The sequence below is a fragment of the Amycolatopsis coloradensis genome (assembly GCF_037997115.1).
In the GTDB taxonomy this organism is placed as follows: domain Bacteria; phylum Actinomycetota; class Actinomycetes; order Mycobacteriales; family Pseudonocardiaceae; genus Amycolatopsis; species Amycolatopsis coloradensis_A.
Map to the genome: position 1 here is coordinate 8258638 of NZ_CP150484.1, position 41186 is coordinate 8299823.

Annotated in this window: 31 protein-coding genes, 6 pseudogenes and 2 other annotated features; of the genes and pseudogenes, 18 read left to right on the top strand and 19 right to left on the bottom strand. The window is 67.7% G+C overall.

Annotated elements, in window-relative coordinates:
- Positions 1–25: 25 nt before the first annotated feature.
- Together LCL61_RS38595 and LCL61_RS38600 are read right to left on the bottom strand one after the other, a co-directional pair.
- On the bottom strand, positions 26–292 hold the full coding sequence (locus tag LCL61_RS38595) for a hypothetical protein (RefSeq protein ID WP_340684308.1): 267 nt from the start codon (positions 290–292) through the stop codon (positions 26–28).
- A gap of 216 nt (positions 293–508) precedes the next feature.
- A complete protein-coding gene (locus LCL61_RS38600; protein ID WP_340684309.1) occupies positions 509–2596 on the bottom strand; it encodes an ATP-dependent DNA helicase UvrD2 in 2088 nt (695 codons plus the stop codon).
- 63 nt (positions 2597–2659) lie between these two features.
- Here LCL61_RS38600 and LCL61_RS38605 point away from each other — a divergent pair, with 63 nt between their 5' ends.
- The 5 genes and pseudogenes from LCL61_RS38605 to LCL61_RS38625 all read left to right on the top strand — a co-directional run bounded on the left by LCL61_RS38605 (position 2660) and on the right by LCL61_RS38625 (position 6397).
- Positions 2660–3388, top strand: a complete 729-nt coding sequence (locus LCL61_RS38605; protein WP_340684310.1) for a DUF4191 domain-containing protein — start codon at positions 2660–2662, stop codon at positions 3386–3388.
- 191 nt (positions 3389–3579) lie between these two features.
- Positions 3580–3921: a metalloregulator ArsR/SmtB family transcription factor gene (locus tag LCL61_RS38610; RefSeq protein ID WP_340684311.1), complete on the top strand. Its 342-nt coding sequence runs from the start codon at positions 3580–3582 to the stop codon at positions 3919–3921.
- The gene (locus LCL61_RS38615; protein WP_340684312.1) at positions 3918–4442 is read left to right on the top strand and encodes an SRPBCC family protein; all 525 of its coding nucleotides are present in this window, start codon (positions 3918–3920) and stop codon (positions 4440–4442) included. Before LCL61_RS38610 ends, LCL61_RS38615 begins: the two co-directional genes overlap by 4 nt.
- Before the next feature lie 61 nt (positions 4443–4503).
- Positions 4504–4926, top strand: a pseudogene (locus LCL61_RS42770) (MFS transporter); the annotation flags it as partial.
- 187 nt (positions 4927–5113) lie between these two features.
- Complete coding sequence (locus tag LCL61_RS38625) at positions 5114–6397, top strand: MFS transporter (RefSeq protein ID WP_340684314.1); 1284 nt, start codon at positions 5114–5116, stop codon at positions 6395–6397.
- Between the two features lie 357 nt (positions 6398–6754).
- Here the strand turns inward: LCL61_RS38625 and LCL61_RS38630 are convergent, their stop codons facing one another.
- The gene (locus tag LCL61_RS38630) at positions 6755–7162 is read right to left on the bottom strand and encodes a hypothetical protein (protein ID WP_340688786.1); all 408 of its coding nucleotides are present in this window, start codon (positions 7160–7162) and stop codon (positions 6755–6757) included.
- A 126-nt stretch (positions 7163–7288) separates the two neighbouring features.
- A pseudogene (locus LCL61_RS38635) lies at positions 7289–8215 on the bottom strand (potassium channel family protein); the annotation flags it as partial.
- 59 nt (positions 8216–8274) lie between these two features.
- Between LCL61_RS38635 and LCL61_RS38640 the strand changes: the two are divergent.
- Positions 8275–8748: an NUDIX hydrolase gene (locus tag LCL61_RS38640; protein ID WP_340684315.1), complete on the top strand. Its 474-nt coding sequence runs from the start codon at positions 8275–8277 to the stop codon at positions 8746–8748.
- Between the two features lie 273 nt (positions 8749–9021).
- On the opposite strand, the gene LCL61_RS38645 is transcribed toward LCL61_RS38640, so the two are convergent.
- On the bottom strand, positions 9022–9600 hold the full coding sequence (locus tag LCL61_RS38645; RefSeq protein ID WP_125680437.1) for a TIGR00730 family Rossman fold protein: 579 nt from the start codon (positions 9598–9600) through the stop codon (positions 9022–9024).
- Positions 9600–9902: pseudogene (locus tag LCL61_RS38650) on the bottom strand (LOG family protein); the annotation flags it as partial. The gene LCL61_RS38645 and the pseudogene LCL61_RS38650, both read right to left, overlap by 1 nt.
- A gap of 76 nt (positions 9903–9978) precedes the next feature.
- Between LCL61_RS38650 and LCL61_RS38655 the strand changes: the two are divergent.
- The 6 genes and pseudogenes from LCL61_RS38655 (at position 9979) to LCL61_RS38675 (ending at position 14797) form a co-directional block, all read left to right on the top strand.
- On the top strand, positions 9979–10389 hold the full coding sequence (locus LCL61_RS38655; protein WP_425341964.1) for a proprotein convertase P-domain-containing protein: 411 nt from the start codon (positions 9979–9981) through the stop codon (positions 10387–10389).
- Positions 10390–10440: 51 nt separating this feature from the next.
- Positions 10441–10620, top strand: a pseudogene (locus LCL61_RS42775) (hypothetical protein); the annotation flags it as partial.
- A gap of 7 nt (positions 10621–10627) precedes the next feature.
- Positions 10628–11683, top strand: a pseudogene (locus LCL61_RS38660) (M28 family metallopeptidase); the annotation flags it as partial.
- Positions 11684–11804: 121 nt separating this feature from the next.
- Complete coding sequence (locus LCL61_RS38665; RefSeq protein WP_340684316.1) at positions 11805–12344, top strand: GtrA family protein; 540 nt, start codon at positions 11805–11807, stop codon at positions 12342–12344.
- Between the two features lie 246 nt (positions 12345–12590).
- Positions 12591–13949: an MFS transporter gene (locus LCL61_RS38670; RefSeq protein ID WP_340684317.1), complete on the top strand. Its 1359-nt coding sequence runs from the start codon at positions 12591–12593 to the stop codon at positions 13947–13949.
- Between the two features lie 11 nt (positions 13950–13960).
- Entirely contained in the window at positions 13961–14797 is an 837-nt protein-coding gene (locus tag LCL61_RS38675; protein WP_340684318.1) for an NAD(P)H-binding protein, read from the top strand.
- Positions 14798–15302: 505 nt separating this feature from the next.
- Here the strand turns inward: LCL61_RS38675 and LCL61_RS38680 are convergent.
- Entirely contained in the window at positions 15303–15602 is a 300-nt protein-coding gene (locus LCL61_RS38680) for a DUF3017 domain-containing protein (RefSeq protein WP_034304513.1), read from the bottom strand.
- A gap of 153 nt (positions 15603–15755) precedes the next feature.
- On the opposite strand from LCL61_RS38680, the gene LCL61_RS38685 reads away from it, so the two are divergent.
- Positions 15756–18380 carry a TNT domain-containing protein gene (locus LCL61_RS38685; protein WP_340684319.1) on the top strand — a complete coding sequence of 875 codons (2625 nt, stop codon included), beginning with the start codon at positions 15756–15758 and terminating at the stop codon, positions 18378–18380.
- A 133-nt stretch (positions 18381–18513) separates the two neighbouring features.
- On the opposite strand, the pseudogene LCL61_RS38690 reads toward LCL61_RS38685, so the two are convergent.
- The 7 genes and pseudogenes from LCL61_RS38690 to LCL61_RS38720 form a co-directional block, all read right to left on the bottom strand.
- Positions 18514–19062, bottom strand: a pseudogene (locus LCL61_RS38690) (succinate--CoA ligase subunit alpha); the annotation flags it as partial.
- Between the two features lie 58 nt (positions 19063–19120).
- Positions 19121–19405 carry a WXG100 family type VII secretion target gene (locus tag LCL61_RS38695; protein ID WP_125679971.1) on the bottom strand — a complete coding sequence of 95 codons (285 nt, stop codon included), beginning with the start codon at positions 19403–19405 and terminating at the stop codon, positions 19121–19123.
- 52 nt (positions 19406–19457) lie between these two features.
- Complete coding sequence (locus tag LCL61_RS38700; protein WP_219146112.1) at positions 19458–19778, bottom strand: WXG100 family type VII secretion target; 321 nt, start codon at positions 19776–19778, stop codon at positions 19458–19460.
- A 232-nt stretch (positions 19779–20010) separates the two neighbouring features.
- Positions 20011–20373: a hypothetical protein gene (locus LCL61_RS38705; protein ID WP_340684320.1), complete on the bottom strand. Its 363-nt coding sequence runs from the start codon at positions 20371–20373 to the stop codon at positions 20011–20013.
- A 35-nt stretch (positions 20374–20408) separates the two neighbouring features.
- Positions 20409–20688: a sequence feature (16S ribosomal RNA rRNA prediction is too short), on the bottom strand.
- 70 nt (positions 20689–20758) lie between these two features.
- Positions 20759–21606: a sequence feature (16S ribosomal RNA rRNA prediction is too short), on the bottom strand.
- Positions 21607–22011: 405 nt separating this feature from the next.
- Positions 22012–23574 carry an amidase gene (locus LCL61_RS38710; protein ID WP_340684321.1) on the bottom strand — a complete coding sequence of 521 codons (1563 nt, stop codon included), beginning with the start codon at positions 23572–23574 and terminating at the stop codon, positions 22012–22014.
- A 14-nt stretch (positions 23575–23588) separates the two neighbouring features.
- On the bottom strand, positions 23589–24932 hold the full coding sequence (glnA, locus tag LCL61_RS38715; RefSeq protein ID WP_340684322.1) for a type I glutamate--ammonia ligase: 1344 nt from the start codon (positions 24930–24932) through the stop codon (positions 23589–23591).
- Between the two features lie 68 nt (positions 24933–25000).
- Positions 25001–26266 carry an MFS transporter gene (locus tag LCL61_RS38720; protein WP_340684323.1) on the bottom strand — a complete coding sequence of 422 codons (1266 nt, stop codon included), beginning with the start codon at positions 26264–26266 and terminating at the stop codon, positions 25001–25003.
- 88 nt (positions 26267–26354) lie between these two features.
- On the opposite strand from LCL61_RS38720, the gene LCL61_RS38725 reads away from it, so the two are divergent.
- Complete coding sequence (locus LCL61_RS38725; RefSeq protein WP_340684324.1) at positions 26355–27023, top strand: LppX_LprAFG lipoprotein; 669 nt, start codon at positions 26355–26357, stop codon at positions 27021–27023.
- Between the two features lie 20 nt (positions 27024–27043).
- Here the strand turns inward: LCL61_RS38725 and LCL61_RS38730 are convergent, their stop codons facing one another.
- Together LCL61_RS38730 and LCL61_RS38735 are read right to left on the bottom strand one after the other, a co-directional pair.
- A complete protein-coding gene (locus tag LCL61_RS38730) occupies positions 27044–28594 on the bottom strand; it encodes an alpha/beta hydrolase (protein ID WP_340684325.1) in 1551 nt (516 codons plus the stop codon).
- Between the two features lie 52 nt (positions 28595–28646).
- Positions 28647–30218 (bottom strand): alpha/beta hydrolase, encoded by a 1572-nt coding sequence (locus tag LCL61_RS38735; RefSeq protein WP_425342082.1) that lies wholly within the window; start codon positions 30216–30218, stop codon positions 28647–28649.
- A gap of 149 nt (positions 30219–30367) precedes the next feature.
- On the opposite strand from LCL61_RS38735, the gene secA2 reads away from it, so the two are divergent.
- The gene (secA2, locus tag LCL61_RS38740; protein WP_340684327.1) at positions 30368–32695 is read left to right on the top strand and encodes an accessory Sec system translocase SecA2; all 2328 of its coding nucleotides are present in this window, start codon (positions 30368–30370) and stop codon (positions 32693–32695) included.
- A 148-nt stretch (positions 32696–32843) separates the two neighbouring features.
- A complete protein-coding gene (locus LCL61_RS38745; RefSeq protein ID WP_340684328.1) occupies positions 32844–34601 on the top strand; it encodes an NAD+ synthase in 1758 nt (585 codons plus the stop codon).
- Here LCL61_RS38745 and LCL61_RS38750 read toward each other — a convergent pair.
- Positions 34572–35198, bottom strand: coding sequence for a VOC family protein (locus LCL61_RS38750; protein ID WP_340684329.1), 627 nt, complete (start codon positions 35196–35198; stop codon positions 34572–34574). The two genes, LCL61_RS38745 and LCL61_RS38750, sit on opposite strands and share 30 nt — an antisense overlap.
- Before the next feature lie 90 nt (positions 35199–35288).
- Between LCL61_RS38750 and LCL61_RS38755 the strand changes: the two genes are divergently transcribed.
- Positions 35289–35825, top strand: coding sequence for a methylated-DNA--[protein]-cysteine S-methyltransferase (locus LCL61_RS38755; protein ID WP_192746467.1), 537 nt, complete (start codon positions 35289–35291; stop codon positions 35823–35825).
- On the opposite strand, the gene LCL61_RS38760 is transcribed toward LCL61_RS38755, so the two are convergent.
- Positions 35822–36409 (bottom strand): DinB family protein, encoded by a 588-nt coding sequence (locus LCL61_RS38760; RefSeq protein ID WP_340684330.1) that lies wholly within the window; start codon positions 36407–36409, stop codon positions 35822–35824. The two genes, LCL61_RS38755 and LCL61_RS38760, sit on opposite strands and share 4 nt — an antisense overlap.
- 142 nt (positions 36410–36551) lie before the next feature.
- Positions 36552–39869: a bifunctional lysylphosphatidylglycerol synthetase/lysine--tRNA ligase LysX gene (lysX, locus tag LCL61_RS38765; RefSeq protein WP_340684331.1), complete on the bottom strand. Its 3318-nt coding sequence runs from the start codon at positions 39867–39869 to the stop codon at positions 36552–36554.
- Between the two features lie 243 nt (positions 39870–40112).
- Here lysX and panB point away from each other — a divergent pair, with 243 nt between their 5' ends.
- Positions 40113–40988 (top strand): 3-methyl-2-oxobutanoate hydroxymethyltransferase, encoded by an 876-nt coding sequence (panB, locus tag LCL61_RS38770; RefSeq protein ID WP_340684332.1) that lies wholly within the window; start codon positions 40113–40115, stop codon positions 40986–40988.
- Positions 40989–41186 lie beyond the last annotated feature (198 nt).

A 41186-nucleotide genomic window follows, 5' to 3' on the forward strand; every position in this document is an offset into this window, starting at 1 on the left:
TCGTGAGCCTCTGGTCCTGACTAGGTCAGGAACTTCGCTCCCGTTCGGACAACGGAACACGGAACTGCTTGATGACCGGCAGATCGACGCCACCGTTCACGTACGCCCCACCGAGAGCGGCAGCGTGCGTGAAGGTTTCGTCAGCGGCGATCCAGCTCAGGTCGAAACGCTGGGTGCCACGGGTGGCGAGGATGCTCGCGGGCACAAAGGTGCCCTGGCGCTGAGCCTGCGGGACTTCCGCGACGCAGGACAGACGGGTGCCAGGGTTCGCGAGCATCATGTTGATCGTCATTTCACCGGCACCACCTTTCTCTGTCGCGCGCGAACCGACCTGCGGTCTACGCTGTGTTGTAGATGTTCTTCCCCAGACCGGGCGCTTCCCGCCCGGTACCTGCAGGTTATTGCCCCCGGCCACACCAGGGCAACTTATTTTCCAGAAAATCCGTCGAAGTTGCGAAGATCGGCTCTGAGCAGCAGGTTCGCCGCGTGGATCAAGCCTGGAACGCGGTCAAGTCTCCACCGAGGCCCGCACGACGTCGAGAACCTCCGCCCCGAAGCGCTCGAGCTTCGTCGCACCGATCCCGGAGATGGCACACAACGCCGTGTCATCGGTAGGCCGCTGCTCGGCGATGGCGACGAGCGTCGCGTCCGTGAAAACGACGAAGGCCGGCACCTTGAGCTCCCGCGAGCGCTCCCCTCGCCAGGACTTCAGCTTCTCGAGCAGCTGCTCGTCCACGTTGGACGGGCAACGGGAGCACCGGCCGAGCTTGATGTCGAGTGTCTCCAGCAGCGGCCCACCGCACACGCGGCACCGGGCCTTGCTGCCGGACTGCTTCGGCTGCTGCGATCGGGCGACCCGCGCCGCCGGGTGGTCTTCGGGGATGAGGCCGTAGAGGAACCTGCTGCGTCGCCGATTACGGCGATTTCCCGACGTCCTGGCCAAGGCCCACGACAACGAGAGGTGCTCTCGGGCTCTTGTGACGCCGACATAGAAGAGGCGGCGCTCTTCCTCGATGGCCGCGTCGTCGCCGTCGGCGTGGAGGATCGGCATGGTTCCCTCGGCGAGCCCCACGAGGAACACGGCGTCCCATTCGAGACCTTTCGCCGCGTGAAGCGAGGCCAGGGTGATGCCCTCCACCGTCGGCGGATGCTGCGCTGTCGCCCGCTGTTCGAGCTCCGCCACGAAGCGAGGGAGATCCGCATCTTCGACGGTGGAAGCCAGCTCCTCGGCCAACTCGACGATCGAAAGAAGCGCGTCCCACCGCTCTTTCGCCGCGCCTCCGGCAGGAGGTTGGTCGGTGAGCCCCACCTTCGCGAGAACCGAGCGCACGTGGGTCACCAGCTCGCTGGTGTAGGTGTCGGTCGACGCCATCCGCAGCGCGGACATGGCCTGCCGGACCTCGGCCCTGGCGAAGAACCGCTCGCCGCCACGGACCAGGTACGGGATGCCCATCTCCGCCAGAGCCTGCTCGTAGGCTTCTGATTGGGCGTTGACGCGGTAAAGCACCGCGATCTCGCTGGCCGCCACTCCACTGTCGAGCAGATCACGGATCCTGCGCGCGACAGCCGCGGCCTCAGCGGTCTCGTCGTCGTATTCGGCGAACCGCGGGACCGGCCCGGACGGGCGCTGGCCGATCAGCTTCAACCTCGACCCCGCAGGGCGGCCGCGCGCGGCACCGATCACTTGATTGGCGAGAGCCACGACCTCCGGAGTCGACCGGTAGTCCCGCTCGAGCCTCACGACCGTCGCCTCGGGGAACCTCCGCGTGAACTCCAGGAGCGGCCGGGGAGAAGCACCACCGAACGAATAGATGGTCTGGTTGGCGTCGCCGACGACGGTCAAGTCGTCACGGCCGCCGAGCCAGGCGTCGAGCAGCCGCTGCTGCAGCGGGGTGACGTCCTGATACTCGTCGACGACGAAGCAGCGATAGCGCTCGCGGAACTCCTGGGCCACCACCGTGTGCTCCTCGAGGACGGCCGTGGTGTGCAGGAGCAGGTCGTCGAAGTCGAGCACCTGGGCAGTGTTCTTGACCTTCTCGTAGTTGCGGTAGACCTCCGCGACCTGTGATGCGGGCGCCGGTGTGTCCCGCTGCGTCCGTGCGGCTACCGCCGGATAGTCGTCCGGCGATACCAAAGAGGCCTTGCTCCACTCGATCTCACTGGCGAGGTCACGCAGTAGTTCCGTCTCGGTGCCGAGACCGGCCTTGTTGGCGGCTTGGCTGATGTAGCGGAACTTGTTCTCGAGCAGTTCCCAGGGCCGGTCCCCGACGACCTGAGGCCAGAAATACCGCAACTGGCGACGGGCGGCGGCGTGGAACGTGAGCGCCTGGGCTGCGTCCACACCCAGCCCCCGAAGACGCGTGCGCATCTCACCGGCGGCGCGGGTCGTGAAGGTGACAGCGAGGACCTGACCAGCGGCGACGTGGCCGGAACGGACCAGGTGGGCGATGCGGTGTGTGATCGTCCGGGTCTTGCCGGTCCCTGCCCCCGCGAGGACACAGACCGGCCCCCTCGGCGCGCAGGCGGCGGCGCGTTGCTCGGGATCGAGCCCATCGAGCAGGCCTGGACGACTCTTCGGGGACGATGCGCTAACCACGTCCCGATCCTCGCAGAGGGCCCGACGGGATCGGCGCAGGGCACGCGGCCGTATCCTGGTCACATGGCGGGAAAGCAGGACAAGGAAGCAGCGAAGCTGGCCAAGAAGGAGAAGCGTGCCGCGAGCAAGGCTCGCCGCGGGCAGATCTTCGAGGCCTTCAAGATGCAGCGTAAGGAAGACAAGGCGCTCATCCCCTGGATGGTCGGATCGCTCCTGGTCATCACCGGTGTCGTGTTCGGCATCGGGTTCATCTTCGACGTCCACTGGGTCGTGCTGCCGCTGGGCATCCTGCTCGGCGCGCTCGCCGCTGTGATCATTTTCGGCAGGCGGGTCCAAAAGACCGTGTACTCGAAGGCCGACGGGCAGCCGGGCGCCGCGGCGTGGGCGCTCGAGAACATGCGCGGCCGCTGGAAGGTGACGCCGACCGTGGCGGCCACCACCCAGCTCGACGCCGTGCACCGAGTTCTCGGTGGTCCGGGTGTCGTGCTCGTCGCCGAGGGTGCGCCCCACCGCGTGAAGTCCCTGCTCGCGCAGGAGAAGAAGCGTGTGTCCCGCCTGATCGGTGAGACACCGATCTACAACGTGATCATCGGTAACGAAGACCAGCAGGTGCCGCTGAAGAAGCTGCAGAGCCACCTGATGAAGCTGCCGCGCAACCTCAAGCCCGCCCAGGTCGACGCGCTGGAAGCGAAGCTGGCCGCACTCGGCAACCGCGGTGCCGCCATGCCCAAGGGCCCGATGCCCGCCGGCGCGAAGATGCGCAACGTCCAGCGCACCATCCGTCGCCGCTGACGAAACGAATCAGGGGTCCTTTGCTACCGGCGCGCTCGGTTACGCGCTCGACGTGAAGAACCTGCACGTGATGAACGTGTCGGCGCCCTTGATGACCTCTTCGATCTCTTCGCGGTGGTCCTCGGCGGCCTTCACGCGCTTCACGAAAGTTCCGGTTGACACGTGACCTTTTGGTCACCTATCCTTTCGACGTGCCCGACGACGACCTGGTTTTCAAGGCCCTGGCGGATCCGACCCGCCGGTTCCTGCTCGACCAGTTGTTCACGCGTGACGGCCGCACGCTGACCGATCTCGAGTCCGAAGTGGACATGAGCCGGTTCGGCGTGATGAAGCATTTGAAACTGCTGGAAGAAGCCGGACTTGTCGTCACGCGCAAGGAGGGCCGGGAGAAGAAGCACTTCCTCAACCCGGTACCGATCCGGCAGATCCACGACCGGTGGATCGACAAGTTCACCGAGCGCAACGTGACCGCGTTGCTCGACCTCAAAGCCGAACTCGAAACCCCCGATCTCGAAAACGAGGAGCCGTCATGACCGAAACCACCATCGCCGCCACCCAGGTCTACCGCGTCTACATCAAGGCCACCCCGGAGAAGATCTGGGACGCGATCACGAAGCCCGAGTGGTCGCAGAAGTACGGCTACACCGGCCTCGTCGACTTCGACCTGCGGCCGGGCGGCAAGCACGCCACCCATCCGACTCCGGACTACGTCCAAGCGGGTTTCACCAACGACTTGGTCGACGGCGAGGTGCTGGAGGTGGATCCGCCACGCAAGCTGGTCATCACCTGGAAACTGCTGATGGACTCGGCCTTCGACAAGGAGCCGTACACCAAGCTCACCTACGAGATCGAAGAGACGAAGACCGCGGGCACCCGGCTGACCGTCACCCACGACGTCACCGACGCGCCGACGACGGCCGCCCTGGTCAACGGGTCGCAGGAGGACATCAACGCCGGACCGGGCGAGAACGCCGGTGGCGGCTGGCCGTGGATCCTGTCGGACCTCAAGACGCTGCTGGAGACGGACGAGCCGCTCGTCCCCACCGCTTCCTGACCAGGCACCGACGCGAAGGGCAGACCAGATGTCGCGCCCCGCCGCGGCCAGTTGCCGCACGATGCTCCGGCGCACCGGATCCACGAGCGCCTCCAGTACCGACTGGAGGGTGACCTCCGCGAGGTCCGGGTGGTCGGCGATCCGCTCGACCGTGGTCAACGTCGCGGGCGCCGCCATCCAGGCGGACCTCGGCAGCACCTTGACCCAGCTGACCTGGATCATCGACGGCTACATCCTGACCTTCGCCTCACTCCTGCTACTGGCAGGCGGCCTGGCGAACCGGCTCGGAGCGAAAGGCGTCTACCAAGCGGGTATGGCGGTGTTCTTCGCCGCCTCGCTCGTCTGCGCGCTCTCGCCGAACGCCGAATGGCTGATCGCCGCGAGGCTGGCCCAGGGCATCGGCGCCGCGTTGTTCATGCCCAGTTCCCTGTCTCTGCTGGTGCGCGCGTTCCCCGAACGACGACAGCGCACGCGGATGCTGGGGCTGTGGTCGGCCATCGTCGCCACCTCCGCCGGTATCGGCCCGACACTGGGCGGGCTGATGGTCGGCGCGTTCGGCCGGTCGAGCATCTTCCTGGTGAACCTGCCCATCGGGATCATCGGGATGCTGCTGCCCCGGCTTACCAGGACATCTGCTCGGCATCGTCGCCCTCGCGGCGATCAGCTTCGGGTTGATCGAAGGGCCGCGGTTCAGCTGGGTCTCGGCGCCGGTGCTCGGCACCGCGGCGGTGGCGCTGGTCGCCCTCGTCCTGCTCGCGGCCCGCGAGCGGCGGACCGCGAACCCCCTGTTGCCGTGGCCGTTGTTCCGCGATCCCCGGTTCGCCGGGGCCAACGTCGTCGGCTTCCTGTTCAATTTCGCCTTGTACGGCACGATCTTCCTGCTGGGTCTGTACTTCCAGAACGCGCGCGGCGCGGACCCGTTCGAAGCGGGGCTACAGCTGTTGCCGATGACGATCTTCTTCCCGGTCGCGAACGTCGTCTTCTCCCGGATCTCCGGCCGGTTCGGCAACGGAGCGCTCATCACGGCCTTTTTCGCCCTTGCCGCGGTTTCGACACTGTGTCTGGTAATGATCTCCCCCGGAACGCCGTACTGGGTGATCGCGCTCGGGGTCGGCACGGCGAACCTCGGGGCCGGGGTCATCTCGCCGGCGTGGCCTACGCCGCGGGCTCGTTCGTCTCTTGGCGGATGCTCGTGTGAAGGCCCCCTTCCCTCGGCTGAGCCGAGGGAAGGGGGCCTTCACGCGCGTTCAGACGCGTTTGGTGGGCTGTGGCTCGATTCCCAAGTCGGCCTGCCGAACCAGCCGTGCAACCTCGCGCGCTGGGCGAACAACCCGGACGCGGCATCGGCCTTCTTCGACAGCGCGCGGCCCTGCCTGGACAGTGTCTGGCAGCAGGTCATGAACTACACGCAACTGCCGTTCCGGGTCCCGACCGTGAAGTACCCGTCCGGCAAGAACTGGTCGAGCCCGTGCGGCGACGCCAGCGGCGGCTCGGTGGCGGCGTTCTACTGCTCGCAGAACGAGACGCTGTACATGCCGTACGAAGGCCTTCAGGTCTCCCAGTACGGCAGCCGGCCGGGGGTCTATCTGGCCGTCTTCGCCCATGAGTACGCGCACCACATCCAGGCGCTTTCCGGTATTTCGGAGGCCTATTGGACCGCACGCTACGAAGCGGGCACCGACTCGGCGGCCGGCCTGGAGATGTCGCGGCGCAACGAACTTTCGGCGCAGTGTCTTTCCGGGACGTTCCTGGGTTCGACGGTGGGCCGCGGCGGCTCGGTCGACCAGGCGATGTACCGCGACGCCTGGCAGACCCAGGACCGCGGCGACCACAACGGCGGCCCGCGCGACCACGGCTCCGACGCGCACGCGGTCTCGTGGTGGCAGCACGGCGCGCAGAAGAACCGGATGTTCCAGTGCAACACCTGGGCGGCGAAGTCGGCCGACGTTTCCTGACCGGTCCGTGAAGGCCTCCTTCCCTACTCTGACGGTAGGGAAGGAGGCCTTCGCTACGCCGCCGAAACGCCACTCACGACCCCTCGTGGCAGGACATGGCCCTCATCCGCACGGTGGCGCGTAGTCGAGCCCCGGGAAATANTTTCCCTCGGTTGAGCCGAGGGAAAGGGGCCTTCACGCGCTTCGGGTGGTGGTTGCCGTTCGCCGACGGATGCGGTGCCGTCGTCGATTCCGGCTTGCCCGGTCCGGCTGGTCGTGACGGCCGCGCCTGGACCGCCGACTGTGTGGATTTCGGGGCGTTGGATGACCAGAAATCCACACAGTCCCGTCGTGACCGGTCCGCTCACGAACCAGGGATCAGGCCGTCACCGGGACCCGCGGGCCGCGCACCACCAGGAAGACGTACATCCCGCCGGCGAAGCAGCTGAACACCAGCAGCGCCAGCCCGAGAGGCCGCCGCGCGTCGCTCGCTCCCGCCGTCGCGTCGGCCGCGTGCACCGGGACCGCGTCCCCCGAAGCGCCGTCGGGGACGACGACCTCGAGACGTTCACCCTTGCCGTGCCCGCAGCCGTTGAGCGAACCCTCCATCGGCTTGCCGCCGAATTCGAACTTGACCTTCTCGGTCGCGCCACCGCCCGTGCAGGGCGCGGGCTGAACGACCTCCGCCCGCACGGTCGTCCCCTTGGTCTCGTTCGAGATACCGAACAGCCCCGGCCCGGCGAACCACGCCAGGAAGATCACCAGCAGGCCGGCCCCGGCCGCCACGGCCAGGGAGTTCCACCCCGGGCTGAGCCCTCTGGCGGGGTCCGATCGCTTACGCACGAACGCCATGCTCCCAGAACCTCGCGGCAAAACACAGAAGCCCCGGGAGGCGTCACCAAAGGTCCCCCGCTACCGCTCGATCGTCTCCGCGGAGGTCACCTTCCGGATGTACAGCAGCTTGTCCCCCGGCTCGATCGCGTCCGCCTGTGGCGCGTCCACGCGGTACAGGACGCCGTCGCGGACGACGCCCAGCACGATGTCCGGCAGATGCCGCGGCGAACCGCCCTCTTCGGACGGCTCCACCGGGCGTTCGGCGATCGCGAGACCGGACTCGGGGGTGAGCAGGTCCTCGACCATGTCGACCACCAGCGGCGTCGACGTCGCCATGCCGAGCAGGCGTCCGGCGGTCTCACTCGACACCACGACCTGGTTCGCGCCCGACTGCTTGAGCAGGTGGACGTTCTCCGCCTCCCGCACCGACGCCACGATATGCGACTTCGGCGCCAGCTCACGGGCGGTCAGCGTGACCAGCACGGCCGTGTCGTCCCGGTTCGGGGCGACGACGACGGCACGCGCCCGCTGGACCCCGGCGACGCGCAGCACGTCGGCGCGGGTGGCCGAGCCGTGCACGGTCACCAGGCCGAGTGAGGTGGCCGCTTCGAGGGCCTGCTGGTCGGTGTCCACGACGACGATGTGATCGGGTTCGACGTTCTCGTCCCCGAGCAGCGCGTTGACCGCCGACCGGCCCTTCGTGCCGAATCCGACGACGACCGTGTGGTCACGCACCTTCGTCCTCCACTTTTGGATCTTGAAAGCCTGGCGGGAGCGCTCGGTGAGCACTTCGAGGGTGGTACCGACCAGGACGATGAGGAAAAGCACCCGCAGCGGGGTGATCACCAGGACGTTCACCAGCCGCGCGGACGGTGTCGCGGGTGCGATGTCACCGTACCCCGTCGTCGACAGCGACACCGTCGCGTAATAGAGGCTGTCGAGGAAGGTGAGCCCGTCGCCGTTGGCGTCGCGGTAGCCGTCCCGGTCGAGGTAGACGATCAGGACGGNCTACTCTCCGTGTACAGGACAGCCATTGTCAGGAAGCCCGCGTCTACCATTCGGGAATGAACACCGTTTCGGACAGCACCGTCCGCTGCGTAGGCGGCATCGTCCACGACGAGTTGGGGCGGATTCTGCTGATCCGGCGCGCGAATGAACCCGGACGTGGACTCTGGTCGGTCCCCGGCGGACGGGTCGAACCAGGCGAAACGGACGAAGCGGCCGTCATCCGGGAGATGCGCGAAGAGACCGGGCTCGACGTGATGCCGGGCACACTCGTCGGCACCGTCCGCCGCGGCCCGTATGACATCCACGATTACGCCTGCGCGGTCACCGGTGGCACTCTCCGTGCCGGGGACGACGCCACCGACGCCCGGTGGATCGACGCCGGAACCTTGATCGAACTCGACGAAGGCGGCCACTTGGCCGAACTCCTGTTCGTCACTCTCCGCGATTGGGGAGTGCTGCCGACCGCCGTCTTGACACCCGCTGTGCCCGATTCGGCAAAAGACGCGGGGATAAAGCAGCGCAAGAGGTGAAAAATTAGCCGTCCCGACACATTGCCGACACCGTGGTCGTGAGTGGCGATTCGGGTTAGAACCCAATGCCACGTAGCTTAAGTTGATCTTGGGTGAGGTTGCCAGGTGCAGCGAAGGCTCCCTTCGCTGCGTCTGATGCGACGAAGCGGCACCTTCGGCCCTGGTCGCGGGTCGGGTTGGTCGTGAGTGGCGTTTCGGGTTCAAACAGAGACGTTCAACGTCCCTCTTTCCACACACCCGAAACGCCACTCACGACCAACGCGACCCCAAGCCCTACTTAGCCCACTTAGGCCGAGGCGGAGGCACGTAGTCCGCGAAGCCGTCCAGGAGCACCGAAGCGTCCGAGTCGATCGAGAGCATGTCCCGGTACCCAGCCGACAGGAAGCCCTCCGACACCATGTGGTCGGCGAACTTCAGCAGCGGCGCGTAGTACCCGCCGACGTCGACCAGCCCGATCGGCTTCTCGTGCAACCCGAGCTGCGCCCACGTCCACACCTCGAACAGCTCCTCCAGCGTCCCCGCGCCGCCGGGCAGCGCGAGGAAGCCGTCGGACAGCGCGGCCATCTTCGCCTTCCGCTGGTGCATGTCGGCGACGACGTGCAGTTCGGTCAGGCCGGCGTGCGCGATCTCGACGCTGCCCAGCGCCTCCGGGATCACGCCGATCACCTCGCCGCCCGCGGCCAGCGCGGCGTCCGCGACGACGCCCATGGTCCCGACCGAAGCCCCGCCGTAGACCAGCCCGATGCCCCGCGAGGCCAGCAGTGTGCCCAGGGCGCGAGCTTCGTCGGCGTACCGCGGGTCGAAGCCCATCGAAGAGCCGCAGAAGACACAGACCCGGCGCGGAGCCGCCATCAGTGGGTGTCCTCCCAAGCCTTGTACGAATCCTGCACGACGCGTACGGCGTCTTCGATGTCGTCGGTCACGTGCAGAAGCTCGAGGTCCTTCTGACCGATCTTGCCCTCGGCGAGCAGCGAACTGGCGATCCAGTCGTACAGGCCGCCCCAGTACTTGCTGCCGAACAGCACGACCGGGAACTTCGTGACCTTCTTCGTCTGCACCAGCGTGAGCGCCTCGAACAGCTCGTCGAGCGTGCCGAAACCGCCGGGCAGGCAGATGAACGCCTGCGAGTACTTGATGAACATGGTCTTGCGCGCGGTGCAGTCCGGCGGCTCCTCGACGCTCACCATCGCGACGTCGGCGAGCACCCCTGACGGCACCAGCACCATCACGGTGACCGGCACCGCGGCGAGCGGCACGCACACCGCTCAGTACAAGCTGACCGTCGGCACCGGCGGTGACGTGCGCACCTACAGCAACGACACCGACTACGCGCTGAACGACTACGGCACGGTGAACAGCCCGATCACCTCGACCGCCACCGGCAACGCGGTTTCGCCGGTGAAGGTGACGGTGACCGGGACGCACACCTGCTCCGAGGACCTCCGGATCAGCCTGAAGGCCCCCGACGGCAGCACGTACTCGGTCAAACCCACCGGTTCCCTGCCCTGCACCGATCTGGGCACCCGGAACTACTCGGTGAACGTGACCAACGAAGTCGCGGCGGGCACGTGGACCCTCGTGGTCTACGACGCCTACGCGCAGGACACCGGCACGCTCGACAGCTGGTCCATCACCGTTTGATTCCCGTTCCGTGAAGGCCTCCTTCCCTACCTTCAGCGTAGGGAAGGAGGNGTCGCGGTCAAGGAGGCGGTCCTGCCGTTCCACCGCTTCCGCACGCCCGAGGGCCACGGCGTCGACTCGCTGCTCGGCCCGGAGATGAAGTCCACCGGCGAGGTCATGGGCGTGGACGTCTCCTTCGGCAAGGCGTTCGCCAAGTCGCAGGCCGGGGGGAAAGCGAATAGGAGCGGCCGTCGTCGGCATGGCCGCCGTACTGGGTGTCGTCGCCGCGCCCGCGCAGGCGACCACCGCCGCCGCACCGGACATCTCGCTCGCCAACGTCAAGGCGCACTTGAGCGCGTTGCAGACCATCGCCAACCAGAACGGCGGCAACCGCGCCGCCGGACGGCCGGGCTATCCGGCGTCGGTGTCCTATGTGGCGCAGAAGCTGCGCGACGCGGGCTACAACGTCACGTTGCAGTCCTGCACGAGCTGCGCGGGTTCGAACCAGAACATCATCGCGGAATGGCCGCAGGGTGACGCCAACCAGGTCATCATGCTCGGCGCGCACCTCGACAGCGTCAGCGCCGGCCCCGGCATCAACGACAACGGCTCGGGCTCGGCCTCGATCCTCGAAGTCGCGCTGACCCTGGCCCGCGAGAACCCGGCGATGGCGAAGCGGGTCCGCTTCGGCTGGTGGGCCGACGAGGAGTCCGGTCTCCGCGGCTCCAAGTTCTACGTCAACAGCCTGCCGCAGACCGAGCGCACGAAGATCAAGACCTACCTGAACTTCGACATGATCGGCTCCGACAACTGGGGCTACTTCGTCTATGACGACGTCGCTTCGGTCAAGGCCGTGTTCGACGAGTACTTCCGGACGATCGGCATCCAGACCGAGGGCGACACCGAGGGCGACGGCCGTTCGGACCACGCGTCGTTCAAGAGCGCGGGCATCCCGGTCGGCGGTCTCGCGACCGGTGCCGGGTACACGAAGAGCGCGGCGCAGCAACAGAAATGGGGCGGCACCGCCGGGCGGCCGTTCGACAGCTGCTATCACCGCGCGTGCGACACGCTGTCGAACATCCCGGACACGCCGCTGGAGAAGAACAGCGACGCGATCGCGTACGCGCTGTGGAAGCTCGCCGTCGGAACGTCGACCGGACCCGACTTCTCGCTCGGTCTCTCCCCGTCCTCCGGCACCGTCCAAGCAGGACAGTCGACGACCGTCACGGTCAACACCGCGACGACTTCCGGTGCGGCGCAGACGGTTTCGCTGAGCGCCAGCGGTCTTCCCGCCGGGGCGACCGCGACGTTCAACCTTCGTGTTCTAACCCGAATCGCCACTCACGACCCGCCGCTGAATCGCCCAAAGCGCCATATATCGCGCTGTCCATCCCCTGCCGGCCCGTTCGGCGGGCGACGCGAATTAGACTGATCTGGTGACCGTGGTCGAATCCGTCCTTTCCAGGACGCCCGAGCCGCTCCGATCCGTGCTGATCAAGCACCGTGAGCTGTTGAAGTTCGCGATCGTGGGCGGCACGACGTTCCTGGTCGACAACGGCGTCTGGTACCTGCTGAAACTCAGTGTGCTGGAGTCGAAACCGACCACGGCGAAGGCCATCGCGATCATCGTCGCGACGATCGTGTCCTACATCCTCAACCGCGAGTGGTCCTTCCGGACCCGCGGCGGGCGCGAACGGCATCACGAAGCCGCGCTCTTCTTCGTGATCAGCGGCATCGCCGTGGTGGTCAACCTGATCCCGCTGTACACGTCGCGCTACATCTTCGACCTCGAAGTGCCGCACGTGACGCGGTTCGTCCAGGAGCTGGCGGACTTCACCAGCGGGTCGATCATCGGCATGCTGCTGGCGATGTTCTTCCGCTTCTGGGGCTTCAAGAAGTGGGTCTTCCCGGATGAGCTGGGCAAACGCCGCCGGGACAGTGACGAGCCGGACGAGGACGTCATTCCGCTCCACTAAGTACTTGTCAAAAGACATGTGATTGCCTAGGGTCATCCATGTCAACGTTCCTTCACTGATGACGCCGGCCGGGTTCGTACGGTCGCGCGGGACGAATTCGAGGTGATCGCCAAGCGCGAAGAGGACCGCATCCGGTTCGGATGACGGTTGAGCCTTTTCCCGTCTTGGCGGGGATCCGGGGCTGCTTTCGAGCACTGCTCCGCGTCCCTCGCGTTCCCTCGTTCCTCCAGTGAATGGATCTCTTTCTTGAGCACCGCTCTCGGCGCGCCGCCGCGCGCCCGAAACACCCTTGCCCTCGTCGGGCTCTTCGCCGCCGTGTTCCTGGCGATGCTCGACGCCCAAGTCGTCGCGACCGCGCTGCCGCGCATGGTCGGTGAGCTCGGCGGCGCCGCGTCGTTCGCCTGGGTCACCACCGCCTACCTGCTGGCGGGCAGCGTCAGCGCGCCCGTCTACGGAAAACTCGGTGACCTCTTCGGCCGCAAGCGCGTCGTGCTCGTCGCGATCGCGCTGTTCGTCCTCGGCTCCCTCGCCTGCGCTCTCGCCCCGACGATGCCGCTGCTGATCGCCGCCCGCGTGCTGCAGGGGATCGGCTCCGGCGGCCTGTTCGTCGCCGTCGCCGCGATCATCGGCGAGCTGTTCCCGGGACGCGAAGGCGCCCGCTACTTCGCCTGGTTCTCGATCTGCTTCGCCGGCTCCTCGCTCGCGGGCCCTGTCGTCGGCGGCGTCCTGACCGACCTCGCGGGCTGGCGGTCGGTCTTCGGCCTCAACGTGCCGATCGGGCTGGCCGCGTTCGGCGTCGTCGCGAACTACCTGAGCCTCGAACGACGCCGGACGACCGCGCCGTTCGACTTCGCGGGCATCGTCGTCCTGTCGGGCGCGATCGTCGGCCTGACCCTGGCGACGCCACTGTCGGGCTCGATCGGCGCGGTGCTGCTCGTCGCCTTTCTGCTCATCGAACGCCGAGCGGCCGAGCCGGTCATCCCGCTCCGGCTCTTCCGCTCCCGGATGTTCGGCCTCAGCGTGCTGGCCAGTGCCGCCGCCGGGTTCGTCTTCCTGGGTTCGGTCAACTACTTGGCGCTCTTCCTGCAGACCGCGGGCGACGCCGGGCCCGCGGAAGCCGGACTCCTGCTGCTGCCCATGACCCTCGCGGTCGCCGCGTCGTCGATGGTCGCTGGCCGGGTCATCGCCAAGACCGGCACTTACCGCTGGGCACCGATCCTCAGCATGACCCTCGGCCTCGCCGCCGCGTTCGCGATGTCCACCATGGACGAGACGACACCGTTGCCGATCGTCGTCGCCCATCTCGTCGTGTTCGGCGCGGCGGCCGGGCTCAACATGCAGGTGCTTTCCATGGCGGCCCAGCAGAACGTCGCCAGGACCGATCTCGGCGCGGTTTCGGCGACCGTCGGTTTCCTGCGTTCCCTCGGTACCACGGCCGGGCTGACCGTTTTCGGCGCGGTGTTCACGAACGCCTTCGCCGAGGACAGTCCCGCCGGCTACTCCTCCGCACTCAACGGCGTGTTCTGGGCGATGGTCCCCGCTTTGGCCGTCGGCCTCGCCGCTTCCCTCTTCCTGCCGCGCGTTTCGCTGCGGCGCAACCACTAAGGAGTCCTTCGATGATCCTCGTTCTCGGTTCCACCGGCAAAATCGGCCGTGAACTCGTCCCCGCGCTGCTGGACAGGGACGCTCGCGTGCGTGCGCTGACGCGCGACCCCGCCCGCGCCCGTATCGATCCGCGTGCCGAGGTCGCCGCCGGTGATCTCGACGCCTTCGATCCCGCGCTGCTCGACGGCGTCGACCGCGTGTTCGTCCTGACCTCCGGGCACGGCTCGGACCCCCTCGCCCAGGAGCGGGCCGTACTCAAGGCCGCCACCGGCGTCTCGCACATCGTCAAACTCTCCACGACCGGCGTCCACTTCGGACAGACCGACCCCATCTCCCTCGTGCACGCCGAGGCCGAACGGGCCGTGCGCGAAGCCGGGCCGGACTGGACGATCCTGCGTCCCGGCACGTTCATGGACAACCGGTTCGCCTGGCTGCACGCCGTGCGCGGCGACGGGGTCGTCCGCGTCCCCGAAGGCGATCCGGCGTCCGCGCTGGTGCATGTCCGCGACATCGCCGAAGTCGCCGCGACCGTGCTGACCACCGACGGGCACGCGGGCAGGACGTACCCGATCACCGGCGGCGAAGCGCTCACGACGCGGCGGCAGGTCGAGATCCTCGGCGACGCGCTCGGGCGGCCGCTGACGTACGTCGAAGAGCCCGAAGCCGCTTCGCGAGCCAGGATGCTCGGGTACGGCTGGCCCGCTTCGGCGGTCGACGGGATCTTCGAGCTCAAGCGGCAGTCGGCCGGGAACGAGGAGATCGTGTTCGGCACTGTCCGCGACCTGCTCGGGCGGGCGCCGCTGACGTTCGCGGACTGGGCTCGGGAGCACGCCGCCGCCTTCGCCTGACCTGCGGAAAGGGAGCAAGGGACCTTTGCTACCGCCTGGCTCCCTGTGAGTACATGAAGCCCCCATCCTGTACCTAGGCGCAAGTATGGGGGCTTCGTGTACTTGGGCATGCCGTGAAGGGCGTGTTTCCTCGGCTCAGCCGAGGCAAAGGGGGCCTTCGCCCACAGCCGTCCTGGCCCGTGGGGTTACTGAGGCATCTGGTGCCGTTGGGATGACGTGACATGCCGTGAAGGCCCCCTCGGCTATCCGCTGGTCAAGTGGGTGCCGGATGGGGCTCGTCACAGTGGCCGGGCGCCTTCTCGACTGTCCACGGGGGCCACTTTCGGGGCGACTGTGCTCGATCCGGGCGTTTGTGCGGNATGTCTTCGGCAAGGTCTTCGCCGCACCGGCCGGCTACCTGGTGACCGGTACGGGCGCGGCGATGTTCCTGCTGTACGGCCTGTGGGACCAGTGGTGGCACGTCGCTTCCCTCGGCTCAGTCGAGGGAAGGGGGCCTTCACGCGCATCAGGACAGAGGTCCGCCGGTGATCGTGAAGGCGATGAACAGGATCAAGACGGAAAGCGCGCCGTAGGTCAGGACGTCGACCGGCTTGCCCCGGATCGCCAGCAGTCCGGCCTTCGCCTCGGGCAGTACCGCCCGGAGCAGGCCGGCGAGCAGCAACGCTCCGCCGATCAGCGCGGCCCCCTGCCGCCAGTGGTACTGGCCGATCCGGAGGGCGGCGACCGCCACCACCAGCATCACCAGCAGGAACGGCAGGTGATGGAGCAGTGCCCCACGGTCACGCCGTTGTCCGGCCACCGCCATCAGTCCTCGTCCTTCAGGGTCGCGTCGGCGATTCGGTTCACTCGGTCAGTATCCCGGGTGAGTGACCCGGCACCAGGTCAGGGCGTCTTCCGGGGAGTCAATAGCGGCAAAACCCACATGCGGGGTGCACGCGAGCGCGGATACGGTCAAAATGTGACCGTGGCACAACCGACGACTCAGTTGAACGCGACCGAGCAGGACACCCTGGTCAAACAGATCGGCCTCGCCCTGCTGCGGGCCGCTCCGCGTGATTGGCGGAAGGTGACCGCCGAGTACCGAGCCGTCGGCAGGTACCACGAGATGACCGGGGAGATCATCACCGAGGACGGCAGCTCGCACGAATGGGTCGCGACGCACGACATCGCGACGCTGTTCGGCAGGCTCCGTGCCGGGATGTATCGCGACGGGCGCGGCACCTGGTTCAACGCCCGCTACCAGCTCGACCACCCGTCCAGCTACAACCTCGAATACAACCGCGACGAGCCGCAGTGGCGCCTCGCGCCGCCTCCGCAGGCGCTCTCCGACGAACTGCGCATGTTCCCCCGTTCCGAGGAGAACGTGCCCGAATGGCTGATCCGGCGCATGTCCGGCCTCGGTCCCGAGCAGCCCGGACCGCATTTCCGCATCGCCCGCATCTTCGACACGATCGGCCCGGCCGGGCGTCCGGTGATCAACCGGCCCGACCTGGAGATCGAGGAGCAGGACAGGCTGCTCGAGTACCTCGACCACGCGCCGCTGGTGGTCACCGAACGCGGCTACGACATCGACCGGCTCGCGCAGACCCCCGAGGCCACCGTCCCGGTCGCCTTCCACAGCGACGGGCAGTGGATCTGGCCCGCCGCCGTGAACTTCTACCTGCGCCAGTACGGCGTCTCCCCGGAGCTCGACCTGATCGAGCACGTCCGGCAGAACGACTTCACGCTGTCCGAGGTCGATGGCCCGACGCTGCAGGCCGCAGCGGGGTACCTCACCCGGGGGAATCAGCCTCCGCAGCAGCGCCCCAACGGTCCGGGTGGGCCCGGCGGACCTGGTGGGCCCAACAACGGCTCGCCCGCGGGCCCGCCTCCGCAGGGTCCGCCGCAGAACGGCCCGGTGCCGCCCCCGCAGCAGGCCGCGCCCGGTCAGGCCGGACCCGGTGGTCCCGCGGGCCCCGGTCCGAACCAGGCCGCCGCCCAGCCGCCCGTCCCGCCGCCGCACCAGCAGGGTCCGGACCAGGCAGTGGTGGCCGCCGCGGCCGCCGCTCCGGTCGCCGCGGCCGCGGCCGTCCCCTCCGCGGAGACAGGTGTCCCGGACCAGGCCGAGCAGGCCCAGCGGTACGAAGACGACTACGACACCCAGGACTACCAGGCGCAGGACTTCCACGAAGCCGCCGCCGAGCAGCAGTACGAAGCCGGTTACGAAGACCCGTACGCGCACGACGAGGCGCGGTTCCACGAGTCCGAACAGGACGTCTTCGCCGACGAAGACCGGCAGGGCACCGATCCCGAGCCGGAACCTCGGGCCGACCCGGAGGCCACCACGTACGCGCGGGTCCCGCAGGCCGACGCCTATGAGCGGCCGCCGGTCGAGGAAGAGCAGGACGCGTACGCCCGGCAGGAGGAAGACCAGCCGTACGCGCCTCCCGAAGAGGAGACGACGACCGGTTACACGCCGGTCGAGCAGGCCGACGCCGGTCCCGAGCTGCCTCTCCTCACGCACGACGCGGGGCCGAACGTGGCGCCCCCGCCGTCGGACACCGAGGTCACGCAGGTCGACGCCCCGCCGCCCGCGCCCGAGGTCCGCCCCGAGCCCGAACCGCGCCGCTTCGAGCACCCCGAGCCGGTGCTGAACGAGTTGCAGGCGAAGTTCGACGAACTCGACGTGCCCGGCGACGTCTACCGCATCGGCTCGCCCGCCGAACACGGCTGGAGCGTCGAGCAGGTCGACGGCGGCGGCTGGCGGGTCGGCTGGTACGACGGGAAGCTGACCAATCCGGCCGTGTTCGGTGACGCCGAGGACGCGGCCGCGTTCATGCTCGGCAAGGTTCTGCTGAACCCGAACGGCGCTCCGCCTCCCGCGGAGCAGCCCGCCGTCGAAGAGGAACCCGTCGAGGAGCCACCGGCACCGCCCGTGCTGGCGACGCTGTCCCCCGAGATCGCCACCGGTTCGCATCCGGTGCCGCCGCGGGAGTCGATCCCGGCACAGGAACAGACCGCGTTCACGACGGCCGAAGAGCTGCTCGGGGACGATTTGGACGACGAGCCCGCGCCCGCGCCGGTCCCGCCCGCGCCCCCGGCGCGGCCGAACCCGGTGCTGGCGAGCCCGCCGCCCGCGCCGCCGCGGCGCGAGCCGCCGGTGACGCCGCCTCCGCCGCCGATGCGGCGCGAGGAACCGGCCCGTCCGCCCGCGGCGGCGAACGCCGCCGGGGCGCCAGACGCCAAGCAGAACTGGCCGATCTCGCCGCTCAACGGTGAGCCGCCGCTGACGCTGTTCCGCGGCAAGGAGCTGCGTGAGCTGCCCGCGGGCAGCGAGCTGGACCGCTTCGGCGGCCCGAACGGCAACCTGACCTACGCGGCCGGGACGCCGTTCGAGGAGCGCTCACTCGTGCCGGAGTGGGTGAACCGGCCGTACCACGTCTATCGCGTGCAGCGTCCGCTCGAAGCCCTCGCCGGTGTCGCGATCCCGTGGTTCAACCAGCCCGGCGGCGGGTCCGCGTACCTGCTGCCGGCGTCCATCGAGGAGCTGCTCGCCGAGGGCGACCTCATCGAGCTGGACCCGGGCGAACCGCCGATCGACTAGTCCGTTCTGCAATGAAGGGGCCTTTCATCGCAAATTTTGCGAAAGCAGCGACATATGAACTTGATCGCCCTCGGCGGCGTCATCGGCACCGGTGAAGTGCCCGGCCCGCCGGGGAAAGCTCAGTCTCCGAAGATCAGAGGCTGTTGTACAGCTCGCGCGCCAGGACGGCGGTCTCGCTCGGGGTCTTCCCGACCTTGACGCCGGCGGCCTCGAGGGCCTCCTTCTTGGCGGCGGCCGTGCCGGAGGAACCGGAGACGATGGCGCCGGCGTGGCCCATGGTCTTGCCCTCGGGCGCGGTGAAGCCCGCGACGTAGCCGACGACCGGCTTGGTCACGTTGTCCTTGATGTAGGCCGCGGCACGCTCTTCGGCGTCGCCACCGATCTCGCCGATCATCACGATGACCTTGGTCTCGGGGTCGGCCTCGAACGCCTCGAGGGCGTCGATGTGCGTCGTGCCGATGACCGGGTCGCCGCCGATGCCGACACCGGTCGAGAAACCGATGTCACGCAGCTCGTACATCATCTGGTAGGTCAGCGTGCCCGACTTCGACACGAGACCGATCGGGCCGGCACCGGTGATGTCGGCCGGGATGATGCCCGCGTTCGACTTGCCGGGGCTGATCACGCCGGGGCAGTTCGGCCCGATGATGCGGGTCTTGTTGCCCGTCGCGACCGCGTGCGCCGGCGGGCTCGGCATCCGAAGATGCCTGCCCGCCGTTGCTCGTTCGGAGCCGGAAGACTCAGAACAGGCCGGTGACGCCCTGTTCCGTGGCCTGGTAACCGTCGGCCAGCTGCGGCAGCACGCCGGCGACCTGCGCGAGCAGCTGCTTGAGCTCCTCGAACTTGTTGTCCCACTCGGTCTGCGCGGCGATGTACGCGGTCTGCGCGTCACCCTGCCAGGTGTTGACCAGCGGAGCGAGGTCGCTCTTCAGCTGCCCGAAGAGGGACTCCAGCTCGCCGCCGGTGCTCTTGCAGTCGTCGGCCGCCGCGTGGATCGTGGCGTAATCGACCTTCATCTCGCCCATGAATTCCTCCAGTGATTAAGAAAAGTCTCGGATTGTTGCGGGGTGGAGCAGATCAGCCGAGGACGCCGAAGCCCTTGTTGACCGAGTTGATGAGTTCCTGCTGCTGCTGCTCGGTAGCGTTGTACTTCGAGCCGGCCTGCTCGAGCAGGTCACCGATGTTCTGGAGGGCCTGGTTGAGGGCACGGCCCGTGTCGTCGAAGCGCTTCATCACGTTGTTGAACGCGATCGAAGCGTCGCCGGTCCAGCCCGCGCGGGTGGCCTCGATGTTGTCGCGAAGCTTGCTCAGGTTCTGGTCCATCGAGACGCGAACCTCGGTCACCCGCTTCTCGGCCTGGGTGAACTGCTCGACATCTCCCTGAAAACCGCCAGCCATGGGAGCTACCCCCTTCGTTCGTGGTTATCCGTACTTGGTGAAGTTCGTTTGGTACGGACCTACGACGGAGACACTGCCACGTCTGGTTCCCTCTTGTCGCTCGTTGGTTTCAAGTAGTTGCTTGCGTTAACGCTCCCGGCGGGAACCGGACGCGGGAACTCGGCGCGCACGCTGCGTTTCGCGCGGGGAAAATGGCCTTCACCATGCGATTTAGCGAATGCACACAGGCCGTTCAATCGCCACGGCTCATGATTCGCGACTGCGAAAAGTCCTCGTCGTCGTCACCCACACGTGGCCGTCTGGGCGCCGGTTCTGGCCGAAGGGGAACCAAGTCCGCCGCCGAGGGCAAAGCGGGGACCGGAAGACCGGCGCCCACACGGAACCGTTTCGCCGCGTTCCGGACGACGGCGGGAGTCGGCGCGGTCTCGCCGCCCGCGAGCCGTCCCTTGCCGAATTGCTTCGCCAGTTCGGCGTTCTCACCCCGGCGGCGTTCGTAGCGCGCCTTGGCCGTGCGGGCGACCTGCCGCGCATAAGTGACCGCGTCGCGCCCTGTACGCGCGAAGTGTTCGGCGGCGGTCTCGGGTTCGGGTGGCATGTGCCTCCCCCTTCAGTTGATGACCACCATCGTCTTGACGACCTGCTCGCAGGCCGCGCTCACNATGATGACTTGACGTCATCCCCACCTTCCTCCGAGTTGACCCCGGCAGTCTCCCACGAGTCCCCGCCATTACGCGCTGGCAACGTAGGATAAGGGTTGCGCTCGTTGCGGGACTTAACCCAACATCTCACGACACGAGCTGACGACAGCCATGCACCACCTGTACACCAACCACAAGGGAAGCCCTATCTCTAGGGATGTCTGGCGCATGTCAAGCCCAGGTAAGGTTCTTCGCGTTGCATCGAATTAATCCACATGCTCCGCCGCTTGTGCGGGCCCCCGTCAATTCCTTTGAGTTTTAGCCTTGCGGCCGTACTCCCCAGGCGGGGCGCTTAATGCGTTAGCTACGGCACGGACAACGTGGATGTCGCCCACACCTAGCGCCCAACGTTTACAGCGTGGACTACCAGGGTATCTAATCCTGTTCGCTCCCCACGCTTTCGCTCCTCAGCGTCAGTATCGGCCCAGAGACCCGCCTTCGCCACCGGTGTTCCTCCTGATATCTGCGCATTTCACCGCTACACCAGGAATTCCAGTCTCCCCTACCGAACTCAAGTCTGCCCGTATCGCCCGCACGCTCCACGTTAAGCGTGGAGTTTTCACGAACGACGCGACAAACCGCCTACGAGCTCTTTACGCCCAATAATTCCGGACAACGCTCGCACCCTACGTATTACCGCGGCTGCTGGCACGTAGTTAGCCGGTGCTTCTTATCCAGGTACCGTCACTTGCGCTTCGTCCCTGGCGAAAGAGGTTTACAACCCGAAGGCCGTCATCCCTCACGCGGCGTCGCTGCATCAGGCTTGCGCCCATTGTGCAATATTCCCCACTGCTGCCTCCCGTAGGAGTCTGGGCCGTGTCTCAGTCCCAGTGTGGCCGGTCACCCTCTCAGGCCGGCTACCCGTCGTCGCCTTGGTAGGCCATTACCCCACCAACAAGCTGATAGGCCGCGGGCTCATCCTGTACCGCCGGAGCTTTCCACCCCTCACCATGCGATGAGAAGTCATATCCGGTATTAGACCCAGTTTCCCAGGCTTATCCCAAAGTACAGGGCAGATTGCCCACGTGTTACTCACCCGTTCGCCACTAATCCACCCCGAAAGGCTTCATCGTTCGACTTGCATGTGTTAAGCACGCCGCCAGCGTTCGTCCTGAGCCAGGATCAAACTCTCCAACAATGTCAAATTTGATCGAGGCAATCTAATGCTCTCAAAGGAACCCCAAAACGAGGTTCAAAATACATAAGCTCTACTGGCTTAGTTCACTAGCACACTGTTGAGTTCTCAAGCAACACGCTTTGTTTCAAAGCGATATTCACAAGCTTTTTGGTCGAGCATGCCGAATCCTACGCTGTTAGTCGTAGGGGGTCGGCGGCCGCTCGTGGGCCGACGCTGAACATTACCTGGTCCGGTTCGCGGTGTCAACCCGCTCGGCCCTGGCGCCTGACCTCGGGGCTTTCGGCCCCGGCGGCCCGGTGTTCCTGGCGACGAAGAGAAGATTACATGCCCCGGAACCCCCTGAAAACAGGGGGGTCACTTAACGACATCGCCGCAGGTCAGCCGGTATGAACCCCCGTCATCCGACGGTCTTCAGGTAGTGGGGCGGTTTGCGGGCGGGCGCGACGCGTTCGAAGTCGGCCGCGTAGGCGAGCACTCGGGCGTCCGTCCACTGCCCCGCCATGAACGAGACACCGACCGGGAGCTCGCCGACGAATCCGGCGGGCACCGTCACCGCGGGGTAGCCCGAGACCGCGGCCGGCGTCGATGACGGGATCACGTCGTTGTCGCCGGTCTTGCAGTCGGTCTTCCAGGCGGGCGGGTTCGTGGGCGCGGCGATGGCGTCGAGGCGGTACTTCGCGAGGGTCTCGTCGATCGAGCGTTTCGCCAGATCGGTGAGCTCGCGGCGGTTGGCCTGGTAGCCGGGATCGGACGGGCCGGGCGCGGCGAGCGCCTGTTCGAAGAGTTCCTGCCCGGCGAAGCACGTCTGCTCCAGCTGGTCGGAGCGGTTGTAGTCGATGAGCGCGGCGAGGTCGCGCGGGCCTTCGGGGCGCGTGGCCAGGTAGCGATCGATGTCGCGGTGGAACTCGGTGAGCAGCGCCGGGAACTCCAGTTCACCGAGCCTGGCCTGGTACGGCGGCGTCACCTCGACGACTTCGGCACCGGCCTTGACCAGCGAATTCCTGGTCCTCGTCATGACGGCGTCGACATCCGGGCCGAGGACGGGCAGGCGCCAGAGACCGATCCGGGAACCCTTCAGCACGCCGGGCCGGAGGTGCGCGGCGTAGTCGGCCGGCTGATTCGGCGGGTACGCGCCGGTGGCCGGGTCGCTCGGGTCACGGCCCTGCAACGCGGACAGGGTGAGCGCGACGTCGACGACGTGCCTGGCCATCGGGCCGGCGGTGTCCTGTTCGGCCGAGATCGGCATCACGCCGGTGCGGCTGACCAGGCCGAGGCTCGGTTTGTGCCCCACGGTCGAGGTCATCCCGGCCGGGCAGACGATCGAGCCGTCGGTCTCACTGCCGATCGCCACCTGGGCGAGTGAAGCGGCGACACCCGCGGCGGATCCGGCGGACGACCCACACGGGTTGCGGTCGAGCACGTACGGGTTGTTCGTCTGCCCGCCGACGCCCGACCACCCGGAAGTCGGTTTGGCGGCGCGGAAGTTCGCCCATTCGGACAGGTTCGCCTTGCCGAGGACGACCGCGCCCGCGTCACGTAGACGGCGGATCAGGGTCGCGTCCTTCGCGGGCTTGCTGCGCAGCGCGCGCGAACCCGCCGTCGTCTGCATGGAGCGGGTGTCGACGTTGTCCTTCACCAAGACGGGGATGCCGTCCAGCGGTCCGCGGGTCTTGCCGGCGCGACGCCGGACGTCGCTCTCCGCGGCTTGCGCGACCGCGGCCGGATTGACCGCGATGACCGCGTTCACCTTCCGGTCGAGCTTGTGGATGCGATCGAGGTAAGCCGAGGTCAGACCGACCGCGGTCAGCCGTCCGGAGGACATCCGGGCCTGGAGCGCGGGGATGTCGGCGGAGTCGAGATCGAGTGGTTTCCCGGTGGCGGATGCCGCGGGCGCGGCACTCGCCACGATGGTCGCGGCGACCAAGGTCGTCAGAACTCGGAACACCGGCCGCCGCACCATCAGGTCTCCTTCGTCTAGAGAACCGGAAGCAGGGTCCGCAGCTCGTACGGGGTCACCGCGCTGCGGTAGTTATCCCATTCAACACGTTTGTTGCGAAGGAAGAAGTCGTAAACGTGCTCTCCGAGCGCTTCGGGCAGAAGTTCCGATTTCTCCATCTCCGCCAGCGCCTCCCCCAGGTTCTGCGGGAGCTGGGCGTATCCGGCCGCGCGGCGCTCGGCGTCCGAGAGCTGCCAGATGTTGTCCTCGGCGGGAGGCGGGAGCTCGTAGCCCTTCTCGATGCCCTTGAGACCGGCGGCCAGGATGACCGAGTACGCCAGATAAGGGTTGCACGCGGAGTCGAGGGTGCGGATCTCCACGCGGCGTGACGACGCCTTGCCCGGCGAGTACATCGGCACCCTGACCAGCGCGGAGCGGTTGGCACGGCCCCACGAAACGGTCGTCGGGGCCTCACTGCCGCTGATCAGGCGTTTGTAGGAGTTCACCCACTGGTTGGTGACGGCCGAGATCTCCTTCGCGTGGTGCAACAGCCCCGCCACGAAAGCTTTACCCGTCGCCGACAATTCGTACGGGTCTTCGGCGTCGTAGAAGGCGTTGCGGTCACCCTCGAACAAGCTCACATGGGTGTGCATCCCGGAGCCCGGCTGGTCGGTGAACGGCTTCGGCATGAAAGTCGCGCGGACGCCCTGCGTGAGCGCGACCTCCTTGACGACGTAGCGGAAGGTCATCACGTTGTCGGCCATGGTCAGCGCGTCGGCGTACCGGAGGTCGATCTCCTGCTGACCGGGCGCCCCCTCGTGGTGGCTGAACTCGACCGAGATCCCCATCGCCTCGAGCGTCTCGATGGCGTGGCGGCGGAAGTGCGTCGCCGTGGCGTGGCTGGCCTGGTCGAAGTAGCCGCCGTTGTCCGCGGGCTCGGGCTCGCTCCCGTCGTCCGGCAGGCTGGCGAGCAGGAAGAACTCGATCTCGGGGTGGACGTAGCAGGTGAAACCCGCTTCGCCCGCCTTGGAGAGCTGCCTGCGCAGGACGTGCCGGGGGTCCGCCCAGGACGGGGAGCCGTCCGGCATCGCGATGTCGCAGAACATGCGCGCCGAGTACGGGCCGCCGTCCGGGGTCTCCCACGGGAGGACCTGGAACGTGGCCGGGTCGGGCTTCGCGACCATGTCGGACTCGTAGACCCGGGCGAATCCTTCGATGGCCGATCCGTCGAAGCCGATCCCCTCGCTGAAGGCGCCCTCGAGTTCGGCGGGCGCCACCGCGACGGACTTGAGAAACCCCAGCACATCCGTGAACCAGAGCCTGACGAAACGGATGTCGCGCTCTTCCAAGGTACGGAGCACGAACTCCTGCTGGCGATCCATGGCCGCACCCTAACGAGAACGTGTTAACGACATGTTTCGCGACGCGCCGATCGACCGGAAGTGGTGGATCACCCCACGAGCACCGGTTCGGGTTTGGCCGCCTTGGTGATCGCCAGCGAAGCGACCGAAGCGATCACGGCGAGGCTCGCCGCGATGTACCACGCGAGCGCGTAGCTGCCCGATGAATCGCGGATCGCGCCCGCGCCGAAGGCCGCGAGACCGGCCCCGAGCTGGTGGCTGGCGAAGACCCAGCCGAAGACGATCGGCCCGGCGGCGCCGTATTGCCGGACACAGAGCGCGACCGTGGGCGGAACCGTCGCCACCCAGTCGAGGCCGTAGAAGATGATGAACGCCCACATGCTCGGTTCCACCGTTCCGCTCAGCAGTTGCGGGAGCAGGGCGAGCGAAACGCCGCGAAGGGCGTAGTAGACGCCGAGGAGGATCCGCGGATCGACGCGGTCGGTGAGCCAGCCGGAGGCGATCGTGCCCACGACGTCGAAGATCCCGACGAGGGCGAGCAGCCCGGCGGCGGTCGTCTGCGGCATGCCGTGGTCGTGCGCCGCGGGCACGAAGTGCGTGCTGACCAGTCCGTTCGTCGTGGCACCGCAGATCGCGAAGCCGACGGCGAGCAGCCAGAACGTCCTCGTGCGCGCTGCCGAGCCGAGTACCGAGAGCGCGCGGCGAGCGGAACCACCCGTGCGGGCGACAGGAGCGGCTTCGCCAGGCTGCGCGCCATAAGCGGTCGTTCCGACGTCGGACGGGTGATCGCGAACCACCAGGAGAACGACGGGCACGACGGCCAGTGCGGCGATGGCGATGACGAGCGAGGCCGTCCGCCAGCCCTCGTCGACGGCGAGGTTCGCCACGATCGGGAGGAAGATCAGCTGGCCGGTGGCGCCTGCCGCGGTGAGGACCCCGGTGACGACGCCGCGGCTGCGGACGAACCAGCGGGCGGCGACCGTCGCGGCGAAACTCATCGCCATCGAGCCGGTGCCGACGCCGACCAGGACGCCCCAGCAGAGGATGAGCTGCCAGCTCGCGTTCATGAACACCGTGCCGCCCGCGCCGATCGCGACGACGAACAACGCCGTCGAGGCGACACGTCGCATGCCGAAGCGCTCCATGAGAGCTGCGGCGAAGGGAGAGAAGAGGCCGTAGAGGACGAGGTTCACGGAGACGGCCGACGCGATCGTCGCGCGCGACCAGCCGAACTCGTTGTGAAGCGGGTCGATGAGCACGCCGGGAGCCGCGCGGAAACCGGCGGCGGCGAGCAGGGCGATGAATGCGGCGGCGGCGACGAACCACGCGCGGTGGAGCCGGGTCTCGGATTGCACGGGTACAGCGTCATGGGCGGCGGCGCCCGGCGAAAGCGGCCGGAAGGACACTGTGCGAAAGATTCGGGCCAAGCCATAGGCTTTGTTCATGCGCTGCCGTCTCCTCGTGCCGGCGCTGCTGCTCACGATCGGGCTCGTCGGCGGCTGCGCGGGGTCTCCCCCGCTGCCGCCTGCCCAGGACTACGTGAGCGCGGCGGCCGAGTCCCTCGTCTCGTTGCGCAGCGTGCGGTTCACTCTCGGGGTGAACGGCGTCGTCACCGGCCTGCCGGTGCGCGGGCTCGACGGCGACGTCAGCCTGGATGGTGGCGCGGTCGGTAATGCCGATCTGCAGGATGACTTCGAAAGGGTGAAGGTCAAGTACCGGCTGTCGGGCTCGGAGATCACCCTCAGCGGGCCTCGCGGGGAGCACGTGATTCCGGCTTCGGAGCCGTACACGCCTGCAGCGATGCTCGGGCCTGAAGGCGGGCTTCGGCGGCTGCTGACCGGGGCGACCGAGCTGCGGGGTGAGCGGTGGGAGCGGGTGCAGGACACCGAGTCGTTCCGGATCGCGGCGAAGGTGCCGGCCGCGGTGATCGGCGGGATCGTGCCGGAGATCAAGTCGGACGTGTTCGTGAAGCTGTGGATTTCACGGGACGAGCCGCGGCGGCTGGTGCGGGTGTGGCTGCAGGTGCCGCCGACGAGGCCGGAGGAGTTCGCGGTGATGCTGGAACTGGCGTTGACCAGGCATAACGCGGTGGTCGTCGGGGCAGGGCGGTAGCAAAGGTCCCTTGCTCCCCGCTAGGAGCAGCGGGTGTCGAAGGCGGGTAGTGCGCCGTCGATCAGGTAGGCGATGCCGGCCTTGTCGACGCACTCGTTCCCGTCGAGGAACACGGTGTGCTGCGCTCCCTCGAACGTGAGCAAAGCTCCCTTGAGGTCCCGCGCGAGGTTCACCCCGGACGCGTACGGGGTCGCGGGGTCGTCCGTGGTCGAGATGACCAAGGGCTTCGGCAAGCCGTCGACGTCCGGCTTGTGCACCTCCGAAGTGGCGGGCACGGGCCACACAGAACAGATGTCGAGCTCGCTCATGTCCGGGGTGCCGCCGGCGAGGAACGGCGCGCCTTGGAGCATCCGCTGGTGGGCGCCTTCGATGACACGCCTGTCGGCGATCCGCGTGCTGTCGACACAGCGGACCGCGAAATACACGTCGAGGATGCCTGTGTACCGGCCGTCCGTCTCGCGGCCGTAGTAGTTGTCCGCGAGCGCGACCAGGGTTTTGCCGTTCCCCCGTTTCAGCTCGGCGAGCCCGTCGTTGAGGAACTTCCACGCGTCCTGCGAGTACAGCGCGGCGCTGGTCCCGGTGATGGCGTCCTCGAACGACAGCTTGCGCGTCCCCGCGGTCACCGGTTCGGTGATCAGCGGCCGCACCAGGTCCTGGAACGCCTTCGTCACCGCGCCCGCGTCCCGGCCGAGCGCGCACTCCGCGCGAGCGGCGCACCACTTGCCGAATTCGGCGAACGTGTTCTGGAAGCCGGCCATCTGCGTGACCAGCGACTCGGCGGTGTCGAGTTCGGGGTCGACCGCGCCGTCGAGGAGCAACGCCCGCACCTTGTCCGGATAGGCCTCGGCGTAGGCGGTCCCGATCTGCGTGCCGTAGGAAAAGCCCAGGTAGCTGAGCTTCTCGTCGCCGAGGGCCGAACGCAGGACGTCGAGATCGCGGACGACGTCCCTGGTCCCGATATTGGCGAGCAGCTCTTTGCCGTGCTTCGTGCGCTCGGCGCACTTCGCGGCGTACGTCTTGGCGTCGGAGAGTTGCTTCGCGATCCCGCCGGGTGTCGAGTCGCTTTCCGAATCCTCCGCACGGTCCGCGTCGCGTTCGGCATCGGTGAGGCAGACGAGTTTCGGTTCGCTGGTCCCCACCCCACGCGGATCGAAGCCGACGATGTCGAAACGTTCGGCCAGCGCCGCCGCGGGCCGGGACTTCGCGATCCGCGCCGCGGCCGAGACGCCTGAGCCACCGGGGCCGCCCGGGTTGAGCACGAGCGAGCCGATCCGCCGGCCGGTGTCCTTCGTCTTGTGCCGGAGGACGCCGATCGAGATCGTCTCGGCGTCCGGCTTCAGGTAGTCGAGCGGCACGGTGAGCTTCGCGCAGTCGAACGCCTTGTCCCTGTAGGACGCGCACTCACCCCACGCCAGCTTCTGCTCGGTGAACTTTTCGAGCGCCTTCGGGTCCGGAATGGGTGACGCCGTGGGTGTCGGGGACGCCGGCGGCGCCGGCTGAGGCTGCTGCGTCGTGCACGAGGCGACCAACACGGCGACGACGAGCGCGGCCGGGACGCGGCGAAGGCTCATCTCGCGATCTTCGCAGCGTCCCGGCCGCTCAGGGGCCTTAGCGCCGAACTCGTTACTTGGCGGCGCAGCGCGTGCCCTCGTCCGGCAAGGCGCCGTTCACCAGGTAATCGATGCCGATCTGGTCGACGCACGACACGCCCTGAAGGAACACGGTGTGCTGGTTGCCCTCGAACGTGAGCAAAGCTCCCTTGATCGCTTTCGCCAGGTTGACGCCCGCCTGGTAGGGGGTCGCCGGGTCGTTCGTCGTCGAGATGACCAGCGTCTTCGGCAGCCCTTCGACGTTCGGCTGGTGCGGCTCGGACGTGTTCGGCACCGGCCAGAAGGCGCAGGCGTCACGCGCGGAACCGTCCGGCTTGCCGTCGTCGAGGAACGGCGCCGCCTCCGCGTACCGCTTCTGCGCGTCGAGGATCTTCTCCGGATCGGTGACCCGCGGGTCGTCGACGCAGCGGATCGCGACGAACGCGTCCTGCGTCGTCCCGTAGCGGCCGTCGGCGCCGCGTTCGTTGTAGAGATCGGCCAATTTCTCCAGGCCGTCGCCGCGCTGGCGCTTCAGGTCGTTGAGCGCGGTGTTCAGCGGTTCCCAGAGATCTTCCTGGTAGAGGGCCTGTATCACGCCTGTCGTCGCGTCCTCGTACGACAGTTTCCGGCCGTCACTGACCGGCACCGGGAAGTCGATCAGCGGGCGCACCAGATCCTGGAACGCCTTCGTCACGCCGGCGGCGTCACGCCCGAGGGCGCAGTCTTCGCGCGCGGCGCACCAGTTCGAGAACTCCCCGAACGCCTTGCCGAAGCCCTGTCCCTGCCCGACCAGCGACTCCACCGCGTCCTGCTCCGGGTCGACCGCCCCGTCGAGCACCAAAGCGCGGACGTTCGCCGGGAACGCCTCGGCGTAGGCGGAGCCGATCCGCGTCCCGTAGGAGTAGCCGAGATAGCTCAGCTTCGGCTCGCCGAGGACCGAGCGCAGGATGTCCATGTCCTTGACGACGTCACGCGTGCCCAGGTTCGCGAGCATCGCGGCGCCGTGTTCGGTCCGCTCGGCGCACTTCGCCGCGAAATCCTGGGACTCGGTCTCCTGCTTTTTCACTCCCTCGGGTGAGCCGTCGGTCTCGCTGTCGTCCGCGCGGTCCGCGTCGCGTTCGGCGTCGGTCAGGCAGCGGACCTGCGGCTGGCTCGCGCCGATACCGCGCGGGTCGAAACCGACCATGTCGAAGCGTTTGCCCAGCTCGTTCGTCGCCGTCCGGGAGGCGAGACCGGCCGCTGCCTGCATCCCGGAGGCACCGGGACCGCCGGGGTTGACCACGAGCGCGCCAATCCTTTCGTCGGTTTCCAGCGCCTTCCTGCGCAGCAGGCCCAGCGTGATCGAGTCGCCTTCGGGCTTCGCGTAGTCGAGCGGGACGGTGAGCCGGGCGCACTGTGCGTCCTTCACTCGAAACGCCGCTTTCGCGTCATCGGAGGTCGCGTAGGGTGCACAGTCGGCCCAGGTCAGGCTCTGTCCGTAGAACTTCTCGAGTCCGGCGGGCACCGGTCCGGTCGGAGCGTGCGACTCGGTGGCCGGAGGCGGCGGCTGGGTTCTACCCTCTCCCGACGAGCACGCGGCGACGGTGACCGCGAGCAGGCCGGACAGCGTGATCGCGGCGAATCGACGGGCACGGGACCTGGCGCTGACATGAGTGGACACGGTTGGATCGTGCCATCGGCCGTGGAACTCGGCCGCACCACCACTGCGTTGGTGATACGGGTGCGGACGGCAGAAGAGCAGACGGGAGCACAGGGGTGGCAGCACTGATCAGCCGGGTGAGCAAGAAGCTGCGCCGGATCATCCAGCGGCCGGGCAGCGTCGAGCTGACCCGCTACGAAGCGCTGCTGCCGGCCATCGAGAAGCTCGAGCCCGAGTTGGAGAAGCTCTCCGACGAGGAGCTGACAGAGCGGGCCGGCAAGCTTCGGGACGCGGCTTCCTTCGGCAACGACCAGCTGATCGAGGTCTGCGCGCTCGGTCGCGAGGCCGCGCGGCGGACGCTCGGCGAACGTGCCTTCGACGTCCAGCTGCTGGGCACGATGGGTCTGCTCAGCGGACACATCGTGCAGATGGAGACCGGTGAGGGCAAGACGCTGGCGGGTGCGCTGGCGAGCGCCGGGTACGCCCTGCGCGGGAAGCACGTCCACGTCGTCACGGTGAACGACTACCTCGCCCGCCGTGACGCGGAGTGGATGGGCCCGATCTACGACCTGCTCGGCGTTTCCGTCGGCTGGGTCGAGCCCGCGCACTCCCGCGACGAGCGCCGCGAGGCGTACGCGAAGGAGGTCACGTACGGCGCCGTCAGCGAAATCGGCTTCGACGTGCTGCGCGACCGGCTGGTAACCCGCGAGGAGGACCTGGTCCAGCGCGAGCCGGAAGTCGCGATCGTCGACGAGGCGGACTCCGTGCTGGTCGACGAGGCCCGCGTGCCGCTGGTGATGGCGGGGTCGATCGACCACACCGATGCCGACGAAGAGGTCGCGAACATCGTTCGGCGGCTGCGGCTCGGGCTGCACTACGAGACCGACGCCGACGGCCGCAACGCCTGGCTGACCAAGGCGGGCGCTTCGGTGGTCGAGAAGGCCCTCGGCGACGACATCAACCTCTACGACGAGACGGGTTCGGACAGGCTGCCCGCGGTGAACGTGGCGCTGCACGCGCACGCGCTGCTCACCCGCGACGTCGACTACCTCGTGCGCGACGGGAAGGTGCAGCTCATCAACGCCGCCCGCGGCCGCGTCGCCGAACTGCAGCGCTGGCCGGACGGCCTCCAGGCCGCCGTCGAGGCGAAGGAGCAGGTCAAGGCGACCGACCGCGGCGAAATCCTCGACTCGATCACCGTGCAGGCCCTGCTCGCGCGGTACCCGGAGGTCGCGGGGATGACCGGTACCGCGGTCGCGGTCGCCGAGCAGCTTCGCGAGTTCTACAAGCTCGAGGTCGCGGTCATCCCGCCGAACACGCCGAACATCCGTGAGGACCAGGAGGACCGGATCTTCGGATCGCCGTCGCAGAAGCTGCGCGCGATCGAAGAGGAGATCCGGCGGGTGCACGAGACCGGGCGGCCGATCCTCGTCGGCACCCAGGACGTCGCCGAATCCGAAGAGCTGGCCGAGAAGCTGGCGAAGGTCGACCTCGAATGCGTCGTGCTCAACGCGCGCAACGACGCAGAGGAAGCCGCGATCATCGCCGACGCCGGCAAGAAGGGCGCGGTCACCGTCTCGACGCAGATGGCGGGCCGGGGTACCGACATCCGGCTGGGCGGCAAGGACGGCGAAGGCCGCGACGAGGTCGTCGAGCTGGGCGGCCTGCACGTGATCGGCACCGCGCGCTACCCGTCGAGCAGGCTGGACGGCCAGCTGCGCGGCCGGTCCGGGCGACAGGGCGACCCGGGCAGCGCGGTGTTCTTCGCCAGCCTGAACGACGAACTCGTGCTGTCGAACGCGCCGGACATCCCCGAGGGCATCAGCTCCGACGTGGGCAGCGGCGAGATCGTCGACCCGGCGGCGCTGCGGCAGATCAACCACGCGCAGCGCGTCGCCGAGGGCGTCGACCTGGAGATCCACCGGAACACGTGGCGCTACACGCGGCTCATCGAGCGGCAGCGCGGCGAGCTGCTGGAGCACCGGGACAAGGTGCTGCGGACAGCGCACGCCGCGGAGGTGCTGGAGAAGGCGCACCCGGAGAAGTTCAAGGAGCTTTCGGAGGCCGTCGACGACGAGGCCCGCGTCGAGCAGCTGTGCCGTGAGGTGCTGCTGTTCCACATCGACCAGCTGTGGTCCGACCACCTGGCGTTCCTGACCGACGTGCGAGAGAGCATCCACCTGCGGGCGCTGGCGCGGGAGACGCCGATCGACGAGTTCCACCGCGCGGCGATCCCCGAGTTCCACAAGATCATCCCGGAGGCGGCCGAGCGGGCGGCGAAGACGCTCGAGGAGGCCGAGATCACCGAGAACGGGATCGATCTCGGCGACGCGGGCGTGCGGCGGGCGAACACGACGTGGACCTACCTGGTGCATGACAACCCGTTCGACTCCGACTTCGAGCAGACCATCAAGAAGGTGCGGAGCATGATCAAGCGCAAGTAGCGCGCGGGGAGCGGGGGACCTTTGCTCTTACTCTCTTTTGGAGAGTAAGAGCAAAGGTCCCCCGCTCTCTTTTTGCCCGGCCGGACCCAGGTGGGCGATTCGGCACATCCGGTCGTCCCCGCGGACGCCGGTGGGTGAGAATGTCGGCATGCCGCAACTGCGCATCGCACTGGCCCAGGTCAACACCACCGTCGGGGACCTCGAAGGCAACGCCGAGCTCACCGTCGAGTGGACTCGCAAAGCCGCCGAAGCAGGCGCCCACGTCGTCGTCTTCCCGGAGATGTCCCTCACCGGCTACCCCGTCGAGGACCTCTCCCTCCGCCCGACCTTCGCCTCCGCCTCGAAGCAGATGGTCGAAGCGCTCGCCAAGCGGCTCGAAGACGCCGGATGCGGCGAGGTCCTCACCTACATCGGGTACCTCGATCTGGACGAGGCCGGCCCGCGTGACGCGGCGGCCGCGCTGTACCGCGGCGAAGTGGTCGCCCGCCAGTTCAAGCACCACCTGCCCAACTACGGCGTCTTCGACGAGCACCGCTGGTTCAAGCCGGGCCAGGAGCTCGAGATCGTCCGCTTCCACGGCGTCGACGTCGGCATGGTGATCTGCGAGGACGTCTGGCAGGACGGCGGCCCGATCTCCGCACTCGGCAAGGCCGGAGTGGACCTCGTGGTCGCCCCCAACGCTTCGCCCTACGAGCGGGCGAAGGACGACATCCGCCTGCCGCTGATCGCGCGCCGCGCGGCCGAGGCCGGGGCGCCGCTGGTGTACACGAACCAGGTCGGCGGCCAGGACGACCTCGTCTTCGACGGCGACTCGATCGTGGTCGGCGCGGACGGACGACTGCTGGCGCGCGCTCCGCAGTTCGTCGAGCACCTGCTCGTCGTCGACACGGACCTCGTCGCCGGCGGGCACACCGCCGAAGGCGAGTTCGAGGGCCTGCGGGTGAAGCGCCGAGTGCTCAGCGAGGAGCCGGTTCCGGCGTACACCCCGCGCACCGAGTCCGCGATCAGCGAGCCGCTGTCGGACGAAGCCGAGGTGTGGCACGCGTTGGTCGTCGGCCTGCGCGACTACGTGCACAAGAACGGCTTCTCGTCGGTGACGTTCGGCTTCTCGGGCGGCATCGACTCCGCGGTCGTGGCGGCGCTGGCCGCCGACGCGCTGGGCGGCGACAACGTCTATGGCGTTTCGATGCCTTCGGAGTACTCCTCAGAGCACTCGAAGGGCGACGCCGAAGACCTCGCCCGCCGGATCGGCGCGCACTATCGCGTCGAGCCGATCGCGGACATGGTCAAGGTCTACGTCGAACAGCTTCAGCTGACCGGCCTCGCCGAGGAGAACATCCAGGCCCGCGTCCGCGGCATGCTGCTGATGGCCCTGTCCAACCAGGACGGTCACCTGGTGCTCGCCACCGGGAACAAGACCGAACTCGCCGTCGGCTACTCGACGATCTACGGCGACGCCGTCGGGGCCTTCGCGCCGATCAAGGACCTGTTCAAGACGCACGTCTGGCACCTGGCCAAGTGGCGCAACGCCGAAGCCGAGAAGAACGGCGAAACCCCGCCGATCCCGGAGAACTCGATCACCAAACCACCGTCGGCCGAGCTGCGGCCCGGTCAGCTGGACAGCGACTCGCTGCCCGACTACCTGATGCTCGACGACATCCTCGACGACTACATCGAGGGCGACCGCGGCTATGTCGACCTGGTCGACGCGGGCTTCGAGCCGGAGACCATCGACCGGGTGGTGCGGATGGTCGACAAGGCGGAATACAAGCGCCGCCAGTACCCGCCGGGCACCAAGATCACTTTCAAGGCGTTCGGGCGGGACCGGCGGCTGCCGATGACCAACGGCTGGCGAGAGGGCACCGTCGTGACCCCCTCAGCTCAGCGCGACCTGCTTCCCCGCTGAGTTCGTCAGCACGGCCACCAGGCCGGGTTTCATGTCACGCCGGACGAGCATGTCCATCCCGAGCGCGCGGACCGCGGCTTCGACCGCGGCGGGCTCGGGGTGGACGCCGGTGACCATGAGCAGCGGAATCGACGGGAGTCCCCGCGTCGTCGGATGCGGGGTGCTCCCCCAGTCGATGAGGAAGGGCGCGAGCCCATCGAGACCGCCTGCGCCGGTGAGACGCCAGGTCAGCAGTTCGCCGTCGTCGGTGGTCCGCGACATCTCGGACGCTTCGCCCGGGTCGTAACCGCGTTGGCGTGCTTCCGCGATCGCCTCGTCGATGCCGTCCGCACGCGCGGCCCAGGTGATCAGGGTGGGAGCGGTCAACTCGTTGATGCCGAACGGACGCGGCCCGATGTGCTCGGGTTGATCCGGGTCGGGGCCGACCACCTCGAGGTAGGCACCCGCGCCCAGGTCGGCCAGGTAGTTGGCCGTACCGAACCCGACATGCCTTCCGCCGCGTACCGGCGTGACACCGGTCAGCTCGGCGACGCGCGCGACGGCCTCTTCGAGATCCGGCCCGGCGTAGACGAGGTGGTCAAGCACGAGGTCGCTCATGTGCATACTCCTACCGCAGCCACGGCTTCGGCGGCACCGCGGCATGGCCGTCGATCCGAAACTGTCGTACCGCTCTCGTACCCTGGACATATGACGGCACCGGGCTACTCCGTGTTCGGCACCGCGATCGGCGACTGCGGCATCGCGTGGAGCGAACGCGGGGTCGTCGCGGTCCAGCTCCCCGAGGGCAGTGAAGAGAAGACGAGGGCGCGACTGACCGCGCGCCTTCCCGAGGCGACCGAATCCACACCGCCGGGCGAGATCCAGCGCGCGATCGACGGGATCGTCTCGTTGATGGACGGCAAGCGCACGGACCTCACCGGCGTCGGCCTCGACTACGAAGGAGTACCGGACTTCCACCACCGGGTCTACGAATTCATCCGCACCATCCCTGCGGGCAAGACGCTGACCTACGGCGACATCGCGAACATCCTCGGTATGCCCGGCGGCGCGCAGGCCGTTGGGCAGGCCATGGGCCGGAACCCGTTCCCGATCATCGTGCCGTGCCACCGCGTGCTCGCCGCGGGTGGCAAGGACGGCGGCTTCTCCGCGCGCGGAGGGGTCGCCACCAAGCGCCGGATGCTGGTCATCGAAGGCGCTTTGGCGGACGAACCGACGTTGTTCTAGCTGTTTTGGGCCGGTGACCAGGGCTTGAGCCAGGGCGTTTCCGGCCAGCCTTCCGCAGCGGCCATCAGCGGGATCGCCGTCGCGCCGTCGATGTGCTCGCGGATGATGTCGGCGTGCCCGGCGTGGCGCGCGGTCTCCTCGATGAGGTGGAGCAGCACCCAGCGGACCGACCACGCGTCGACATCCTGCGGATACCAGGGCACGCCCTTCGGCACCGGGACCGGCTGGCCGAGGTCGGCGATGCCGGCGATGACGTCCGAAGTGCGGCGAGCGACCTCGTCGTAGCGCGCGAGGACGCTTTCGACCGTCTCTTCCGGCGTCATCACGTAGCCGGCTTCGTACTCCTTCATCGCTTCGTCCATCGGCTTCGAAGGCTTCTGGAGCAGAATGTCGATCCAGCCGTCTTCCGTGAACGCGGTGTGCTTGATCAGGCCACCGACGCTCAGCGAGCTTTTGGTCGGGACGGCTCTGGCCTGTTCTTCGGTGAGGCCATGCGCCGCGATCCGCAGAACGTGGCGCTGCTGCTCAAGGTAGGCGAGGAGACCTTCGCGTTCGTCGGCGACCGGGGGAACGTTTCCAGCCATGGCGGCTCCTTCCGTTGGGAAGGGGATCATGACATCCGGCACCGGCTTGCCGGGGCGATTCGGCAGGGAAGAGAGCAAAGGACCTTTGCTCTCGTTTGTCTCGACGTTGAGAGAAGTGAGAGCAAAGGTCCCTTGCTCCCCGCTACCCCTGCGGCCGGACGAACGGGAACAGCACGGTCTGCCGGATCGACGCTCCGGTCAGCATCATCAGCAGCCGGTCGACACCGATGCCGAGCCCGCCGGTCGGCGGCATGCCGTGTTCGAGCGCGAGCAGGAAGTCCTCGTCCAACTCCATCGCCTCGACGTCCCCGCTCGCCGCGCGCAGCGACTGGGCCTCCAGCCGCCGCCGCTGTTCGAGTGGGTCGGTCAGCTCTGTGTAGGCCGTGCCGACCTCGGAGCCGAACGCGATCAGGTCCCAGCGCTCGGCCAGCCGCGGGTCCACGCGATGTTGCCGGGTCAGCGGCGAGACGTCGGTCGGGTAGTCGGTGTAGAACGTCGGCAGCACGGTCGCGCCTTCGACCAGGTGCTCGTGGGCCTTCAGCACGAGGTCGCCGTGCCCGGCCTCCTCGTTCACCGGCACTCCCGCCGCGCGGCAGAACCGCTGTAGTTCGGCGACCGAGGTGCTCGCGTCGATCTTCTCTCCCAGCGCCGCCGAGACGGCTTCGTGCACCGGGATCACCGGCCAGTCACCGGAGATGTCGTACTCGACGACCGTCCCGTCCGGCCCCGGACGGCGAACGACCTGCGCGCCGTACGCGGCTTCCGCGGCGCACTGCACTAGTTCCCGAGTCAGCGTCCGCATCGTGTTGTAGTCGGCGTACGCCTGGTACGCCTCCAGCATGGTGAATTCGGGGTTGTGCGTCGCGTCGACGCCTTCGTTGCGGAAGTTCCGGTTCAGTTCGAAAACGCGCTCGACGCCGGCCACGCACAACCGCTTCAGATACAGCTCCGGGGCGATCCGCAGGTACATCCGCATGTCGTAGGCGTTGATGTGCGTGATGAACGGGCGGGCGTTGGCGCCGCCGTGCACGGTCTGCAGCATCGGCGTCTCGACTTCGAGGTAGTCACCCTGGTGCAGCCGTTCCCGTACGGCGCGCACCACGGTCGAGCGCATCCGCAGCATCGCCGTCGAATCCGGGTTCACCGCGAGGTCCAGGTAGCGCTGCCGCACCCGCGTCTCCGGGTCGGTGAGGCCTTTTCGCTTGTCCGGCAACGGATGCAGGCTTTTCGCCGTGACGGTCCATTCGTCGACGAGCACGGAAAGCTCACCGCGCCGGGACGTCACGACCTGCCCGCTCACGCCGACGTGGTCGCCGAGGTCGACACCACGCCGCCAGCCACCCGGGTCCAGCACGGAAGCGTCGAACATCAGCTGGATCTCACCGCTGAAGTCCTTGACCCGTGCGAAGCACAGCCCGCCGAGGTTACGGATCGCGAGCACCCTGCCCGCGACTCGAACCCGGTGACCGGTATGGGTGTCCGGGCCCAGATCACCGAACTTCGAAACAACGTCGCCGAGCAAGTCCTCTCGGGCGAAACCGACCGGGTAGGGGTCGATCCCGGCCTCCCGCAAGCGATCCAGCTTCGCCATCCGCACCCGGACCTGATCGGGGCGCCGCACCTGTTTCGGCGCGGGAGTGGCCGCGTTCGCTTCGATGCGGTGGACCTCGGCGACGAAATCGTCGGTGACGGTCTCCAGTTTCAGCGCTCGTCCCGACCGTCCTGTCGGGACGAATCCTTCCAGCGCGCCGGCGACGATGCCGACCCGCGGCAGCCGTCGAGCCGAGGAGTAGCACAGGAAACGTGGCTCCCAGTCGGGACCGTACTTGGCGTTGGACCGATAGAGCGATTCCAACTGGAAGAAGCGCGACGCCATGCTGAGGACACTGCGCCATGCGCGCAGCACCGGGCCCGCGCCGATCCGCTCGCCCTCGGAGAAGACCGCGCGGAACATCGCGAAGTTCAGCGAAATCCGTTGTGCGCCAAGGTGTGAGCTCGCCGCGACGACCTCCGCGACCATGTATTCGTTGAGGCCGTTTTCGGCGTCGCGGTCACGTCGCATCAGGTCGAGGGACAGACCGCGACGGCCCCACGGCACGAACGACAGCATGCCGCGAAGTTCGCCCTTGGCGTCGTACGCCTCCACCATCACGCTGCGACCATCGCTCGGATCGCCGAGCCTGCCGAGCGCCATCGAGAACCCGCGCTCGGTTTCCGCCCCGCGCCACTGCTGCGCGTGCAGCAGCAGCTTGGCCATTTCCTCGGCCGGGATTTCGCTGTGCCGCCGGACTTTCGTGGTGTATCCCGCCCGTTCGATCCGTTTGACCGCTTGGCGGACCGAGCGTCGTTCCGGCCCGGCGAGGCTGAAGTCACGGACGTCGAGGACGGCTTCGTCACCGATTTCCAGCGCACGCAGGCCCGCGTCGGCGTAGACCTTCGCACCGCGTTCACTCGCGCCGAGCACGCCGGGAGTCCAGCCGTAGGTGCGCGCTTCGTTCAGCCAGGCGCGGACGGCGTCGGGCCAGGCGTCGGGGTCGCCGATGGGGTCCGCGCTCGCGACGCTGGTGCCCGCGAGCACGCGGTAGGCCACGGCGGCACGGCCGTTGGGCGAGAAGACGACGCTCTTCTCACGCCTGGTGGCGAAATAACCCAAAGAGTCGTCTTCGCCGTGTTCGGCAAGAAGGCGACGTACACGCAGTTCTTCCTCGTCTGTCCTCAAGCGACGGCTACGCACGCCGCGGAAGAGCGTGTACAACGCGGCCGTCGCGACGGCTGTCGCGCTGAGATCGAGCACAAGGTCGAGCCAGGCTGGTCCTTCACCGATGCCGACCCGGCGGAGCTGGATGTTCTCACCGGTCGTGTGGTTGACGACCCAGGCGAAGCGCGCCCAGGTGTCGGCGAGACGTCCGGGAAAGGCTTCACTCAAGCCCCAGCCGACGAGAATGACCGCGGCCAGGCCACCGAACAGGACGGTGAGCCCGTCGCGCCACGCGCCAGGCGCGAGCCGGGCGGGGAACGCCGGACGCAGAATCCAGAGGAACGCGATCATGCCGAGGGAGATCAGGTCGGCGATGGCCAGCACCCACACCTGGTGCGGGATGTGCCGAACCTGCCACGGACCGAGTTTCAGCAGTTCAGGCCACCACAGCAGCGCGGCCTGGAACGCCAGCGTCACCGCCAATCCACCGACCTGGAACAGCAGCAGCGTGTAAAGCGCGGCGCGTTTGCGGCGGCGGAGCGCGGCACCGAGGACGACGAGCAGCAGGACGATCACGAGGCTCGCGTTCGTCGGGATACTCAAGGCCGAGAAGGCGATGTCACCCGTCCTGAGCACCGGCCCCTTCACACCGCCGGCGAGCAGGAGGATCACCGAGAACACGGCCGCGAGCTGCACGAGGGTGGCGACGATCCCGCCCGCCCTCGCCTTCCACGGCGTGACTCGGCCCACTGGGTTTGCCATTCTGGTCCTTCGCGGTACACACAGGAGATCGACAGCTGTACTTACTTGACGTCACACAACCCCGTGTGGTTGTCAACGATCATCATCCTCTGGTCTGAATTTCCTCATCCGCGGGCGTGACGGCGCTGTGTGAAGCTGGTCGCAGGGTCTTGGGACGGTCATAGCGGCATGTCACGCTTGGCCTGTTCAGCTCCACGACCCGGGGACCTCTTCGAGGCCTCGAGGGAAGGACGGTCGACAAGGATGTCTGCCACCGAAAAGGATTCCGGCGAGCTCGCGGCTCCGTACGGAACCGGCGCGGCGCCCCAGACCACATCTGGGAAGAAGGTCCGCGTACATCACCTTCGGGACATGAAAGAGCGCGGCGAAACCTGGCCGATGCTCACCGCCTACGACATGTACACCGCCGCGCTGTTCGACGAAGTGGGCATTCCCGTGCTGCTCGTCGGGGATTCCGCGTCGAACAACGTCTTCGGTTACGACACTTCACTTCCGGTCACCGTCGAGGAACTGCTTCCGCTGGTCCGCGCGGTGACCCGATCGGTGAAGCGGGCGCTGGTCGTCGCCGATCTACCGTTCGGTTCGTATCAGCTTTCGCCGCAGCAGGCGTTGGAGACGTCGGTGCGGTTCATGAAGGAAGGCCGCGCGCACGCGGTGAAACTCGAAGGCGGACGGAAATTCGCTCCGCACGTCGAGGCACTGACGTCGGCCGGCGTCCCCGTGATGGGACATATCGGATTCACACCGCAGAGTGAACACAATCTGGGCGGCTATCGAGTCCAGGGGCGCGGTGAAGCGGCCGAAGCGCTGCTCGCCGACGCGCTCGCCCTGGAGGAAGCCGGCGCCTTCGCGGTCGTCATGGAGATGGTGCCCGCCGAAGCGGCGAAGCGGATCACGCACGAACTGAAGATCCCGACCGTCGGCATCGGCGCCGGGCCGGACTGCGACGCGCAGGTGCTCGTCTGGCAGGACATGGCCGGACTTCGACGCGGCAAGACCCCTCGCTTCGTGAAGAAGTACGCCGACCTCGCCGGCGTGCTGGCGGGGGCCGCGTCGGCGTTCGCGGAGGACGTCCGGCGAGGCGAGTTCCCGGCTCCGGAGCACTCGTTCCACGACTGACCCGCCTCTGACCTGCGGAAAGAGAGCAAGGGACCTTTGCTATCACTTCTCTCAACGTTGAGGAAGGCGATAGCAGAGGTCCCTTGCTCTCCTCGCGGCTGACTGTGTGGATTTCTGGTCATCTAACGCCCCAAAATCCACACAGTCAGTCAGCGCCACTACGCGGAGTACAGGGTGTGTGGAAGCAGGGACGCTCAA

Bases quoted from the DNA above. Each gene is read 5' to 3' on its own strand.
- LCL61_RS38750 (WP_340684329.1), bottom strand. From the start codon at position 35,198: ATGAGCGACCTCGTGCTTGACCACCTCGTCTACGCCGGGCCGGATCTC.
- LCL61_RS38615 (WP_340684312.1), top strand. From the start codon at position 3,918: ATGACCGAAACCACCATCGCCGCCACCCAGGTCTACCGCGTCTACATC.
- lysX (WP_340684331.1), bottom strand. From the start codon at position 39,869: ATGGCAAACCCAGTGGGCCGAGTCACGCCGTGGAAGGCGAGGGCGGGC.
- LCL61_RS38595 (WP_340684308.1), bottom strand. From the start codon at position 292: ATGACGATCAACATGATGCTCGCGAACCCTGGCACCCGTCTGTCCTGC.
- LCL61_RS38700 (WP_219146112.1), bottom strand. From the start codon at position 19,778: ATGGCTGGCGGTTTTCAGGGAGATGTCGAGCAGTTCACCCAGGCCGAG.
- glnA (WP_340684322.1), bottom strand. From the start codon at position 24,932: ATGGATCGCCAGCAGGAGTTCGTGCTCCGTACCTTGGAAGAGCGCGAC.
- LCL61_RS38645 (WP_125680437.1), bottom strand. From the start codon at position 9,600: ATGGCGGCTCCGCGCCGGGTCTGTGTCTTCTGCGGCTCTTCGATGGGC.
- LCL61_RS38710 (WP_340684321.1), bottom strand. From the start codon at position 23,574: ATGGTGCGGCGGCCGGTGTTCCGAGTTCTGACGACCTTGGTCGCCGCG.
- panB (WP_340684332.1), top strand. From the start codon at position 40,113: ATGTCTGCCACCGAAAAGGATTCCGGCGAGCTCGCGGCTCCGTACGGA.
- LCL61_RS38730 (WP_340684325.1), bottom strand. From the start codon at position 28,594: ATGAGCCTTCGCCGCGTCCCGGCCGCGCTCGTCGTCGCCGTGTTGGTC.
- LCL61_RS38695 (WP_125679971.1), bottom strand. From the start codon at position 19,405: ATGGGCGAGATGAAGGTCGATTACGCCACGATCCACGCGGCGGCCGAC.
- LCL61_RS38675 (WP_340684318.1), top strand. From the start codon at position 13,961: ATGATCCTCGTTCTCGGTTCCACCGGCAAAATCGGCCGTGAACTCGTC.
- LCL61_RS38605 (WP_340684310.1), top strand. From the start codon at position 2,660: ATGGCGGGAAAGCAGGACAAGGAAGCAGCGAAGCTGGCCAAGAAGGAG.
- LCL61_RS38680 (WP_034304513.1), bottom strand. From the start codon at position 15,602: ATGGCGGTGGCCGGACAACGGCGTGACCGTGGGGCACTGCTCCATCAC.
- LCL61_RS38705 (WP_340684320.1), bottom strand. From the start codon at position 20,373: ATGCCACCCGAACCCGAGACCGCCGCCGAACACTTCGCGCGTACAGGG.
- LCL61_RS38755 (WP_192746467.1), top strand. From the start codon at position 35,289: ATGACGGCACCGGGCTACTCCGTGTTCGGCACCGCGATCGGCGACTGC.
- LCL61_RS38725 (WP_340684324.1), top strand. From the start codon at position 26,355: ATGCGCTGCCGTCTCCTCGTGCCGGCGCTGCTGCTCACGATCGGGCTC.
- LCL61_RS38640 (WP_340684315.1), top strand. From the start codon at position 8,275: ATGAACACCGTTTCGGACAGCACCGTCCGCTGCGTAGGCGGCATCGTC.
- LCL61_RS38745 (WP_340684328.1), top strand. From the start codon at position 32,844: ATGCCGCAACTGCGCATCGCACTGGCCCAGGTCAACACCACCGTCGGG.
- LCL61_RS38760 (WP_340684330.1), bottom strand. From the start codon at position 36,409: ATGGCTGGAAACGTTCCCCCGGTCGCCGACGAACGCGAAGGTCTCCTC.